Source organism: Sphingopyxis sp. (assembly GCF_036261875.1).
In the GTDB taxonomy this organism is placed as follows: Bacteria; Pseudomonadota; Alphaproteobacteria; order Sphingomonadales; family Sphingomonadaceae; genus Sphingopyxis.
Genome location: NZ_DATAJZ010000041.1, coordinates 1 through 55447, shown reverse-complemented (window position 1 = coordinate 55447; position 55447 = coordinate 1). Strand labels below are relative to the sequence as shown.

At 66.4% G+C, this 55447-nt stretch carries 56 protein-coding genes (1 of these 56 cut by a window edge); 33 read left to right on the top strand and 23 right to left on the bottom strand.

Annotated elements, in window-relative coordinates:
- Positions 1-1879, top strand: the 3' portion of a protein-coding gene (locus tag VHO04_RS18485; RefSeq protein ID WP_329629671.1) for a TonB-dependent receptor. It extends 653 nt beyond the left edge of the window; only the last 1879 of its 2532 coding nucleotides appear in the window; its start codon lies off the left edge, out of view; its stop codon occupies positions 1877-1879.
- 105 nt (positions 1880-1984) lie between these two features.
- Here VHO04_RS18485 and VHO04_RS18480 read toward each other — a convergent pair whose 3' ends face one another.
- The 10 genes from VHO04_RS18480 to VHO04_RS18435 all read right to left on the bottom strand — a co-directional run bounded on the left by VHO04_RS18480 (position 1985) and on the right by VHO04_RS18435 (position 5709).
- Positions 1985-2395 carry a SufE family protein gene (locus VHO04_RS18480; protein WP_329629670.1) on the bottom strand — a complete coding sequence of 137 codons (411 nt, stop codon included), beginning with the start codon at positions 2393-2395 and terminating at the stop codon, positions 1985-1987.
- A gap of 238 nt (positions 2396-2633) precedes the next feature.
- Entirely contained in the window at positions 2634-2888 is a 255-nt protein-coding gene (locus VHO04_RS18475; protein ID WP_329629669.1) for a hypothetical protein, read from the bottom strand.
- A gap of 26 nt (positions 2889-2914) precedes the next feature.
- Complete coding sequence (locus VHO04_RS18470) at positions 2915-3184, bottom strand: hypothetical protein (protein ID WP_297664518.1); 270 nt, start codon at positions 3182-3184, stop codon at positions 2915-2917.
- Between the two features lie 31 nt (positions 3185-3215).
- Positions 3216-3464: a hypothetical protein gene (locus VHO04_RS18465; RefSeq protein ID WP_257547631.1), complete on the bottom strand. Its 249-nt coding sequence runs from the start codon at positions 3462-3464 to the stop codon at positions 3216-3218.
- A 12-nt stretch (positions 3465-3476) separates the two neighbouring features.
- On the bottom strand, positions 3477-3794 hold the full coding sequence (locus VHO04_RS18460; RefSeq protein ID WP_329629668.1) for a hypothetical protein: 318 nt from the start codon (positions 3792-3794) through the stop codon (positions 3477-3479).
- A 14-nt stretch (positions 3795-3808) separates the two neighbouring features.
- Positions 3809-4108 carry a hypothetical protein gene (locus VHO04_RS18455; RefSeq protein WP_329629667.1) on the bottom strand — a complete coding sequence of 100 codons (300 nt, stop codon included), beginning with the start codon at positions 4106-4108 and terminating at the stop codon, positions 3809-3811.
- Positions 4109-4143: 35 nt separating this feature from the next.
- On the bottom strand, positions 4144-4524 hold the full coding sequence (pspC, locus tag VHO04_RS18450; RefSeq protein WP_054731198.1) for an envelope stress response membrane protein PspC: 381 nt from the start codon (positions 4522-4524) through the stop codon (positions 4144-4146).
- A 1-nt stretch (position 4525) separates the two neighbouring features.
- The gene (gene pspB, locus VHO04_RS18445) at positions 4526-4807 is read right to left on the bottom strand and encodes an envelope stress response membrane protein PspB (protein ID WP_297664509.1); all 282 of its coding nucleotides are present in this window, start codon (positions 4805-4807) and stop codon (positions 4526-4528) included.
- A 12-nt stretch (positions 4808-4819) separates the two neighbouring features.
- On the bottom strand, positions 4820-5482 hold the full coding sequence (gene pspA, locus VHO04_RS18440; RefSeq protein ID WP_329629666.1) for a phage shock protein PspA: 663 nt from the start codon (positions 5480-5482) through the stop codon (positions 4820-4822).
- Positions 5483-5568: 86 nt separating this feature from the next.
- Entirely contained in the window at positions 5569-5709 is a 141-nt protein-coding gene (locus VHO04_RS18435) for a hypothetical protein (RefSeq protein ID WP_257547615.1), read from the bottom strand.
- Positions 5710-5885: 176 nt separating this feature from the next.
- Between VHO04_RS18435 and pspF the strand changes: the two genes are divergently transcribed.
- Positions 5886-6914 (top strand): phage shock protein operon transcriptional activator, encoded by a 1029-nt coding sequence (pspF, locus tag VHO04_RS18430; RefSeq protein ID WP_329629665.1) that lies wholly within the window; start codon positions 5886-5888, stop codon positions 6912-6914.
- A gap of 144 nt (positions 6915-7058) precedes the next feature.
- Here the strand turns inward: pspF and VHO04_RS18425 are convergent, their stop codons facing one another.
- Positions 7059-7574 carry a hypothetical protein gene (locus VHO04_RS18425; RefSeq protein ID WP_329629664.1) on the bottom strand — a complete coding sequence of 172 codons (516 nt, stop codon included), beginning with the start codon at positions 7572-7574 and terminating at the stop codon, positions 7059-7061.
- Positions 7575-7900: 326 nt separating this feature from the next.
- Between VHO04_RS18425 and rplU the strand changes: the two genes are divergently transcribed.
- The 3 genes from rplU to VHO04_RS18410 all read left to right on the top strand — a co-directional run bounded on the left by rplU (position 7901) and on the right by VHO04_RS18410 (position 9571).
- The gene (gene rplU, locus VHO04_RS18420) at positions 7901-8410 is read left to right on the top strand and encodes a 50S ribosomal protein L21 (RefSeq protein ID WP_329629663.1); all 510 of its coding nucleotides are present in this window, start codon (positions 7901-7903) and stop codon (positions 8408-8410) included.
- Positions 8411-8457: 47 nt separating this feature from the next.
- Positions 8458-8727: a 50S ribosomal protein L27 gene (gene rpmA / locus VHO04_RS18415; protein ID WP_257547606.1), complete on the top strand. Its 270-nt coding sequence runs from the start codon at positions 8458-8460 to the stop codon at positions 8725-8727.
- A gap of 247 nt (positions 8728-8974) precedes the next feature.
- Positions 8975-9571 (top strand): GNAT family N-acetyltransferase, encoded by a 597-nt coding sequence (locus VHO04_RS18410; RefSeq protein ID WP_329629662.1) that lies wholly within the window; start codon positions 8975-8977, stop codon positions 9569-9571.
- A gap of 137 nt (positions 9572-9708) precedes the next feature.
- On the opposite strand, the gene VHO04_RS18405 is transcribed toward VHO04_RS18410, so the two are convergent.
- Positions 9709-10320, bottom strand: a complete 612-nt coding sequence (locus VHO04_RS18405; protein WP_329629661.1) for a DUF937 domain-containing protein — start codon at positions 10318-10320, stop codon at positions 9709-9711.
- 173 nt (positions 10321-10493) lie between these two features.
- On the opposite strand from VHO04_RS18405, the gene VHO04_RS18400 reads away from it, so the two are divergent.
- The 3 genes from VHO04_RS18400 (at position 10494) to VHO04_RS18390 (ending at position 13789) form a co-directional block, all read left to right on the top strand.
- Positions 10494-10889 (top strand): DUF3597 domain-containing protein, encoded by a 396-nt coding sequence (locus VHO04_RS18400; protein WP_329629660.1) that lies wholly within the window; start codon positions 10494-10496, stop codon positions 10887-10889.
- 144 nt (positions 10890-11033) lie between these two features.
- Complete coding sequence (locus tag VHO04_RS18395) at positions 11034-12860, top strand: DUF885 domain-containing protein (RefSeq protein WP_329629659.1); 1827 nt, start codon at positions 11034-11036, stop codon at positions 12858-12860.
- On the top strand, positions 12857-13789 hold the full coding sequence (locus tag VHO04_RS18390; protein ID WP_329629658.1) for a DUF2268 domain-containing putative Zn-dependent protease: 933 nt from the start codon (positions 12857-12859) through the stop codon (positions 13787-13789). Before VHO04_RS18395 ends, VHO04_RS18390 begins: the two co-directional genes overlap by 4 nt.
- Here the strand turns inward: VHO04_RS18390 and VHO04_RS18385 are convergent.
- Positions 13786-14247 carry a hypothetical protein gene (locus VHO04_RS18385; RefSeq protein WP_329629657.1) on the bottom strand — a complete coding sequence of 154 codons (462 nt, stop codon included), beginning with the start codon at positions 14245-14247 and terminating at the stop codon, positions 13786-13788. The two genes, VHO04_RS18390 and VHO04_RS18385, sit on opposite strands and share 4 nt — an antisense overlap.
- 49 nt (positions 14248-14296) lie before the next feature.
- On the bottom strand, positions 14297-15898 hold the full coding sequence (locus VHO04_RS18380) for a phosphoenolpyruvate carboxykinase (RefSeq protein WP_329629656.1): 1602 nt from the start codon (positions 15896-15898) through the stop codon (positions 14297-14299).
- A 246-nt stretch (positions 15899-16144) separates the two neighbouring features.
- Here VHO04_RS18380 and VHO04_RS18375 point away from each other — a divergent pair, with 246 nt between their 5' ends.
- The 8 genes from VHO04_RS18375 to VHO04_RS18340 all read left to right on the top strand — a co-directional run bounded on the left by VHO04_RS18375 (position 16145) and on the right by VHO04_RS18340 (position 22307).
- Complete coding sequence (locus VHO04_RS18375) at positions 16145-16855, top strand: response regulator transcription factor (protein ID WP_329629655.1); 711 nt, start codon at positions 16145-16147, stop codon at positions 16853-16855.
- A complete protein-coding gene (locus VHO04_RS18370) occupies positions 16821-18452 on the top strand; it encodes a sensor histidine kinase (RefSeq protein WP_414713140.1) in 1632 nt (543 codons plus the stop codon). The genes VHO04_RS18375 and VHO04_RS18370 overlap by 35 nt, the downstream gene beginning before the upstream one ends.
- Before the next feature lie 63 nt (positions 18453-18515).
- Positions 18516-18962, top strand: a complete 447-nt coding sequence (locus tag VHO04_RS18365; protein ID WP_329629653.1) for an HPr kinase/phosphatase C-terminal domain-containing protein — start codon at positions 18516-18518, stop codon at positions 18960-18962.
- Positions 18959-19894, top strand: coding sequence for an RNase adapter RapZ (rapZ, locus tag VHO04_RS18360; RefSeq protein WP_329629652.1), 936 nt, complete (start codon positions 18959-18961; stop codon positions 19892-19894). Before VHO04_RS18365 ends, rapZ begins: the two co-directional genes overlap by 4 nt.
- Before the next feature lie 38 nt (positions 19895-19932).
- Positions 19933-20337, top strand: a complete 405-nt coding sequence (locus tag VHO04_RS18355; protein ID WP_257551232.1) for a PTS sugar transporter subunit IIA — start codon at positions 19933-19935, stop codon at positions 20335-20337.
- Positions 20334-20612, top strand: a complete 279-nt coding sequence (locus VHO04_RS18350) for an HPr family phosphocarrier protein (RefSeq protein WP_257547584.1) — start codon at positions 20334-20336, stop codon at positions 20610-20612. Before VHO04_RS18355 ends, VHO04_RS18350 begins: the two co-directional genes overlap by 4 nt.
- A gap of 4 nt (positions 20613-20616) precedes the next feature.
- Positions 20617-21429: an RNA methyltransferase gene (locus tag VHO04_RS18345; RefSeq protein WP_329629651.1), complete on the top strand. Its 813-nt coding sequence runs from the start codon at positions 20617-20619 to the stop codon at positions 21427-21429.
- 164 nt (positions 21430-21593) lie between these two features.
- A complete protein-coding gene (locus VHO04_RS18340) occupies positions 21594-22307 on the top strand; it encodes an META domain-containing protein (protein ID WP_329629650.1) in 714 nt (237 codons plus the stop codon).
- A 99-nt stretch (positions 22308-22406) separates the two neighbouring features.
- On the opposite strand, the gene VHO04_RS18335 is transcribed toward VHO04_RS18340, so the two are convergent.
- The 3 genes from VHO04_RS18335 to VHO04_RS18325 all read right to left on the bottom strand — a co-directional run bounded on the left by VHO04_RS18335 (position 22407) and on the right by VHO04_RS18325 (position 25143).
- Positions 22407-23768 (bottom strand): DNA recombination protein RmuC, encoded by a 1362-nt coding sequence (locus VHO04_RS18335; RefSeq protein WP_329629649.1) that lies wholly within the window; start codon positions 23766-23768, stop codon positions 22407-22409.
- A gap of 222 nt (positions 23769-23990) precedes the next feature.
- A complete protein-coding gene (locus VHO04_RS18330) occupies positions 23991-24488 on the bottom strand; it encodes a vgr related protein (protein ID WP_329629648.1) in 498 nt (165 codons plus the stop codon).
- Positions 24489-24603: 115 nt separating this feature from the next.
- Entirely contained in the window at positions 24604-25143 is a 540-nt protein-coding gene (locus tag VHO04_RS18325) for a copper chaperone PCu(A)C (protein ID WP_329629647.1), read from the bottom strand.
- A 157-nt stretch (positions 25144-25300) separates the two neighbouring features.
- Here VHO04_RS18325 and dnaK point away from each other — a divergent pair, with 157 nt between their 5' ends.
- Positions 25301-27205: a molecular chaperone DnaK gene (dnaK, locus tag VHO04_RS18320; RefSeq protein ID WP_329629646.1), complete on the top strand. Its 1905-nt coding sequence runs from the start codon at positions 25301-25303 to the stop codon at positions 27203-27205.
- 58 nt (positions 27206-27263) lie between these two features.
- Complete coding sequence (gene dnaJ / locus VHO04_RS18315) at positions 27264-28391, top strand: molecular chaperone DnaJ (protein WP_329629645.1); 1128 nt, start codon at positions 27264-27266, stop codon at positions 28389-28391.
- Positions 28392-28581: 190 nt separating this feature from the next.
- Here dnaJ and VHO04_RS18310 read toward each other — a convergent pair whose 3' ends face one another.
- Positions 28582-30915 (bottom strand): patatin-like protein, encoded by a 2334-nt coding sequence (locus tag VHO04_RS18310; protein ID WP_329629644.1) that lies wholly within the window; start codon positions 30913-30915, stop codon positions 28582-28584.
- A 95-nt stretch (positions 30916-31010) separates the two neighbouring features.
- Here VHO04_RS18310 and VHO04_RS18305 point away from each other — a divergent pair, with 95 nt between their 5' ends.
- From VHO04_RS18305 to VHO04_RS18285, 5 genes are all read left to right on the top strand, one after another.
- The gene (locus VHO04_RS18305) at positions 31011-31856 is read left to right on the top strand and encodes an alpha/beta hydrolase (protein WP_329629643.1); all 846 of its coding nucleotides are present in this window, start codon (positions 31011-31013) and stop codon (positions 31854-31856) included.
- A gap of 55 nt (positions 31857-31911) precedes the next feature.
- Positions 31912-34128 (top strand): TonB-dependent receptor, encoded by a 2217-nt coding sequence (locus tag VHO04_RS18300; RefSeq protein ID WP_329629642.1) that lies wholly within the window; start codon positions 31912-31914, stop codon positions 34126-34128.
- 2 nt (positions 34129-34130) lie between these two features.
- Positions 34131-35216: a PepSY-associated TM helix domain-containing protein gene (locus VHO04_RS18295; protein WP_329629695.1), complete on the top strand. Its 1086-nt coding sequence runs from the start codon at positions 34131-34133 to the stop codon at positions 35214-35216.
- Between the two features lie 150 nt (positions 35217-35366).
- The gene (locus VHO04_RS18290; RefSeq protein ID WP_329629641.1) at positions 35367-37535 is read left to right on the top strand and encodes a primosomal protein N'; all 2169 of its coding nucleotides are present in this window, start codon (positions 35367-35369) and stop codon (positions 37533-37535) included.
- 78 nt (positions 37536-37613) lie between these two features.
- A complete protein-coding gene (locus tag VHO04_RS18285) occupies positions 37614-39203 on the top strand; it encodes a hypothetical protein (RefSeq protein WP_329629640.1) in 1590 nt (529 codons plus the stop codon).
- A 7-nt stretch (positions 39204-39210) separates the two neighbouring features.
- Here VHO04_RS18285 and VHO04_RS18280 read toward each other — a convergent pair whose 3' ends face one another.
- Together VHO04_RS18280 and ada are read right to left on the bottom strand one after the other, a co-directional pair.
- A complete protein-coding gene (locus tag VHO04_RS18280) occupies positions 39211-39981 on the bottom strand; it encodes an isocitrate lyase/phosphoenolpyruvate mutase family protein (protein WP_329629639.1) in 771 nt (256 codons plus the stop codon).
- Positions 39978-40997 carry a bifunctional DNA-binding transcriptional regulator/O6-methylguanine-DNA methyltransferase Ada gene (gene ada, locus VHO04_RS18275; RefSeq protein ID WP_329629638.1) on the bottom strand — a complete coding sequence of 340 codons (1020 nt, stop codon included), beginning with the start codon at positions 40995-40997 and terminating at the stop codon, positions 39978-39980. Before ada ends, VHO04_RS18280 begins: the two co-directional genes overlap by 4 nt.
- A 192-nt stretch (positions 40998-41189) precedes the next feature.
- On the opposite strand from ada, the gene VHO04_RS18270 reads away from it, so the two are divergent.
- Positions 41190-42011, top strand: coding sequence for a DUF2306 domain-containing protein (locus tag VHO04_RS18270; protein WP_329629637.1), 822 nt, complete (start codon positions 41190-41192; stop codon positions 42009-42011).
- 36 nt (positions 42012-42047) lie between these two features.
- Positions 42048-43574, top strand: coding sequence for a serine protease (locus VHO04_RS18265; RefSeq protein WP_329629636.1), 1527 nt, complete (start codon positions 42048-42050; stop codon positions 43572-43574).
- Between the two features lie 181 nt (positions 43575-43755).
- On the opposite strand, the gene VHO04_RS18260 is transcribed toward VHO04_RS18265, so the two are convergent.
- Positions 43756-44232: a DUF6790 family protein gene (locus VHO04_RS18260; protein ID WP_257545345.1), complete on the bottom strand. Its 477-nt coding sequence runs from the start codon at positions 44230-44232 to the stop codon at positions 43756-43758.
- A gap of 23 nt (positions 44233-44255) precedes the next feature.
- On the bottom strand, positions 44256-44936 hold the full coding sequence (locus VHO04_RS18255) for a dienelactone hydrolase family protein (protein WP_329629635.1): 681 nt from the start codon (positions 44934-44936) through the stop codon (positions 44256-44258).
- A gap of 275 nt (positions 44937-45211) precedes the next feature.
- On the opposite strand from VHO04_RS18255, the gene VHO04_RS18250 reads away from it, so the two are divergent.
- From VHO04_RS18250 to VHO04_RS18230, 5 genes are all read left to right on the top strand, one after another.
- Positions 45212-45778, top strand: a complete 567-nt coding sequence (locus VHO04_RS18250; protein WP_329629634.1) for a F0F1 ATP synthase subunit delta — start codon at positions 45212-45214, stop codon at positions 45776-45778.
- 39 nt (positions 45779-45817) lie between these two features.
- The gene (gene atpA, locus VHO04_RS18245) at positions 45818-47347 is read left to right on the top strand and encodes a F0F1 ATP synthase subunit alpha (RefSeq protein WP_329629633.1); all 1530 of its coding nucleotides are present in this window, start codon (positions 45818-45820) and stop codon (positions 47345-47347) included.
- A 107-nt stretch (positions 47348-47454) separates the two neighbouring features.
- On the top strand, positions 47455-48330 hold the full coding sequence (locus VHO04_RS18240; protein WP_329629632.1) for a F0F1 ATP synthase subunit gamma: 876 nt from the start codon (positions 47455-47457) through the stop codon (positions 48328-48330).
- Between the two features lie 24 nt (positions 48331-48354).
- Positions 48355-49896, top strand: coding sequence for a F0F1 ATP synthase subunit beta (gene atpD, locus VHO04_RS18235; protein WP_329629631.1), 1542 nt, complete (start codon positions 48355-48357; stop codon positions 49894-49896).
- A gap of 124 nt (positions 49897-50020) precedes the next feature.
- Entirely contained in the window at positions 50021-50278 is a 258-nt protein-coding gene (locus VHO04_RS18230; protein WP_329629630.1) for an ATP synthase F1 subunit epsilon, read from the top strand.
- Positions 50279-50614: 336 nt separating this feature from the next.
- Here the strand turns inward: VHO04_RS18230 and VHO04_RS18225 are convergent, their stop codons facing one another.
- Positions 50615-51079, bottom strand: a complete 465-nt coding sequence (locus tag VHO04_RS18225; RefSeq protein WP_329629629.1) for a DUF6265 family protein — start codon at positions 51077-51079, stop codon at positions 50615-50617.
- Between the two features lie 104 nt (positions 51080-51183).
- Here VHO04_RS18225 and VHO04_RS18220 point away from each other — a divergent pair, with 104 nt between their 5' ends.
- The 3 genes from VHO04_RS18220 (at position 51184) to VHO04_RS18210 (ending at position 55393) form a co-directional block, all read left to right on the top strand.
- Positions 51184-53220 carry a hypothetical protein gene (locus VHO04_RS18220; RefSeq protein ID WP_329629628.1) on the top strand — a complete coding sequence of 679 codons (2037 nt, stop codon included), beginning with the start codon at positions 51184-51186 and terminating at the stop codon, positions 53218-53220.
- Positions 53207-53797, top strand: coding sequence for a hypothetical protein (locus VHO04_RS18215; RefSeq protein ID WP_329629627.1), 591 nt, complete (start codon positions 53207-53209; stop codon positions 53795-53797). Before VHO04_RS18220 ends, VHO04_RS18215 begins: the two co-directional genes overlap by 14 nt.
- 102 nt (positions 53798-53899) lie before the next feature.
- The gene (locus VHO04_RS18210; protein WP_329629626.1) at positions 53900-55393 is read left to right on the top strand and encodes a CpaF family protein; all 1494 of its coding nucleotides are present in this window, start codon (positions 53900-53902) and stop codon (positions 55391-55393) included.
- Positions 55394-55447 lie beyond the last annotated feature (54 nt).

Here is a 55447-nt window from a genome sequence, read left to right as displayed (position 1 = left end):
GGTTTTCGGCAATGTCGACCAGCCCGGTTTCAAGGCGCATCGCGGCCGCATCAACAAGAAGCAGTTCAACGCGAAGCTGTATCAGCCGATCGGCGACAATGGCGACTTCGTCGCGGTGTCGGGTCACTATAACGAGAACCGCAACAACTTCTTCGGCTCGGTCGCCCTGCGCACCGACCGCGACGTGCCCAGCGGCTTCCCCCTGACCAAGGACGAGCGCGATTATGGTATCGCGCGTTGCCAGATCAACACGGTTGCCACGCCCGGCGTCAAGGACGAGGCGAACAGCTGCGGCTCGACCTTCGACGAACGCATGAACCCGTCGAACACCGGCAACATCCGCGTCAATTCGCGCTTCACCCTGGCCGAAGGTCTGGTTCTGACGGTCGATCCGAGCTTCCAGTACACCAAGGCGAACGGCGGCGGCACGGTCGTGGCCCGCGAAGGACTCTACGACGCTGGCGGCGAGTTGATCACCGGCTATATCTCGGGCGCGCCCTATTTCGGCCGCGACCTCAACGGCGACGGCGACACGCTGGACACGATTCGCCTGCTGGCGCCCAGCCAGACGAACACCCATCGTTACGGCGTCATCGCGGGCCTGCGCTATGATCTCAACGACCAGAACACCATCCGCGTGTTCTACAGCCTCGATCGCGCGCGCCACCGCCAGACCGGCCAGGTCGGCTTGCTCAAGCTCAATGGCCAGGCGGTCGATCCGTTCCCGGTCAACGATCCGTTGGCCGATGTCGACGGCAACATCCTGCAAAAACGCGACCGCAAGTCGATCGCGACGCTGAACATGTTCGGCGGCGAATATCGCGGCGAATTCGGTCAGTTGACCGTTCAGGTCGGCGGTTCGTACAAGATGTTCAAGCGCGACCTGAACAACTATTGCGCAACGTCGAGCGCGACGGGCTTCGTCGAATGTTTCGGCACCAACACCGATGGTCTGGATGCCTGGCTGGCAGCCAATCCGACCCAGACGGTCGCAGGCGTAACCTTCGATACGCAGGGGCCGCAGCAGCGCATCCGCAAATATAACAAGTTCACGCCGAACATCGGCCTGACCTTCAAGGCGACCAATGCTGTGAGCGTCTTCGCCAACTATTCGAAGGGTGTGCAGGTTCCGGGCACCGACAACCTCTACAACGCCTTCTATTTCCCGGCGGACACCGAATCGGCGAACCCGAAGCCCGAGACGACCGACAACTTCGACCTCGGCGTGCGTTACAGCACCAGCAAGGTGCAGGCGCAGGTCGGGCTGTGGTATACGATCTTCAACGATCGTCTGGCATCGTCTTACGATCCCGAAACCGAGCGTAACGTCTATCGCAACCTCGGCCGCGTCGACAAATACGGCATCGACGGCAGCATCTCCTATCGTCCGATCCCCGAATTCTCGATCTATGCCTTCGGTTCCTATCTGAAGTCGAAGATCAAGGACGACGTGTTGAACGGCGTCGACGGCAACGGCGATCCGATCTACGCACCGACCGCCGGCAAGCGCGAATCGGGTGCGCCCGTCTATACCTTCGGTGGCCGCATGCAGGGCGAACTGGGCCCGATCCAGTTGGGTGCCCAGATCAAGCGCACCGGTCCGCGCTACGTCAACGATCAGAATCTGCCGCTGACCATCGGTGGCGTCCAGGTCTATGGCGCCAAGGCGCCGGCCTATACGCTGGTCGATCTCGACGCGCGCGTCGGCCTCGACTGGGCGGGCCTCGGCGACAAGGTCTATTTCCAGTTCAACGTCAGCAACCTGTTCGACAAGCTCTATGTCGGCGGCTTCGACGGACAGCTGGCCAACACCTCGGCGCCGAACGTCAACATCGGCGCGCCGCGCACCTTCATCGGCTCGATCGTCGTCGACTTCTAAGCCACCGGCGAACGTACGGAAAATCGGGCGCGGGAGGAAACTCCCGCGCCCTTTTTCGTATCTGGAAGAAAAGCGAGCGGCGCCCGGGTTGCCGCGGTCCCGACGTCAGCCCGCGGCGAGGCGGCGGGCGGTGTCCCGGACCAGCGCGATCATGTTCGGAACGCCCTGGGTGCGGTTCGACGAGAGTTGGCGCGTCAGGTCGAAGGGGGCGAGCGCGGCGGCGATGTCCAGCGCCGCGACCTCGGCCGCCGGCCGATCCTGCACCGCGGCGAGGACGAGGGCGACGATCCCCTTGGTGATCGCGGCATTGCTGTCGGCGAGGAAATGGAGCCGGCCATCATCCTGTGGCACCGGATAGACCCAGACACTCGCCGAGCAGCCCCGCACCAGCGTCGCGTCGGTCTTGAGAGCATCGGGCATCGGTTCGAGTTCGCGCCCGAGTTCGATCAGCAGGCGATAGCGATCGTCGCCGTCGAGAAAATCATATTCGTCGAAGATGTCGGAAAGGCTGCGCATGGCGCGGCCGTGGCAGAAACTGCGCCGAAGGGAAAGAGGGCGACCGCTTCGCCACCTTGGAGCGCCGCGCGTTCAATCGACGCCATCCCGGTTCCGTTCGTGTCGAGCGAAGTCGAGACACCCATCGGGGCAGCGCAACACCGATGGGTGTCTCGACTTCGCTCGACACGAACGGGACGGTGGATCAGATTTAGGATTCGCCGCCCCGCTCGCAATGACGCCGATTATAGCCGGATGGTCAGAGATCGACCCCCGCCGCGATGGCTTCGAGCTTGCGCAGGCGTTCCTTGAGGTCGGCGATCTCGATTCGCGATCCGGCGTGGGGCACGGTGGGGTCCTGCGCGGCGACATGGCCGGCGGCGAGTTCCTCGCGCTTGAACTGGATCCAGTCGCGCCAGCCGCGCAGCGCCGCCAGGCTGATGATGCTCAGCGCGCTCAGCGCGACCGCGGCGGTGACCAGATTATTGGCGAGGTCGGAAGCAATGGGGACCATATCTCGGTTCCTTCTCCGTCACGTCTTCACGGGTGCGAGCGGTCGCGCAGTTTCTCGATTTCCTCATCGAGGCTGGCCGCCCGGTTGGTGTCGGTAGCGATGCGTTCGAGCACCTGGATGCGCTCCTTGAGCGCGCGAATCTCGGCCTGCAGGGCCTTGGTCTCGGCCTCGTTGCCCGCATTGCCGACGAAATATTCGTTGCCGCGGCGGTCGCGGTGCACGCCATATCTGGCCCGGACCACGCTGCCGATCGTCACGATCAGGACGATGCCGATGACCATTTCAAAGGGGTTCATGGGGAAATCCTTCCGTTCTTCTTATCGTTGTTCAGTTCAGCGGCGCGTCGCGCAGCTTTTCGATCTCTTCGGCGACATCGACGCCCTTGTCGGTGACGATGCGTTCTAGGACGCGGACGCGGGCTTCGAGGCGTTCGGTCTGCGCCGCATATTGCGCGGCCTTTTCGGCGGTCAGTTCGGACTGCTTCTCGATCATCTTCTGCTGATGCTTCGACCAGAAGATGAAGCCGACGAGCAGAAAGGGCGCAAGCGGCACGAGAATCCAGATGGTGTCACCCATGATTGCGTCTCCTCAGTTCGCGGGGCGCCGCAGCGCCTCGATCTCGTGGCTCAGCCGGTGCCCTTCGTCGGTGACGATGCGCTCGACCACCGCGAGGCGATCCTTGACCGAGCCGAGTTCGGCGCGAAGCTGGGCATTTTCCTGGCTGATCAGCTTGACGCGCTCGACCGTCTCGTCGCTTGTCTTGGGATAGACCGCCTGCCCCCAGGCGCCGTCGAGCGGATAGCCGTTCTTGATCCGCAGCCAAGTGGTAAAGACCCAGCCGGCGACCCCGGCCACGCCGATGATGGCGACGACGGGAGCGATGGCGGTCAGAATATCGAGATTCATGATCTTTTCCTTAATCAGCGCAGGCGGTCGATCTGGTCGGCGAGCTGCGCGGCCTGTCCGTGGTTCTCGGTCGCGATGCGTTCGAGCACCGCGATGCGCTCCTCCAGCCGGCCGATCTGGCCCGCGAGCCTGGCGTTGTCATCGGTCAACAGCGCGATTTTTCGATCAGCGTCGACGTCGGTTCGATGAACCGTGCCGCCCCATTCATTCTCGACGGGATAGCCGTGCTTGGCGCGGACCCAGGTGGTAAACATCCAGCCGCCGATCGACAGAGCGACGATGGTCAGGACGAAGAGCGGGCCACCGAAGTTCATAGTCTTTCTCCCTGTTGCTTCCGGTTGGCGCCCGATTACCGGAGAGCGTCGATCTCGTCGGCGAGGCGGCGGTTATGGCTGGTGTAGTAAAGTTCGATGTCGGCGAGCCGGCGGTCGATGTCGCGGAAGCGCGAGCGGATATCGCGGGTCGAGGCGCTGGGGTTCGAGCGCACGCCCTGCCAGAACTTCGCTTCCTCGTTCGAGCCATAGAGCGCGAAGGGCTTCGGCGTTCCCATCCAGGCGACCATCCAATAGGCGATCAGCGTCCAGGGAAAGCCCCCCATCAGGGTGAGCAGGACCGCGCCGACGCGCACCCACAGGACGTCGATCCCGCTATAGTCCGCGATCCCCGCGCACACGCCGCTCCATTTGGCGTTCTGCTTGTCGAGATAGAATTTGGTGCGGCTGGCAGACATCTCAGTTCCTCCGGCTCGTGCTGTTGTTTTCAAGCTGCGCCAGTTCCTCGTCACTCCGCACCGAGGGGCGGAAGTCGGGATGGTCGGCGCTGATGATGCGTTCGACGGTGTGCAGGCGGTTCTCGAGCCGGCGCGCCGTGTCGTATAGTTCGTCGAGCAGCTGCTCGTCCTCTCCGGTCAGCGTCTTGGCCTGCTTCCACTTGGTGATGTAGTGGAGGATCAGCCAGGGCAGACCGAGGAAGAGGGTGCCGATGACGATCGGGACGATGATGATCTCTTCCATCGGTCCGGCTCCTTATTTCTTGCCCTGCGCGGCCTTCAGCGCGGCGAGCTCGTCGGCGACCTTGTCGGCGGCCTGCAGTTCGGCGATTTCCTCGTCGAGCGACTTCTTGTAGCCGAGGCCCAGCGCATCGGCGCGGCCTTCGGCCTCGTCGACGCGGCGTTCGAGGATTTCGAAGCGCGAGAAGGCATCCTCGACGCGGTCGCCGTTGGTCATCTCGCGCAGCTTGTAGCGATTTTCGGCGCTTTCGAGGCGGTTGACGACGCTCGACTGGCGCGCGCGGGCTTCGCTGAGCTTCTTCTGCAGCTTGGCGATGTCGTTTTCATAGCCCTGGAGCGCGTCGTCGAGGACGGCGATCTCAGCCTTCAGCTTCTCGGCCATGTCGCCGGCCTTCTGCTTTTCGACGAGCGCGGCGGTGGCAAGGTCCTCGCGGTCCTTCGACAGCGCGAGTTCGGCCTTTTCCTTCCAGCTGTCCTGCAGGCTTTCGAGCTTGGCGATGTGGCGGCGCATTTCCTTCTGATCCGCGATCGTGCGCGCGGCGGAAGCGCGGACTTCGACGAGCGTCTCGTTCATCTCGAAGATGATCTGGCGGATCATCTTTTCGGGGTCCTCCGCGCGGTCGAGCAGATCGGTGACGTTGGCGGCGATGATGTCGCGGGTGCGTGAGAAAATACCCATGTGTGAAACTCCTGTCGAACTTGGTCCTAAAATACTGGTGCCGGGGCGGGGCAAGGGGGGAGAGTGCCCCGGCACCAGCGTGTCGGTCAGGCCAGTTGGCTGACCGCCGGGGTGGCTGCAGCGGCATCGTAACCGAGCTTCGGCTGGTCGATCACGCCGACGAAGATGGCCAGCGCTCCGAGCGCGCTGAGCGCGAAGGTGGCGGCCTGGGCAAAATTCGTCTTCATGGGTCAACCTTCCTGTTTTTCGCTGCACCGGAGCGTTTTGCGCCGGTTCGTCGAATACTTTGCAGAAGGCGTGCCAATTGCGGAAAGGGGCGAAAAAGCGCCTAACTTCCTTCGCAAATCGACCCGAACATCGATTTGACTTGCCAATCAACGGGAAATTTTGCCAATGATTGGGAATGGAGCGCGAAACGCAGTTCATCGGCCAGTCGGCGGCCTTTCAGGACGCGGTCGAACGCGCGAGCCAGGCGGCGACGCTCGATCGCCCCGTCCTCGTCATCGGCGAGCGCGGCACCGGCAAGGAGCTGATCGCCGAGCGCCTCCACCGCCTGTCGACGCGCTGGGACAAGCCCTATGTCATCCTGAACTGCGCCGCGATGCCCGAGACGCTGATCGAGGCCGAATTGTTCGGGCACGAGGCGGGCGCCTTCACCGGCGCGACGCGCAGCCGCGCCGGCCGCTTCGAGGAGGCCGACGGCGGCACCCTGTTCCTCGACGAGCTCGCGACGATGTCGAGCGGCGCGCAGGAGCGGCTGCTGCGCGCGGTCGAATATGGCGAAATCACCCGCGTCGGCGCCTCGCGCCCGACCCGCGTCGACGTCCGCATCGTCGCCGCGACCAACGAGCATCTGCCCGCGCTGGTCGAGCAGAACCGCTTCCGCGCCGACCTGCTCGACCGGCTGTCGTTCGAGGTCATCACCCTGCCCCCGCTGCGCGCGCGCGAAGGCGACATCGAGGTGCTCGCCACTTACTTCGGGCAACGCATGGCGGCGGTGCTCGGCTGGGACGAATGGCCCGGCTTCGGCCCGCGCGCGCTCGCGGCGATGGAGGGGCACGACTGGCCGGGCAATGTCCGCGAACTGCGCAACGTCATCGAGCGTGCCATCTATCGCTGGGCCGACCCCGAACGGCCGGTCGACGCGCTGACCTTCGATCCGTTCGCGAGCCCGTGGCAGCCGGTGGTGCGGAAGCCGGAATCCAAGGCGGACTCCCCCGCCCCGTCGGCGATGATCGATGCCGCCGCAGCGCCCGCCGTGCCGTCGGGGCCGGTGAGCGACCTGCGCGCGGCGGTCGACGGCTATGAGAAGCAGATCCTCGCCGACACGATGGCGCGCTGCCGCTACAATCAGAAAGTCGCGGCCGAGGCGCTGGGGCTGAGCTACGACCAGATTCGCCATGCGCTCAAGAAGCATGGGTTGAATCAGTAAGCGAACGATCCTCCCCGTCGCGCAGCGATGGGGAGGGGGACCGCCGCGAAGCGGTGGTGGAGGGGCTGCGACGGTTGCGCCAAGGGCCCCTCCGTCAGCGCTTCGCGCTGCCACCTCCCCATCGCTGCGCGACAGGGAGGATCGTTACTCCGGCAACTGCCGGCTCAGCGCCTCGATGACGGCATCCTGCGCCGACGCCGTATCGGCAAGCCGGTCGCGCAGCGCATAGATGTCGGGAAGTCCGTCGACCGCCGCGTCGATGCTGCGGTCGAGATAGAGGCGGTCGATGTCGGCGAGCGCGCCGGTCAGCGGCGCGCGCGCCGCGATCAGGCGCGAGATCGCCTGCTGCGCGACGACCCAGCGCTCGCTCGCGACCGGCGCGCCGGCGGCGGCGGAGACGAGCGACGCGGCATTGCCGCGCTCGGCAGCGAACGCCTGCTGCGCCGCGGCGGCATCCGAATCCCAGCGCACGAGACGGCCCGCAAGGTCGGCGGGCAGCGGCCCCGGCGGCGTCACGACCACCGAAGGCGGCGCGACGTTGAATCGCCCCTCGACCGCCCGGTGCGCGAGCGATGGCGCCGCCTCACCACTCACCCCGCTCGCGCAGGCGGACAGCGAAAGGGCGGCGATCGCGGACGGAAAAAGAGAGGCGCGCTTCATCGTGCCTCCTGATATGGGGCCGCAGGCATTGCAGCAAGTGCCGAATCGGCAGCTTTACTCTCCGGCTCGCGCCGGAAGCGGCACCAGCCCGCTCCCCCACCCGGCCTCCCAACAGCGTACCCTGAAATGGGAGGCCGGGTGGGGGAGCGGGCTGGTGCCGATTCTCGCGGAAGCGAGAAAAAAGGCCAAAACCCACGGAAATATGCGGTTGACAGCCTGCGCCCATAACGCTAGTGGCGCGGTCTTTCCCGCTTGCTGGAAAATTCGCCTGCCTTGGCGGGTGACCGGTGGCGCGGGTGTTTTAGTTTCTGATTGGATGGAAGACCATGTTCGCAATCGTGCGCACGGGCGGAAAGCAGTATCGCGTTGCCGCCGGAGACAAGATCGCCGTCGAGAAGATCGAGGGTGAAGCCGGCGACACCGTGTCGCTGGGCGACGTCCTGCTGGCCGGCGACGGCGGCGAGGTGAAGGATGCGAAGGGTCTGGCCGTCTCGGCCGAGATCATCGCCCAGACTCGCGGCGAAAAGGTCATCGTCTTCAAGAAGCGCCGCCGGCACAATTATCGCCGCCGCAACGGCCACCGCCAGTCGCTGACGCTGCTGCGCATCCTCGCCGTCGGCGACGCCAAGAAGGCCGCGCCGAAGAAGGAAGCCGCTCCGAAGGCCGAGGCCGCTCCGGCCGCCGAAGCCAAGGCTGCTCCCGCCCAGGAAGCTCCCAAGAAGGAAGCCGCGCCGAAGAAGGCTGCTGCTCCCAAGAAGGAAGCCGCGCCCAAGGCCGAAGCCGCCGCTGAAAAGAAGCCCGCTGCCAAGAAGGCGGCCCCCAAGAAGGAAGCCTGAGCGCGGCAACGCGGCTCGGCCCCCGGAAGAGAATAGGAGTTTAGGTCATGGCACATAAGAAAGCAGGCGGTTCGTCGCGCAACGGTCGCGACTCGCAAGCCAAGCGCCTTGGCGTCAAGAAGTTCGGCGGTCAGGAAGTGATCGGCGGCAACATCATCGTGCGCCAGCGCGGCACCAAGGTGTACCCGGGCGTCAATGTCGGCATGGGCAAGGATCACACCCTGTTCGCCACCACCGACGGCCGCGTCCGATTCCACGACGGCAAGCTCGGCCGCAAATATGTGTCGGTCGACGCCATGGCGGAAGCCGCCGAATAAGGACGATCTTTCAGGGTCGTCCACCAAGGGACGACCCGGAACTGTCCTTTCCGCCCCCAGCGGAAACAAGGTTCGAAAAGAGGGAGACGGGTCGCCCCGGACTCCCTTTTTTCTTGCCCGAAATCCACACCCGAATTGTCCTCGGAATTTCTGGCGCGAAAACAGGGCCATCCATCTCCCTCACTATCGAATGTCGTCAAAGCGTCACCATCTGGCGCCACGGCGACAGGCAAATGGGAGTGAGAATATGTTCGCGCGTACCGAAAGACTGTTGCTGCGGCCCGGCTGGCAGGAAGACGCCCCCGCCCTCGCGCGTGCGATCGGTGAGGAAGCGGTCGTGCGGGGCCTGTCGCGCGCGCCCTGGCCCTATGGCGAGGAGGAAGCGCAGGCGTTCCTGAGCCTTCCCCTCGATCCCGACCAGCCGCGCTTCCTGATCTTCGCGCGCACCGGCGGCGCCCCGCGCCTCGTCGGCGGCTGCGGCATTTCGCCGAGCCCGGAAGGAGCGCTTGAACTGGGTTACTGGATTGCGCGGCCCTATTGGGGACTCGGCTTCGCGACCGAGGCGGGACGCCAGCTCGTCCGCATCGCGCGCGCGATGAACCTCCCGAAGCTCGGCGCCGCCCACTTCGTCGACAATCCCGCGTCGGGTGCGGTGCTGCGCAAGCTGGGGTTCCGACCGACCGGCAAAGTCGCGCAGCGCTACAGCGTCGCGCGCGGCGGCGAGGCGGCGTGCGCGCTGTTCGAGGAAGGCGATGGTGACGGCAGCAATGCCGTCACCCCCATGCGCGGCCGCATCTGCGGCGACGAGGATTTCCGCGAAGACATCCGCCTGATGGCGGCGTAAAAAGCGACGGGTCCGCTCAACACAGTGGACAGTCCCCTCATTCGTCATTCCGGACTTGATCCGGGATCCATTCACGCGACGCCCGAAAGAATGGATCCCGGATCAAGTCCGGGATGACGAAGAATGGAAAGGAGGCTCTACCCCCTCAATTTCCCCGCCATGCCAATGATGTCGTCGAGCGGATTGCCGTCGCCGTCCATGTCGAGCATCTTGCCGAGGCCACCCAAGCCTCCGCCGCCGCCGCCGAGAACGCTGCCCAGCATCCCGCCGAGCCCGCCGCCCGATCCGCCGCCGCCGAGCGCGCCGCCGATCAGGTCGCCGAGGCCCCCGCCGCCGCTCTGCTGGCCGCCCTGCTTCGCCATATAGCCCGCGACCATCATCGCGAGGATCGGCAGCATCTGCTTGAGCAGCCCCGAATCGAGCCCGGTCTGCCCCGCGGCATGATCGGCGACGGTGCGGCTGACGTCCTTCGACCCGAAAATCTGGCCGAGTACGTCGTTGCCCGCCTGCACCGGCGTCGCCTGCGACCCGAGCACCGCGTCGAGCAGACCGCCGCCGCCGAGCTGGCCGAGCAGGCCGCCCAGACCCTCGACCCCGCCGGCATTCTGCGCCTGCGTCTTGAAACCGCCGAGGATCGCGGGCAGCAGCGCCTCGGCGCCCTGCTTCGCGACCGTCGGCGATACGCCGAGCTGGCTCGCCATCGATTCGATGCCGCCGGCCTGCGCCAATATGTCGGTCAGATTCATCATCAATCTCCCACTTCGGCGCGGGATCGAAACGCGCCGGACGGCGTTATCATAGTCCGGCGGCGAGCGAAGGACGAGACGTTCATTTCGCTGTCATTTTCAACTGCCTAAGTCCATCCTGCGGCCATGCGACTCACCCTAGGGGAATGGCCGCGCATTTTAGTGGGAGCAAAGAAATGAGCATTTTCGGCAAGATCAAGGACGCGATCTTCGGCAAGGCGCAGGCTGCCGAACCCGCGGCTCCGGCGGCGCCCAGCCCTGTCGGCGCCGCGCTCGACGCCGCGACGAGCGCCATGGCGGCGGCGGCCGCCGCTCCCGTCGATGTCGACGCCATCCTGACCGCCGAGGCCGCGAACGCCGGCCAGGCGCTCAACTGGCGGACCTCGATCGTCGACCTGATGAAGCTGCTCGGCATCGATTCGAGCCTCGACAACCGCAAGTCGCTGGCACAGGAGCTCGGCTATACCGGCGCGCTCGACGGCAGCGCCGAGATGAACATCTGGCTGCACAAGGCGGTGATGCGCGAACTCGCCGCGAACGGCGGCAAGGTGCCCGCCGAACTGACCGACTGACAAACGGCAGATATTTTTCGATGGGGGTCGGACGAGCGGAAGCTCGCCCGCCCCCTTTTCGTTGACCGGCGCGCCGTGTCCCCTAGACAGGTTTCACAAGAAACGAAGTCGCGAGGGAGTCCGTCCGTGCACCATCCGCTTTCCATGTCTCTCAGCCGCCGTCAGTCGCTCGCAACTCTCGGCGCCGGCGCCGCCGGTGTCGCCATCGCCGGTCCCGCCGCGGCCTTGCAGGCCCCGCCGCAGAGCGACGCCGCAAAGCTGCTCGATTCGGTCGCCGACAATCTGCTCGCTCTCTCGCCCGAAGGCGCGACCGCGCTCGGCATCGACACCGGCGCGCGCGCCGCGATGCGCGGCCGGCTCGGCGACCGCTCGGCGGCGGGAATGACGGCGGTCGCCGACACGCTGAAGGCTGACCTCGCGCGCGTCCGCGCGCTCAAGACCGACGGGCTCGATCACGCGACGCGCACCAGCCTCGCGGTCGTCGACAGCGCCTACAGCGTCGCGCTCGACGGCTTCGCGCAGCCTTATGGCGACGTCGCGGTCGGCGGCTGGCGCAACACGCCTTATGTGGTGATCCAGAATGTCGGCGCCTATCTCGACGTGCCGAAATTCCTCGACAGCGACCATCCGGTGAAGACGTCGGCCGACGCCGAAGCCTATCTCTCGCGCCTCAACGATTTCCCGGGCGTGCTCGACGGCGAGACCGACCGGCTGAAATCCGCCGCCGGTCAGGGGCTGATCGCCCCCGGCTTCCTGATCGACAAGGCGGTCAAGCAGATGGAGGCGACGCTCGCCGACGCGAAAGCGGGCGGGTCGATGGTCGAAAGCCTCGCCCGCCGCACCGGCGAGGAAAAGATCGCCGGGGACTGGCGGGCGCGCGCGGCGAAGATCGTACAGGGTCCGGTCACCGCCGCACTCGACCGCCAGCTCGCCGAACTCAGGGCGCAGCGCCCGAAAGCGACGATGGACGCGGGCATGTGGGCGCGCCCGCACGGCGATGCATTCTACGCCTGGGCGCTGCGCGCCTCGACGACGACGCGCATGACCCCCGAGGAGGTTCATGCGATGGGGCTCGACCAGCTCGCCGAGCTGCACGGACGGATGGCCCCCATCCTCCAGAAGCTGGGCTATACCAAGGGCTCGGTCGGCGCCCGGATGATCGAGCTTGCCAAGGATCCGCGCTTCAAATTCCCGGAGGGCGACGCGGGCCGCGCCGAGATCGTCGCCTATATCCAGACGTGGCTCGGCAAAATCCGCGCGCAATTGCCCCGCGCGTTCCGCACGCTGGTCAAGGGCAATGTCGAGGTGAAGCGCCTGCCGCTGGCCGAGGAACCCGGCGCGCCCGCGGCCTATGGCGGCGCGGGCTCGATCGATGGCAGCACCCCCGGCCGGATGTGGCTCAACCTGCGCACCACCGACCTGCACAGCAAATATTCGCTTCCCGATCTGGCGATGCACGAAGCGATTCCGGGGCATGTCTGGCAGGGCGAATATGCGAACAAGATGCCGCTGATCCGCACGATGCTGGCGTTCAACGCCTATTCGGAAGGATGGGCGCTCTATGCCGAACAGCTTGCCGACGAACTCGGCCTCTACGACGATTTCGAGGTCGGACGGCTCGGCTATCTCCAGTCACTCGCCTTTCGCGCCTGCCGCCTCGTCGTCGATACCGGCATCCATGCCAAGCGCTGGACGCGCGAACAGGGGGTCGATTTCTTCGTGCACCAGAACGGATCGAACCCGCTCGAGGTCGCGAGCGAAGTCGACCGCTATTGCAGTTGGGTCGGCCAGGCGTGCGGCTACAAGGTCGGCCATAGCGAGATCGTTCGCCAGCGCGGCCGTGCGCAGGCGGCGCTGGGCGCGAAATACGACCTGCGCGATTTCGATGATATCGTGGTCAAGGGCGGCAACGTTCCGCTCGACGTGCTGGCGCAGAATGTCGACGAATATATCGCGGGGGCAAAGGGATGATGCACCATGCCGGCACCCGCGCGCTGTTCGGCGCGTTGATCCTCGCCAGCACGCCGGTCGCCGCCGCCGAAAATGCGGCGGCGTCGCATGTCGACATCACCACGACCGATGTCGATCGCTTCTTTCGGCTCTATGACGACCCGGCGCTCGCCGCTGCGCCCGACCAGTTGGCGGCGCGCTATCTCGCCACCCCATCGCCGGGGCTTTCCGAGTTCATGGCGATGCGCCGGATCACGCCCGAAAAGCTTGCCGCCGCGCTGCGCGCAAAGCCACAGGTCTTTGCGGACGCCCGCGCCTGCGCAGCGAAGCTCCCCAACATTCGTGCGCGCCTCGTCGCGGCGACCGACCGCCTCGCTGAAATTTATCCTGCCGCAAAATTCCCGCCGATCACGATTGCCATCGGCCGCGCGACGAGCGCCGGCACCGCCAATGCCAGAGGCGTCTATATCGGGCTCGAATCGCTGTGCGCAGCCCGCTTCATCGAGGCCGACGACGAAGACCGCTTCGTCCATGTGATCGCGCACGAATATGTCCATGTGCAGCAGCCGCTGGCGCAGGACGAGGACCGCGAGGAATCGGTGCTGCGCGCCGCACTGGGCGAGGGCGCGGCCGAATTTATCGCCGAGCAGATGACCGGCTCGGTCGCCTATCCGCTGCTTCACCAATGGGCGAAGGGGCGCGAGACGGAGCTGGAGACGGCTTTCCTTGCCGAGAAGGACGAAAAGGCGATCGGCTCGCGCTGGCTCTATAACCAGCAAGGCGCGGACGGATGGCCGGGCGACCTCGGTTATTGGGCGGGTTATCGTATCGTCAAAAGCTATTACGACCGCGCGCCCGACAAGACCGCGGCGATACGGGCGATCATCGAGATGCACGACCCCGCCGCCTTTCTGGCGGCAAGCGGCTGGGCGCCGGGCATCAAGCCCTAGGGCCGATCGAAGTCCGGTAGCGGAGCAAGGTCGGCTTCGACGAATCCCCGCCGCGCCGCGACCGAGAACAGCAGGTCGCGGCTGTAGAAGCGCAGCGGCCAGTCGCGCGCGCCCATCGGCGAGAGCAACAGCGCATTGACGCGCGCCGCGAGCCCCGTCTCGACGGTCTCCGACAGGAACAGCCGCACCCCCGCGACATAGGCGCGGGTGATGCTGTCGTGATAGCCCTGCGTATCGTCGTTCACGCCGCCGACGCTTTCGTTGAAGCGGCGGATGAGGCCCCCGATCTCGGCATCGACATCGATGTCGGACCGCTCGACGAGCAGCCACAGGCACGCGCCCAGATGCGCCTCGTGCGTCCACGCTTCGCGCGGCAGGGCGCAGGCGAGCAGGCCTTCGCCGATCGCGCGGACATCGGCGTCACGCCCGAACAGGCGCGGGGAATATTCGGTGGTCATTGTGTCCGGTCCTTCCGGGTGACGGCCACCCGGAAGATATCCGGGCGAATTATGCGGCGACGGGCGCCTGCGGCGCGGCCTGCCGGACGCCTTCGTCGACATGGTCCGCAAACTGCGCGAAATTGTCGATGAATTGCTGCACCAGTGCCTCGGCGGTGCGGTCATAGGCCGCCTTGTCGGCCCATGCTTCGCGCGGGTCGAGCAGCGCCGTGTCGACGCCCGGCACCGCGACCGGAACGAGGAAGCCGAAATTCGGGTCCTTGCGGAACTCGGCATCGTTCAGGCTGCCGTCGAGGGCGGCATTGAGCAAAGCGCGCGTGGCCTTGATCGGCATCCGCTTGATCCCGTCCATCGTCGCCATGCCGCCGGTCCAGCCGGTGTTGACGAGCCAGCACTGGACGCCGCCCTTCGCGATGCGCTCTTTCAGGAGATTGCCGTAGACCGACGGGTGGCGCGGCATGAACGGCGCGCCGAAGCAGGTCGAGAAGGTCGCCTCGGGCTCGGTCACGCCGATCTCGGTCCCCGCGACCTTTGCCGTATAACCCGACAGGAAGTGATACATCGCCTGATCGGGGGTCAGCTTGGCGATCGGGGGCAGCACGCCAAACGCATCGGCGGTCAGCATGATCACCGTGCGCGGCACCGGCCCCATATTCGCTTCCGACGCGTTCGGAATGAAGTCGATCGGATAGGCGCCGCGGGTGTTTTCGGCGAGGCTGTTGTCGTCGAGGTCGAGGGTGCGCGTCGCGGGGTCGATCACGACATTTTCGAGCACCGTGCCGAAACGGCGGGTGGTCGCATAAATTTCGGGCTCGGCCTCTTCGGACAGGCGGATCATCTTGGCGTAGCAGCCGCCCTCGAAGTTGAAGACCGCAGTGTCCGACCAGCCATGTTCGTCGTCGCCGATCAGCGTGCGCGAGGCGTCGGCCGACAACGTCGTCTTGCCGGTGCCCGACAGGCCGAAGAAGACCGCGGTGTCGCCCTTTGGCCCGATGTTCGCCGAACAGTGCATCGGCATCACGCCGTCGACGGGCAGCAGATAGTTGAGAATGCCGAACACCGACTTCTTCATCTCGCCGGCGTAGGCGGTGCCGCCGATCAGCACGAGCTTCTCGGCGAAATTGACCGCGACGACGGTTTCGGTGCGCGTGCCATGCTTCGCGGGGTCGGCGCGGAAGCTCGGCAGGTCGATGATCGTATATTCGGCCGCGAACGTCGCCAGTTCGGCGGCGGTCGGGCGCACCAGCAGCGTGCGGATGAACTGGCTGTGCCAGGCGAGTTCGGTGACGACCTGAACCTGGACGCGATGCTCGGGCTGCGAGCCGCCGAAGAGCTGCTGGCGATAGAGGCGCTCGCGGCCCGCGAGATGCGCGAGGAAATCGGCCTTCAGCGCCGCGAAATGATCGGGGGTCATCGCGACGTTGGTCTTGCCCCACCAGATGGTATCGCGCGTCTCGTCGTCCTGGACGATGAACTTGTCCTTGGCGCTGCGCCCGGTGTGCTTGCCGGTTTCGACGACGAGCGGGCCATCCTTGGCGAGCAGGCCTTCGCCATGGCGGAGCGCATCCTCCACCAGCCGCGCCGTGTCCCAGTTTTCGGCGACATCCACCTTCGTCTCGACGGTGTCGGTGCCGATCGCAATCTTGGTCATCGCCTTTGCCTCTCCATTGTCCGGCGGCATCGTTGCATACCTATGCAATGCTTAGCGTGCTAATGGGCAGGCCCGCATTTCCATGGGTGCCGACGGGAGCGCCGATTCCGAAATCCCGATCGCGTTAGCGACGATGCGAAGACAGGTCAAAAGATTAAAGGATGAATCGCAGGCCAGCCGTGCGCGGTTGTCGCTGGGCGGCAGATCGGCTAGTTGGACCGCCGGGGTCCGCCCACTGGAAAGAGCATGACGGCAACCATCGCGCTGGTCGACGACGACCGCAACATCCTGCAATCCCTGTCGATCGCGCTGCAAGCCGAGGGGTTCGTCACGCGCGTCTATTCGGACGGCGAGGCGGCGCTGAAGCCGCTGATCGACAATCCCCCCGACCTGGCCGTGTTCGACGTCAAGATGCCGCGCATGGACGGGCTCGAACTGCTGCGCCGCCTCCGCGAGAAGAGCCAGCTTCCGGTGATTTTCCTGACCAGCAAGGACGACGAGATCGACGAGGCGCTCGGTCTGGCGATGGGCGCCGACGATTATATCGCCAAGCCCTTCTCGCAGCGTCTGGTCATCGCGCGCATCCGCGCGATCCTGCGCCGCGTCGAGCTCAATCGCGCGGCCCCGAGCGAGGATGACGAGCCCGTCGCCGAACCGATCACGCGCGGCCGCCTGCGCATGGACCCGGCGCGCCACAAGGTGAGCTGGGACGGCAAGGACGTCACGCTGACCGTCACCGAATTCCTGATCCTCGAAACGCTTGCGAGCCGCCCCGGCATCGTGCGCAGCCGCAACCAGCTGATGGACGCGGCCTATCAGGACGATGTCTATATCGACGACCGCACGATCGACAGCCACATCAAGCGCCTGAGGCGCAAGTTCCGCGAAGTCGATCCCGATTTCGACGCGATCGCGACTCTCTATGGCGCCGGATACCGCTTCTCCGATGACGGCTGACTCCAAAAGGCCCGAAGGGAGCATCGCCGAGCAGGAGGAGGCCCCGCTCGTCTGGTCGGCGCGCTGGTCGCTGACGACGCGTATCCTCGCGGTCAATATCCTCGCCATCGTCCTGTTCGGCGGCGGCTTCTTCTATCTCGATACCTATCGCAGCCGCCTGGTCGATACGCGCATGGACGTTATGGGCGACCAGCTCGCGCAGCTCGACGAAGCGCTCGAGGCGGCGCGGCCCGACCAGCGCCGGCACCTGATCGGCGAATTCACCCGCGCGACCGAGTCGCGCCTGCGCTTCTACGACGCGGACGGGCGCAAGATCGACGACAGCTTCGCGCACGCTCCGCCGACCTATACGCTGCGCGATCCCGAGCTTCAGCCATGGAAGCGCGACGCCGCGCGCGCGATGGACCGCGGCATCGACTGGATCGTCGGCGCCCCCGCCTACCCCGATTTCGAGGAACCGCGGATCGACCGCGGCAGCGCCTGGCCCGAGGTCGTCGAGGCGATGAAGACCGGCGCGGCGGCGAGCCGCTTCCGCTACGCCCCCGAACGCACCCCCTTGCTCAGCGCGACGCGCATCGTCGACCTCGACACGCCCGAGGTGATGCTGATGACGCTCAACGCGCGCGACATCACCAAGACGGTGCGCGCCGAGCGCTTCCGCCTCGCGGTCGTCGTGGCCATGGTACTGATCGCCTCGATCCTGCTGTCGCTCTTTCTCGCGCGCACGATTGTCCGGCCCTTGCGCAAGCTGGCGCGCGCCGCGGTGCGCGTGCGCCTCGGCCGCGCGCGCGAGGTCGTCGTCCCGCGCCTACCGAGCCGCCGCGACGAGATCGGCACCCTCGCCCGCGCGCTGTCCGACATGACGCAGGCGCTCCGCGAACGCATCGACGCGGGCGAGCATTTCGCCGCCGACGTGACGCACGAACTCAAGAATCCGATCGCTTCGGTGCGTTCGGCGATTGAGGGGCTGGGGCGCGGCACGACCGACGAACAGCGCGCGCAATTGCTCGCCATCGCCGACGAGGATGTGCGGCGGCTCGACCGCCTGGTCACCGACATCAGCGACGCGAGCCGGATCGACGCGCAACTGTCGCGCACCCTGTTCGAGCCGATCGATATCGGGCTGATGATCGAATCGATGCTCGCGGGCCGCGCCGCGCGCATCAAACCGGGCGTGCCGACCCCGCGCATCGCCTTCGCCCGGCCGCGCAAGGGGACGACGCAGGTGATGGGCGACGGGCACCGGCTCGAACGCGCGATCGACAATGTCATCGACAATGCGATCAGCTTCTCGCCCGAGGGCGGCCTCGTCTGCATCGCCGCGACGCGGCTGGGCGACGAAGTGCATATCCGCGTCGACGACGACGGCCCCGGCATCGATCCCGCGCAGCGCGAGGCGATCTTCCGCCGCTTCCACAGCGAGCGCCCCGATGGCGAGGCGTTCGGCCGCCACAGCGGCCTCGGCCTCGCGATCGCGCGGACGATCATCGAGGGGCACGCGGGAACGATCTCCGCCCGCGACCGCGACGACGGCCAGCGCGGCGCGAGCCTGCTCATCACCTTGCCCGCACGCGAGGGGCATGAAACGGAGGGCTGAGCCTTTCCTTCCAAAACCGTCTATCGCCTTGCAGCCCCGCTTCGTCGCCGGTAAGCCCCGTTGATGTTTCCGAGCCGGACCAAGCCCGAGATCCAGAATATCCACGCCAGCTGCGTCGCGGCGGGCAGCGGCGGCGTGCTGATTCTCGGCAACAGCGGGCAAGGCAAGTCCGACCTCGCGCTCAGGCTGATCGATCGCGGCGCGCGGCTGGTCGCCGACGACCGCTGCGACATCTGGTACGACCGCGACCGGCTGTGGTGCCGCCCGCCCGAGAATCTCGCCGGCAAGCTTGAAGTGCGCGGCATCGGCATCGTCGAAAAGCCGTGGACCGCGCCGGTGCCGCTCGCGCTCGCGGTGCGGCTGTCCGATCGCTACGACCGGATGCCGTCGGTGAATCAGGTCGAAATGGTCGCCGGGCATCCGCTGCCCGCGCTGCTGCTCTCGGCCTTCGAAGCCTCGGCGCCGATCAAGATATTGCTCGCGCTCGAACGGCTGGCGCCCGACCGATGAGTGTCCCCGATCCTCGTCTGCTTCTCGTCACCGGCCTCTCCGGCGCGGGCAAGTCGACCGTGCTCAAGGTGCTCGAAGACCTCGGCTGGGAGGTTGTCGACAATCTGCCGCTCGCGCTGCTCGAGGCGCTGATCGATGCGCCGGCAAAGCGTAGCGAGGCAGGCCGCCCGATCGCGGTCGGGATCGACAGCCGCAGCCGCGGCTTCAAGCCCGCGCGGCTCGTCAAGCGGATCAAGGAGCTGCGCGAGGACGGCGGCCGCGACATCCAGACTTTGTTCCTCGACTGCGCGGGCGCCGAGCTTGAGCGCCGCTTCTCCGAAACGCGGCGCCGCCATCCGCTGGCCGAGGATCGCCCCGCTGCCGACGGCATCGCGCGCGAACGCGAATTGATGGAGCCGCTCCGCCGCTGGGCCGAGCATGTCGTCGACACCACCAACTATTCGAGCAACGACCTTCAGCAGGAAGTGCGTCAGCGCTTCGGCGACGCGGGCGAAGGCGAGCCGGTGCTCAACATATTGAGCTTCGGCTTCGCACGCGGACTGCCGCGCAACGCCGATCTGGTATTCGACATGCGCTATCTGCGCAATCCGCACTGGGATGCGAAGCTGCGCCCCGGCACGGGGCTCGACCCCGACGTCGCGGCCTATGTCATGGCCGACCCCGCCTATGAGGACAGCGTCGCGCAGATCGAGCGGCTGCTCCTCACCCTGCTCCCGCGTTACCGGGCCGAGGGCAAGAGCTATGTCACCGTCGCCTTCGGCTGCACCGGCGGGCGGCACCGCTCGGTCCATGTCGCCGACCGTGTGGCCAAAACGCTACGCGCCGCGGGCCATGAGCCGACCGTGACCCATCGCAACCTTGACTCTGCCCCGCAAGATGGGCTTGAGGGCAGGCCCCCGCCCGCATCTCCCGCGGGCGCCGGACAAGCATAAGGGTCTGCGATTTCATGCCCGTCGATAAAGCATTGCCGCTGCTGGGAATGGTCCTGGTCACCCACGGCCGGCTCGCCGAGGAAATGGTGACCGCGATGGAGCATGTCGTCGGCCCGCAGCGCGCGATCGCCACCGTGTGCATCGGCCCCAACGATAATATGGAAATGCGCCGCAAGGAAATCGCCGAGGCGATCCGCAAGGTCGACGAGGGGCGCGGCGTCATCATGCTGACCGACCTGTTCGGCGGCACCCCGTCGAACCTCGCGATCAGCCTGCTCGAAAGCGGGCGGACCGAAGTCATCGCGGGCGTGAACCTGCCGATGCTGATCCGCCTCGAAAGCGCGCGCAAGGCGATGGACCTGCGTGCCGCGGTGATCGCGGCCAAGGAAGCGGGCCAGAAATATATCTCCGTCGCGTCGGAGATGCTGGGAGTGGGACCATGAGCGAAAACAGCGAGACGGTCGAGATCACCAACCAGCGCGGGCTGCACGCGCGCGCCAGCGCCAAGTTCGTGACCTTCGTCAGCCGCCTTCCCGAGACCGTCAGCGTCGAAGTCGAAAAGGGCGGCAGCCGCGTCAACGGCACCTCGATCATGGGGCTGATGATGCTCGGCGCCGCGAAGGGCGACAGCATCACCATCCACACCAAGGGCGAAGGCGCCGACGCCGCGCTGCTCAAGCTGGTCGGGCTGGTCAAGGACAGCTTCGGCGAGGATTGACCGGATGACCGGTCGCCGTTCCCGTATCGAAAGCCTTTCCAATCCGTTGATCAAGCGGATGCGCCTGCTGCGCGAGAAGCGCCACCGCCGCGCCGAAGGCCTGTTCCTCGCCGAAGGCCTGCGCATCGCGACCGAGGCGCGCGAGGCCGGCATATTGCCGCAATGGCTGTTCCTCGCCGACGAAGGCGCCGCGCATCCGCTCGCGAAAGCGCTCGTCGACGCGACTCTCGCGGCGGGCGCCGAGGTGATCGACACCACCCCCGCGATTCTCTCCAAACTGTCGGGCAAGGACAATCCGCAGACGATCGTCGGCATCTATGCCGAGCCGAAGACCAGCCTCGCCGATCTCGACCGCGCTGCCGCGCCGATCTGGCTCGTCGCCGAGCGGCTGCGCGATCCCGGCAACCTCGGCACGATGCTGCGTACCGGCGACGCGGTCGGCGCGGGCGGGCTGATCCTGCTCGACGAAAGCACCGATCCCTATGGCGTCGAGGCAGTGCGTGCGAGCATGGGAGCGATCTTCACGCAGAAGCTGGTGCAGGCGCGGTGGGAGGAATTTCTTGCCTGGCTGCGCGGCGGACCGGGCGAGCTCGTCGCGACCTGGCTCGGCAGCGACACGCAGGATTATCAGGCGGTGCGCTATGCCGCGCCGACCTTCGTGCTTGTAGGCAATGAATCGCAGGGCCTGCCCGCCGCCTATGCCGCCGCCGCCGACGTGCGCGTGAAGATGCCGATGATGGGCAAGGCCGACAGCCTCAACGCCGCGGTCGCGACGGCAGTGATGGCTTATGAGGTGCTGAACCAGCGGCGAAGCTGAACGGCGCTTGGCGATGATGTTCAGCTTGGGCGCAGCAGGTTCTGCCTAATGCCCCCCTCTGTTTCCGTTCGTGTCGAGCGAAGTCGAGACACCCATCGTCATGGCGCTGTTCCGATGGGTGTCTCGACTTCGCTCGACACGAACGGGGATCAAAGGAGTATATCATGTCCAAATCCGTTTTGTTCCTCGCCCTGCCGCTGGTCCTCGCCGGCTGCGCCGCCTCGGGCACCCCGCAGGCGCCCGGCGAAAAGCCCGCGCCGGCTGCCGCCTATATGGCGGTCGGCACCGAACCCGGCTGGACGCTCGAAATCACACCCGAGCGGCTGACCTATGCCGGCGACTATGGCGAGACGAAGATCGCCGTTCCGAACCCCGGCGCGACGCCGGCGGCGAACGGCCAGGCCTATGCCGCCGGGCGCCTGTCGGTCGCGATCGAGCATCGCGCGTGCAGCGACGGGATGAGCGACCGGCGCTATGCCGACACGGTGCGCGTCACCGCCGACGGCAAGAGCGTGCAGGGCTGCGGCGGCGCGATCCTGCCGCCCGATACGCTCGCGGGGTCGAACTGGACCTTCGTGTCGATCGGCGGAACGCCGGTGACGGCGGACCGGCCGACCTCGCTGGCGTTCGACGGCACGCGCCTCAGCGGCAGCGCGGGATGCAACCGCTTCGGCGGCGGCTATACAGCCGCGGACGGCGTGCTGACCACAGGGCAGCTCGCCGCGACGCTCATGGCCTGCCCCGGACCCGAAATGGAGCAGGAACGCGCCTTCTTCGACCTGATGCGCGCGCCGGTGCGAATCGCCTTCCCGTCCGACGGCACGCTGCTGCTGACCGGCAAGGACGGCAAGACGGCGGTGCTCAAGCGGGTGATTTGATCGAACACGTCGCCCCCGCGCAGGCGGGGGCCGCTGTCGGCCTCGCCCTTCGCCGCCGCGTAAACTTCCAGCGGCCCCCGCCTGCGCGGGGGCGACGATTCATTCCCCGTCGTTCACCGCGGCCGGCGCGGCCCCCGCCGCCGCGAGCTTCGCCAGCGGCCGCGCCGTCTGTTCCGCGACCGGCAACACAGGAATCTCCTTATCGCCGGTCTCGACGTCGAGCGCCTCGAAGCGCTTCGCCTGCGTCAGCACCTGCGATTCGAAGCTGCCGACAAAGGCGTTGTAGGCGCCGGTCGCCTGATCGAGATTCTTGCCGACCCGCGCGATGTGCGATCCCATCACCGACATGCGCGCGTACAGTTCCTTGCCCAGCGCCGCGATCTCGCGCGCCTGACCCGCGAGCTTTTCCTGCCGCCACACCGCCGCGACGGTGCGCGCGATCGCGATCAGGTTGGTCGGCGTCGCGAGCAGCACCTTGCGCTCGAACGCATAATCCCAAAGCTCGTGATCCTGATCGAGCGCGGCGGCGAGGAAATGCTCGCCGGGGACGAACATTACGACGAAATCGGGGGTGTCGTCGAACTGGTTCCAATAGGATTTGGCGCCGAGCAGATTGACGTGCGCCTTCATCGCCGCGGCGTGTGCCGCGAGATGCCCCGCCTTCTCGCCTTCGTCGATCGCGCCGAACGCATCCTGATAGGCGTTGAGCGACACTTTCGCGTCGATGATCAGGCTCTGCCCGCCGGGCACCTTGACGACGACGTCGGGGCGGAGCCGCCCACCCTCGCCGTCGGCGACGCTGACTTCGGTCTGGAAATCGGCATGTTCGCTGAGCCCGCAGCTTTCGAGGACGTTGCGAAGCTGCTGCTCGCCCCAGCGGCCCCGCGCCTTGGGCGCGTTGCGCAGCGCGTTGACGAGCTTCGCCGCCTCGCTCGACACGCGCTCGGTGCCTTCGCGCATCGCGGCGATCTGGCCGTGGAGCAGGCCGAAGGCATTCTGCCGCTCGGCCTCGACCTTGCCGACCGCTTCCTCATATTTCTGCAGCCGCTCGTGGACGGGGGTCAGCAGCGCCTTCAGATTCTGCCCCGCGCTTTCCTCGCTCTGGCGAAAGCGCGCGTCGGCGCGTTCGAGGAACGCCTTCTGCGCCTCGCCGAGCATCGCCTGCCCGACCTCGCGGAACTGCGCGGTGAGCGCCGCCTGCGCACCCTGAAGCTGCGCGATCTGCGCGTCGTGCGCGGCATCGCGCGCCTTCTGCTCGGCGAGCAGCGCCGAAAGCTGGAGATCGGCCGCCTTGCGCGCCTCCGCCTCGGCCGCAAGGTCGGTGACCGCGGCGCGGAAGCGCTCCGACAATCCATCGCGCTCCGCCTTGAGCGCCCCCGCCTGCCGCCCGGCAAGCAGCCATCCGATCAGGCCTCCGAGAAGGAGTGCGATAACGCCGACGATCAAAAAGGGGGTATCCATGATCGGAACATAGGACGAACAGCGCGGGCTTGGCTAGTCGCTATTTGGCCGGGAGAGGATCGCTTTGGGTGGGGAGTGGACGCGGCCCTCCCCTCCTCGTCATCCCGGGCTCGACCCGGGATCCCGCTTTTTTGCCGAACGCACGGCTGCCGATCTAAAGCGGGACCCCGGATCAAGTCCGGGGTGACGAGATAAGAAACGTCTGATGTCGGTCGAAATCCATCACCCCGCCCCGCTTCCCGCAAAGGGCAGGATCGCCCGATAGGCCTCGACCCCCGGCGCCCCGCCGATCGTCACCCCCTGCGTCAGCAGCCAGTAATGCCGCACGATCTCCGCCTGCTGCTCCAGCCCGTAGCGGTGCAGCGGCCAACCGGGCTTGAGGCTGTAATCATAGGTCGCGAAGGGATGCCGCATCAGCACCAGATACCAGCGCCCGCGCGTCTGCGCCTGCCAGACGTGAGTCATCTCGTGAAGGAATAGCCCCTTCGCCGTCCGTTCCTCGGCCCGTCCTCCCGCGGGACAGGAGAAGTCGTCGCAATAGACGCCGCCCTTCGGGTGGAAATGCAAATCGCCCATCGGCGCCATGACGATCCGGCGCGGCTGGAAGAAAATCCATTTATAATGGCGCACCCGCACCCGCGCATAATCGATCGCATCGCCGAAGACGCTGCGGGCGAGCGCGATTTCGCCGGTCGTGAGGGGGCGCGAAGGGCGCGGCATCAAACAAACGTCATTGCGAGGAGCCGAAGGCGACGCGGCAATCCAGAGCAGGCGTAAACCGCCCTGGATTGCTTCGCTCCGCTCGCAATGACGAAGTGGGATTCGTCACCCTTGCTTATTTCTTCGCCGCGTCGGCCGCCTTGTCGCCGCCCATCGCGCCGTGATCCATCGCACCATGGTCCATGCCGGCCATCCCGTCGGCGCTCGCATTCGGCGCCGGCTTGATCGGCAGGTCGAACAGGATGCGTTCATTGTCGTTGTCGGTGAAGACGAAGGCCATCGGCAGCTTGCCCGCACGCACAGCGGCGCCGTTGATGTGCCAGATCATCAGATGCTTGCCGCCGGGCTTGAATTCGAGCTTGCCCTTCGCCGGGACGACGGCGGCGGCGAGCGGCTTCATCGTCACGACGCCGTTTTCCTTGACGCTTTCGTGCATCTCGACCCGCTGCGCGAGGTCGGCGGTCACCGCGACCAGTTCGACGTCGCGCGGTCCGCCCTCGACGGTGAAATAGCCCGCCGCGGGGCTGTCGGGGGTCGCCCCCATCTGGATATAGCCCGCGACGACGTTGAGCGGCTGTCCCGCGCCCAGATTCTTCTCGCACGCGGTCAGCGTGAGCGCGGTGGCGGCAAGCGCGGCTATTGCAAAGGGCTTCATGATGCTTGGGACTCCCGAAATGCGTCAATTTTCCTGTCCCAGATACGCCGTCAAAACCCTTGTGCCAAGGCAAAGCGCACCTATATCGCCCCCATCAAATCAACGCACGGCGTGCCTTTTCAGGGCGCCGAAGGAAGCAACAAGGACGAACATACCCATGGCAAAAGTGATCGGGATCGACCTCGGCACCACGAACAGCTGCGTCGCGGTGATGGAAGGCGGCAAGCCCAAGGTTATCGAAAATGTCGAAGGCACGCGCACGACGCCGTCGATCGTCGCCTTCGCCAAGGACGGCGAGCGGCTGATCGGCCAGCCGGCGAAGCGCCAGGCGGTCACCAACCCCGAAAACACCATCTTCGCGGTCAAGCGCCTGATCGGCCGCCGCTTCGACGATCCCATGACCAAGAAGGACATGGAACTCGTCCCCTACACCATCGCCAAGGGCACCAACGGCGACGCGTGGGTCAAGGCGGGCGGCGAGGATTATTCGCCGTCGCAGATCAGCGCCTATATCCTCCAGAAGATGAAGGAAACCGCCGAGGCCTTTCTCGGCGAGAAGGTCGAGCAGGCGGTGATCACCGTTCCCGCCTACTTCAACGACGCCCAGCGCCAGGCGACCAAGGACGCCGGCAAGATCGCCGGCCTTGAGGTGCTGCGCATCATCAACGAGCCGACCGCGGCCGCGCTCGCCTATGGCCTCGACAAGACCGAGAACAAGACGATCGCGGTCTATGACCTTGGCGGCGGCACCTTCGACATCTCGATCCTCGAAGTCGGCGATGGCGTGTTCGAGGTGAAGTCGACCAACGGCGACACCTTCCTCGGCGGCGAGGATTTCGACAGCAAGATCGTCGAATATCTCGCCGACGGCTTCAAGAAGGACGAAGGCATCGACCTGCGCAGCGACAAGCTGGCGCTGCAGCGCCTGAAGGAAGCCGCGGAGAAGGCGAAGATCGAACTGTCGACCGCGCAGTCGACCGAGGTCAACCTGCCCTTCATCACCGCCGACGCCAACGGGCCGAAGCACCTGGTGAAGACGATCACCCGCGCCGACCTCGAAAAACTGGTCGAGGATCTGATCAAGCGCACGCTCGAACCGTGCAAGAAGGCGATCAAGGACGCGGGCGTCAGCGCCAGCGAGATCGACGAGGTTGTGCTCGTCGGCGGCATGACGCGTATGCCGCGCGTGCGCGAGGTCGTGAAGGACTTCTTCGGCAAGGAACCGCACACCGGCGTCAACCCCGACGAGGTCGTCGCGATCGGCGCCGCGATCCAGGCGGGCGTGCTGCAGGGCGACGTCAAGGACGTGCTGCTGCTCGACGTCACGCCGCTGAGCCTCGGCATCGAGACGCTGGGCGGTGTGTTCACGCGCATGATCGACCGCAACACCACCATCCCGACCAAGAAGTCGCAGGTCTATTCGACCGCCGACGACAATCAGTCGGCGGTGACGATCCGCGTCTTCCAGGGCGAGCGTGAAATGGCGGCCGACAACAAGATGCTCGGCCAGTTCGACCTCGTCGGCATCCCGCCCGCGCCGCGCGGCGTGCCGCAGATCGAGGTGACCTTCGACATCGACGCCAACGGCATCGTGTCGGTCCACGCCAAGGACAAGGGCACCGGCAAGGAACAGCAGATCAAGATCCAGGCCTCGGGCGGCCTTTCCGACGCGGACATCGACCAGATGGTCAAGGACGCCGAGCAGTTCGCCGAAGAGGACAAGAAGCGCCGCGAGGCGGCCGAGGCCAAGAACAACGCCGAAAGCCTGATCCACACGACCGAACGCCAGCTCGAAGAGCATGGCGACAAGGTCGATGCGGGCCTCAAGAGCGAGATCGAAGCGGCTGTCGCCGAAGCCAAGACGGCGGTCGAGGGCGGCGATCCCGCCGCGATGACCGAAAAGTCGCAGGCGCTGGCGCAGGTCGCGATGAAGCTCGGCCAGGCGATCTATGAAAAGGAACAGCAGGCCGCGGCCTCCCCCGCCGCCGACGCTGGCGAGACCAAGGCCGACGAAGATGTCGTCGACGCCGAATTCTCGGAAGTCGAAGACGACAAGAAGTAAGACGGAAGCTCTCCCCGCCGGGCCTTCGGGCGCGGCGGGGTTGAGGGGGTTTTGAAGAATGTCGCTCGACATCGATTATTACGAACTGCTGGAAGTCGAGCGCACCGCCGACGACAAGACGCTGAAGTCGGCGTATCGCAAGCTCGCGATGCAATATCACCCCGACAAGAATCCGGGGTGCGGCGACAGCGAGGCGCGCTTCAAGGCGATCAACGAAGCCTATGATTGTCTGAAGGATCCGCAGAAGCGCGCCGCCTACGACCGCTTCGGCAAGGAAGGCGTCAATGGCGCGGGCGGCTTCGGCGGTGGCAACGGCGCCGATTTCGGCGACATCGGCGACATCTTCGAATCGATCTTCGGATCGGCGTTCGGCGGGCGCCAGCAACAGCGCGGCCCCGCGCGCGGCGCCGACCTGCGCTACGACATGGAAATCAAGCTCGAGGACGCCTTCACCGGCTGCTCGCGCGAGATTCAGGTCGACGTCGCCGCGCGCTGCGACGCGTGCGACGGGTCGGGCGCGAAGCCCGGCACCTCGACCAATCGCTGCTCGACCTGCGCGGGCCACGGCAAGGTCCGCGCGCAGCAGGGCTTCTTCATGGTCGAGCGCACCTGCCCGACCTGCCAGGGTGCGGGCGAGGTCATCGCCGACCCCTGCAATAGCTGCCACGGCGAAGGCCGCGTCGACCGGCGCAAGACGCTGACCGTCACCATCCCGCCGGGGGTCGACGAGGGCACCCGCATCCGCCTGTCGGGCGAGGGCGAGAGCGGCGCGCGCGGCGCGGCGCCGGGCGACCTCTACATCTTCCTCCACATGGCACGGCACAAGGTCTTCGAGCGCGAGGGCACGACGCTGTTCACCCGCGCGCCGATCAGCTTCACCACCGCGGCGCTCGGCGGATGCATCACCATCCCCGGGCTCGACGGCAAGAAGCACGAAATCACCATCCCCACCGGCATCCAGTCGGGCAAGCAGCTCCGCCAGCGCGGCGCCGGCATGCCGGTGCTCAACGGCCGCGGCCACGGCGACCTCGTCGTCCAGATCGACGTCGAGACGCCGACGAAGCTCAGCGCCAAGCAGAAGGAATTGCTGCAGGCGTTCCGCGAGACCGAGACCGGCGAGGAATGCCCGGCGAGTCAGGGCTTCTTCGGCCGCATCAAGGAAATGTGGGACGATCTGACGGAGTGACTACCCTTCCCTCTCCCCTTGCGGGAGAGGGTTGCGCAGACTTGCCAGCTTGCTGGCTAGTCGAAGCTGGGTGAGGGGTATGCGCTCGCTTCGCGAGCGCGCGAGCCTCTGGCTCGCAACCCCTCATCCAACTACGCCTAGCGCCTGCGGCGCAAGGCTTCGTATCCTTCTCCCGCAAGGGGAGAAGGAATTAACGCTCCCCAATCTCCCCCCTCAACTCCGCAATCAGCGCCTTCACCTTCGGCAGCCGTTCCTCTTCCTCGTCCAGGATCGCATGGAACGCCCGCCGCTTGATCGCCGCGAGGTCTTCGGCGGGCAGCGCGCCGTCGCCGGTCACGCTGCTCGCGACGATATCGACCAGCCGGTCGGCGCCGTGGAGCCGTCCCCAGAGATAGTCGTTCTCGCGGTACGCGCGGCTGAAGAAGGCGCCGAAGCTGTTGAATTCGACCCCCTTCAGCATCGCCGCCGCGCCGCCGGTGCGGATCGCGGTCGCGTCGGAGGGAGAGATGCGGTCGATCTTGATCGGATCGAACTCGTCGAACCCCTCGCCCTGCAGCAGCGGCAAGGTCGCGATGTCGTAGAAGGGGTAGCCGAGATAGGCGAGCAGCAGCGTGCGCCGGTCGTCCTTGGGCAGCCCGCCGAGCGCTTCGGCGACGAACGCATCGCCCTCGGCATCGGCGCGGATCAGGTCGCGGTGCGCCGCGATGCCGTCGAGCCATTGCCCCGCATCGGCATCGGCGGGCACGTCGATGCCGGCAAGCCAGCTATCGTTCTGGCGCTCGAGATAGAGGCCGAGCGCGGTGAAGATCGCCTCGCGCATCGCGTCGCAGGCCGGGTCGCGCGCGTCGCGCTTCGCCTCGACCACCCGGTCGAGCTCGCGCGCGAGGAAGCGCAGGCGGCGGATCCGAAAGCCGAGGTCGTGGCTGCGGAAAAAGACCACCGCATCGTCGCTCGCCCCCGCCCCGCGGCGTCCCGACAGCCGGTCGAGCCCGCGCGCGCGAACCTCCTCCCAGATCGCGTTTCGCCGATTGCGGCGATGAATATCGCCTTCGGGCGGCGCCAGCCGGTCGACGACGCCGACCAGTTCCTCGACGATCGCCGACAGCTTGAGGTGACCGTATGGCGCGAAAGCGAAGCCCGCGCGCGCCGCCGCCTGGTCCTGCGCCTTCGCGCGCCATTTCTGCAGCCGCGCCGGGGTCGGCGTGTCGAGGAAGAAGGTCGTGCCGAACAGCGCGGCGACCTGTTCCTCGACTTCGACCTTCATCGCGTCGACGACATGCTGCATCCGGCGGATGCGGCGCGACATGGCCTCGATCGCCTCGACATTCTCGCGGATCGGCTGTTCACGCGGGATTTCGGACAGCGCGCCGAGGATCGTCGAGAGGAAGCCGGGCAGCTTCGCATCCCCATCCCCGCCATCGCCGTCCGCCGCTTCGCCGGGCTTGCCGAAGCTGATCGAGCGGTAATCGGGCTTGGGGTCGATATAGACGAAGCGCCGGTCGATCTCGCGTCGCGCCGGACGCTGCTTGAGCGCCGCGATCGCGGGCCGGAACGGCGCGTTGGCGAGCACCGATCCGTCGATCAGCACGCGATCGGCGGGATCGGCCTCGCCGCCGGCGGGAAGCTGGGTGCGAATGAAGGCATCGCGGGCCGGCCAGGCGATCCGGCGCGCGTGGAGCACCCGGTCGAGCTCGCGCAGCGTGAAGGGCGGGAAGGCGCCCGGAAAGCTCGCGGTCGCGCGCGCCGCGGCGACGAGCCCCGGCACGTCGTCGTCGAGGCTTTTGTCCGCGCGCACATCCTGTCGGAAATGCAGCATCAGCCGATGCTCCTGCTCGGTGACGCGCGGCGGGCTGTTGAGCGACAGGGGGGCGCTGTGCCCCGCGAAATCGGTGACCGACACGAACAGGTCGACCGGCTGGCCCGCGGGCACCAGCGGCGGGCCCTTCGGGCCCGCGTCCATCGCGTCGAACGCATCGAGCAGCAGGCCCGAGAAAGTCTCGCCCCCGAAAGGCGGTTCGAACCAGCGCGCGCGGACGAAGCGCGACAGCTTCGCGCGCACCTCGTCCTGCGCGGTTTCGCCCACGGTGCGGTCGATGACGTTGCCGCGCCGCTTCATCGCCCAGCCGGCGATCGGCACCGCCCAGAATTTGGTCGCCGCCGACAGCGGCCGCGCGTCGGGGTCGAGCAGGCTGTCGACGTCGGCGTCCTTCAGCCACAGCTCGGTCAGCGGGTCGAGCGAATGGCCGCCGGCGATCGCGCGCGCGAGGAAAATGCCATTGATCCCGCCCGCGCTCGCCCCCGCGACGATGTCGGCGAGCACGCGCAGCTTGACCCCGCTCCGCTCGGCGATCGCCGCGAGCAGTTCGCCATAGATGCGTCCCGAGCCGCTCTGTTCGGTGCCCTCATGAAAGGCCCGCGACGCCGCGGCGAGTCGCCACACCTCCTTGGTGATGCCGTGCATATAGACGGCGAGGCTGATGCCGCCGTAGCAGATCAGGGCGAAGCGTAGTTCCTTTTCCCGCATCGGGAGCGTGATAGCGCGGATCGGGGAGCGGCGTCACCCCTTCCTCCGAGGCAATATCTGTCGACTATGGAGGAGGATGCCGCCAATGAACCGGGATGAGCGAATCCGAACCCGATGCGGTGTCCTGGCGCAGCGGCACCTGCCACGCCAACGGCATCGATATCCACTATCGGCGGACGGATGCCGGCAAGCCTCCGCTCGTCGCGCTGCACGGGCTGATCGGAAGCGGCGCGTGCCTGCTCCCGCTGGCGCGCACGCTGGAAAAAAACTTCGACGTGATCCTGCCCGACGCGCGCGGGCACGGCGGGTCGAGCGCACCCGATCGCGGTTACCTCTATGGCGATCTGGCCGGCGATGTCCTCGCGCTGATCGAAAAACTGGCATTGCCGGCGCCGGTTCTGGTGGGCCATTCGATGGGAGGTATGACCGCCGCGGTTGCCGCGAGCACATCCGGATCGACGCTGACGGCTCTCGTCCTGATCGATCCCACCTTCATCAGTCCGGCGTGGCAGCAGGAAGTCCATGAAAGCGATATCGCGGCCGAACACCGGCAGTTGCTTCTGTCGACGCGGGACGAGCTGATCACGGCGGCGCGGCTCAGGAGCCCGAACCGGTCGCCCGGATTGATCGGACATCTCGTCGACGCGCGGCTTCGCACCAGCCCGTCGGCGTTCGAGGTCCTTACACCGCCCAACCCCGACTGGCGCGACCTCGTCCGCACGCTTACCGTCCCTACCCTGCTGCTGATTGGCGACCGCGGCGTGGTCTCGCTGGAGACCGCGCGCGAACTGCAGTCGCTCAATCCCCTGCTCCGCTACGAACTGATCGCCGATGCGGGTCATGGCCTGCCTTACGACGAGCCCGCGCGGTCAGGTGCCACGATATTGGCGTTCCTGAAGGAGGCGGCGACTAAAGGGGACCTACCTCCGAAAGGGCAATAGGCGCTTGCATTTGCGAATGTGTCGCACTAGCAGCCGGTCTCGACAGGAGTTGAGAATGAATCGCAGATGGATCGTCGCAGCGCTGCTTTCGAGCGCGCTTTCCTCCCCCGCTTTCGCGCAGGACACCGCGTCCGCCGATGATGGCGCACCGCGCGACGACAGCATCGTCGTCACCGCCGCGCGCACGATCCTGCCGCCCAACGCGCTGCCGCTGACGATCGACCTGATCGGCAAGGACACGCTCGATCAGCAGCTCGCGATTTCGGGGTCGGTGACCGACGCGGTCTCGAACCTCACCCCCAGCTTTTCGCCGACGCGGCAGAAATTGTCGGGCTCGGGCGAATCGCTGCGCGGGCGCTCGCCGCTCTACGCGATCAACGGCATTCCGCAATCGACCCCGATGCGCGACGGCAGCCGCGACGGCTTCACGATCGACGGCTTCTTCGTCGACCGCGTCGAGCTGATCTATGGCTCGAACGCCCTGCAGGGGATCGGCGGCACCGGCGGCATCGTCAACCAGGTCACCGTCGGCGCGCCAAAGGAAGAGGGGCTCGGCGGCCGTTTCCTGCTGCAGGGCACTGCGGACGACGGTTTCTCGGGCGACGGGCTCGGCGGCAAGGTCGCGGGGCTCGTCCAGTATAAGGCCGGGCGCTTCGATGCGACCTTCGGCGCGGCGTGGGAAAAGCGCGGCGCCTTCTACGACGGCGAAGGGCGCCGTGTCGGGCTCAACCTGACGCAGGGCGAGACGCAGGATTCGCGAACGCTGTCGCTCTTCGCGCGCCTCGGCTATGAAGTGTCGCCGACCGCGCGGCTCGACCTGATCGCCAGCCGCTACGAGCTCAAGGGCGACGGCGATTATGTCGCGGTCGCGGGCAACCGTGCGCTCGGCGTTCCGACGAGCGCGGTGCGCGGCGATCCGCCGGGCGAACCGGCGCAGAACCGCACCGAGAGCGTCGCGCTGTCGCTGACCGACACCGATCTTGGCGGCGGCAATTTCGTCAGCCAGATCTTCTTCAACCGCAGCCGCGACACCTTCGGCGGCGAGATCGACCCGATCGCGACCTTCCAGGACCCGGTGATCGCGCCGCAAGGCACATTGTTCGACCAGTCGCAGAACCGCAGCCGCAAGCTCGGCGCCAAATTCAGCTATGAGCGCGCGGTCCCGGGCTTCGAGGCGCTGACCGTCACCCTCGGCTTCGACGCGCTCGTCGACAAGACCGAGCAGGCGTTGATCGCCACCGATCGCGTCTGGGTGCCGCCGAGCGATTTCCGCAGCCTCGCCCCCTTCGGCCAGGCGAACCTCAAGCTGTTCGATGGGCTCGTGCGGCTTGCGGGCGGGGTGCGCTGGGAAAATGTGAAGATCAAAATCGACGATTATCACACCCTCGCCTCGACCACCTATGTCGCCTGCACCGCGACCGTCACCACCAATTGCGGGCTTTCGACCTATGGCGGCGTCGACGTCGCGGGCGGCAAGCCCAAGTTCGACGACCTGCTGATCAACGGCGGCATCATCGTCGAGCCGTGGCAAGGCATCCGCGCCTATGCGAGCTATGCCGAGGGCTTCACCGTCCCCGACATCGGCCGCATCACCCGCGCGGTGAAGACCGCCGGGATCGACATCGACAATTATCTCGACATCTCGCCGATCGTCTCGAACAACCGCGAGATCGGCGTCGAGCTGAAGCGCGGCCCGCTCGACGCGAGCGCGACCTATTTCTGGTCGTCGAGCGACAAGGGCCAGCTCCTCATCGCCCGCCCCGACCGCATCTTCGACGTGCAGCGCCAGCGTGTCGAGATCCAGGGCCTCGAGCTCAACCTGCGCGTGGCGCTGCCGGTCGACGGGCTGAAAGTCGGCGTCGGCTACGCTCATCTCAAGGGCCGCTACGACAGCGACAGCGCCAATCCCGACGGGATCGTCGACACCGACCTCGACGGCAGCAACATCTCGCCCGACCGCCTGAACCTCAACGCCAGCTACAACAAGGGGCCCGTCTCGGCGCTCGTGCAGACGCAATTCTTCCTGAAGCGCGACTTCCACGGCAAGGCGAACCCCAGTCCGCTCAATGATTTCGGCGGCTATGTCATCACCGACGCCAGCCTGCGCTATCAGACCGGCTTCGGCGGGCTGAGCCTGTCGGTGCAGAATCTGTTCGACAAATTCTATATCGACTATTCGAGCGATACGCGCGAAGCGACCGACGCGCCGGTCGCGGCCTATTTCGCGGGCCGCGGGCGGACCTTCACGCTGGGGTGGGATTACCGGTTCTGATGATGCAGTTGCTCGACACGCTCCACCGCTGGACCGGCGGCCTGATCGGCCTCCTGCTCGCGCTCATGGGCCTGTCGGGTACGATCCTGCTCCACGAAACGAGCTGGATCGCCCTGCCGCACAGCAACGACGCGCTGCGCGGCGACCTGCCGACGGTGGTCGCCGCGACCGAGCGGCTGATGGCGACGCCGGGGGCGCAAGGCATCATCTATGCCGACGAACGCTTCGGGCTCCACCAGCTCCGTCTCGGCAAGGAAGCGGGCGCCTATGCCAGCCAGTCGGGCGAGATCGTCACCCGCTGGGCGAGCCAGTGGGAGCGGCCCGAACTCTGGATCTTCGACTTCCACCACCATCTCTTCGCGGGCGACAGCGGCGAGTGGGTGATCGGCATCGCGGGGCTTTGCGGGATCTTCTTCGTGATCAGCGGCGCGATCCTGTGGTGGCGGACGCGGCGCACTTTCTCCTTCCGGCTCTGGCCGAAGCGGATGAGCCGTCCGGCGATCGTCACGCATCACCGCGACCTCGGCATCGTCGCCGCCCCGCTGCTCCTGTTGTCGGTCGTCACCGGGACGATGATGATCTTTCAGCCCTTTGCGATGGCGATGATCGCGCCCTTCGGCTCGCCTGCCGCGGCCGCCAGGGCAATGAAGCCGCCGAAATACGCGAGCGGGCCGCTCGCCGCACAGCCCGACTATGCCGCGATGCTGACCGAGGCGCGCCGCCGCTTCCCAGATGCCGAATTCCGTATCCTCAGCCTGCCGCGCAAGGCCGGCGATCCGATCATGCTCCGGATGCGCCAGCAGGCCGAGTGGCTGCCCAACGGCCGCTCGACCTTGTGGTTCGACGCCGCGACGGGCAAGCTGCTCGGCGCGCGCGACGCGCTGGCGATGCCGAGCGGCGCGCAGGCGTTCAACAAGGCCTTCCCGATCCACGCCGCCAAGGTCGGCGGCCTGCCGTGGCGCCTGGTGATGACGATTTCGGGCCTGTCGCTGACGATGCTCGGCAGCTTGGCGGTGTGGATCTTCTGGTTCCGGCGCCCGAAGCCCGCGAAGCGGGTGATGAAGACAGCGGCGCTGGCCTCGACATAAGCGAACGCCTGCGTCCGCATTGGGGTGGTGAGCGGATATTCCCCTCCCCGGAAGGGAGGGGAGAAGATAGGTCACCTTCCGGTCGCCAGCCACCGTGGCAGACCTCGCCGCTTTCCTATTTCCCGCGGCGCCCTATATCCTCCCCAGCTCATGACCCGCGCCCGCGTCCTTCTTCTGACCGCCGCTCTCGGCCCGCTCGACTATCGCGTGCCCTACGGCACCGACGCGCCGCTCGGCAGTGTCGTCGTCGCGCCGCTGGGGCCGCGCCGGATGGGCGGGGTGGTGTGGGAGGATGAAAGCTTCGGCGCGCCCGAAGCCGTCGGCGACAATCGCCTGCGCAATCTGTTCGAGGTCGTGCCGGTGCCCCCGGTCCCCGCGCCGCTCCGCCGTCTCGTCGAATGGACGAGCGACTATTATCTCGCTCCCCCCGGCGCGGTGCTGCGGATGGTGCTGCCCGGCGCCGCCTTCGCCGACGCACGCCGCCCGATCGTCGAATATCGCGCCACCGGCGAACGCCCCAAGCGCATGACCCCGCAGCGCACCGTCGCGCTCGAAAAGATCGGCGCCCGGCAAGGCCTGATGCGCGAACTCGCCGGACTCGCCGAGGTCAGCGAAGCGGTGATCCGCGGCCTCGTCCAGACCGGCGCGCTCGAAGCGGTCGCCGTCTCGGCCGACCAGCCCTATCCGCAGCCCGACCCCGCCTTCGCCCCGCCCGACCTGTCCGCCGAACAGACCGCCGCCGCCAGCCAGCTTCGCGATGCGGTCGCCGCCGCGACGTTCGAGACACTGCTACTCGACGGCGTCACCGGATCGGGCAAGACCGAAGTCTATATGGAGGCGATCGCCGCCGCGGTCGATACGGGCAAGCAGGCGCTCGTCCTGCTCCCCGAGATCGCGCTGACCGAGCCGATGCTGACACGCTTCGCCGCGCGCTTCGGCTGCGAGCCCGTCGCCTGGCACAGCGGGCTGCGCTCGACCGAGCGCCGCCGCGCCTGGCACAGCATCGCGGCGGGTGAGGCGAAGATCGTGGTCGGCGCGCGCTCGGCCCTCTTCCTGCCTTACGGAAATCTCGGCGTCATCGTCGTCGATGAGGCGCACGAGACGAGCTTCAAGCAGGAGGACGGCGTCCATTATCATGCGCGCGACGTCGCGGTGATGCGCGGGCATTTCGAGGGACTGCCGGTGATCCTCGCGAGCGCGACCCCCGCGCTCGAAAGCCTCGCGCAGGTCGAGGCAGGCCGCTATCGCCACATCATCCTCCCCGCGCGCTACGGCGGCGCGACGCTGCCCGACCTCGCCGCGATCGACATGCGCAGCGACCCGCCCGATCGCGGCCGCTGGCTCGCGCCACCGCTCGTCGACGCCCTCGCCGACCGCCTCCACAAAGGCGAGCAGAGCCTGCTCTTTTTGAACCGCCGCGGCTTCGCGCCGCTGACCCTCTGCCGCACCTGTGGGCACCGCATCCAATGCCCGAACTGCACGGCGTGGATGGTCGAGCATCGGCTCGTCCACCGCCTCGCCTGCCACCATTGCGGCCATGTGATGCCGCCGCCGCGCCTCTGCCCCGAGTGCGAGGATGAGGACAGCCTCGTCGCCTGCGGCCCCGGCGTCGAGCGCGTCGCCGACGAGGTCGCCTTGCGCTTCCCCGAGGCGCGCACCGCGATCGTCACCAGCGACACCCTCTGGTCGCCCGCCAAGGCCGCCGAATTCGTCGAGGCGGTCGAGGGCGGGCTGGTCGACATCATCATCGGCACGCAGCTCGTCACCAAGGGCTATCATTTCCCCAACCTGACCCTGGTCGGCGTCGTCGATGCCGACCTCGGCCTCGACGGCGGCGACCTGCGCGCCTCCGAGCGCACCTTCCAGCAGATCGCGCAGGTCGCGGGCCGCGCCGGGCGCGGGGTCAAGCCGGGCGAGGTGCTGATCCAGACGCGGGTGCCCGACGCCCCCGTCATGGCCGCGCTCGTCGCGAACGACCGCGAAGGCTTCTACGCCGCCGAGGCCGCCGCACGCCGACACGCAGGCGCTCCGCCCTATGGCCGCTTCGCCGCGCTCGTCATCTCGTCCGAGGATATCGAGGTCGCGCGCGGGGTGGCGCAGCGGCTGGGGCAAAAGGCGCCCGCCGCCGACGGCCTCGCCATCTACGGCCCCGCCCCCGCGCCGTTGGCGATGCTGCGCGGCCGCCACCGCTTCCGCCTCCTCCTCCACGCCCCGCGCAGCTTCGACCTGCAAGGCACGATCCGCGACTGGGTGGGGCGCATCGACTGGCCGGCGAAGGCGCGGCTGGCGATCGATATTGATCCGTATAGCTTCGTATAGCCGCCGTCTGGATTGGAATCGTTCGACTTTGCTGCTAGCCCTGACCGCAAGGCAAGGGGTTCAAGGGGGAGGCCAAAGGTGCTGCATAAATGGGTTCGCGCGATCGGCAGCGGGGTGGCTCTGGCGACATTGACGATGAGCGCAGGCGCTCGCGCCGAATGGTGGCAGGCGGAAACCTCGCACTTCATCGTCTATTCGGAAAGCAAGAAGGACGACGCCGAACAATTCGCGCGCCTTCTCGAGCGCTATGACAATGCGCTGCGCTATATGCAGAATTACCCGGTTCCCGGCCCCAGCATGGACGAAGCGAACAAGGTCAAGGTGTTCCGCAGCGGCGACATCAGCGACATCGCCTATATCGCCGGCGCGCCGGGATCGGGGATCGCGGGTTTCTATATTCCGCGCGCGGGCGCGACGGTTGCGTTCGTTCCGGCGCGCGAGCAGCGCCGCGACATGAGCAGCGTCGTGCGCGACGACGGGCCCAAGCTCGATTCGCAGCGCGTGCTGTTCCACGAATATACGCACCATTTCATGCTGACCAATTTCAGCACTGCTTATCCGCATTGGTATTCCGAAGGCTTTGCCGAGCTCTACAGCACGATCGAATTCAAGGACGACGGCAGTTTCCACCTCGGCAACGTGCCGCAGTCAAGAGGACGCGATCTCAAGCGCTTTTCCGATACGCGGCTGAGCCGGCTGTTCGACCACAAGGTCAAGCTGACGCCGCTGGAACGCTATCAGTCCTACACCGTGGGCTGGCTGCTTTCGCACTATCTAAACTTCAACAAGGAACGACAGGGCCAGCTTCCCGCCTATCTTCAGGCGCTCAACAAGGGCGAGGACAGCCTGACCGCCGCGAAACGCATCTTCGGCGACCTCGACCAGTTGCAGACCGAATTGCGCAAATATAAGTCGGGTCCCTTCCCCGGCTTCGACATCAAGCCCAGCAATTATGTCGAACCGAAGGTGACGATGCGCCCACTCAGCGCCGCCGAAGAAGATCTGATGCGCGAATATATTCGTTCGAAGCGGGGGGTCGATCTCAAAGAAGCAAAGGACGTCGCGAGCGACTTGTCGGGCAAAGGCGCCGCCTATCCCGACAGCCTGCCCGCGCAATTGATCGTCGCCGAGGCCAATCTCGACGCCCGCGATTTCGATCGCGCCGAAGCGGCCGCCAAGCGTGCGATCGCGCTCGATGCGAAATCCTCCTATGCCAACTATCTGATGGGCGCGGTGGAGATGGGCCGCGCCAAGGCGAGCAAGGACAAGACGCTCTATGCCAAGGCGCGTCCCTGGTTCGCCAAGGCACGCGAGCTCGATCGTGAAGACCCGCGGCCGGCGATCGACTATTATCTCTCCTATTACGAAACCGGCGACCCGATCCCCGAAGACGCGCTGATCACCCTCGAGGATGCATGGGATACCGCCTCCTATGATCCGAGCTATAGAATGGTTCTCGCGCGGCAGCTGCTCAACGAGAATAAAGGCAAATTGGCGCGCCAGGTGCTGTCGCCGATCGCCTTCAACGCCCATGGCGACGACGATGAAAACAAGCTCCGCGCCACGGTCGAGTTGATCGACGAGGACAAGCTCGACGAGGCGCGCGCCAAACTCGCGGAACAGTTTAAGGAGGCTGAAGACGCCGCCGAGGGCAAGAAGAAGAGCTGATCTTCGCTCAATAATCGGGTTCTTCACCGCCCAGCACCTGCTCGGCCTGTCCGGTCAGCCACGCCATCGCCGCCGCCCAGGGCTGATGCCCATGGCTGATCCGCGCGACGCCGAGCGCCGCGAGTTCCTTGTGCGTCGGTCCGGCCCTCGAACGCAGGATATTGACCGGCAGCGGCGAGGCTTTGCAGATCGCGCCGATGCAGCGCGCATCGCCGAGGAAGGGCACGAACAGCGATCCCGCACCCGCGTCGGCATAGGCCCGTGCGCGGTCGAGCGTCGCTGCGATCAGCGCGTCGCCGTCCTTCGCCGCATCGGCCCCGCGAAACACGTCGCAGCGCGCATTGACGAAAATGCCAGTGTCGGCGGCGGCACGATAGCGGGCCTGCGCTTCGGTGATCGACAAAAGCTCGTTCCGGCCGGGAAGCCGGTCCTCCATGTTGATCCCCGCCGCGCCCGCCGCTGTCGCGCGGCCGACCGAGACGCCGACCGCCGCCGGATCGGCACCATAGCCCGATTCCATGTCGATCGTCACCGGCAGGTCGGTGACCGACAATATGCGGGTCAGATTCTCGAACACATCCTCGATCGGGAAATCCTCGCCATCGGCGCGGCCCTGCGCGCCCGCGACGCCGAAGCTGCCGGTCGCGATGGCTTTGGCGCCGGCGGCCGCGACCGCCTTCGCGCTCCCCGCGTCCCAGATGTTGACGAGGATCAGCGGATCGCCGGGAATGTGGAGTGCACGGAAGGCTGCAATCGCGCTTGACGATGTTGGGGTCATCGGATTTCCCTTTTCAGAAGTTCACGCTTGATCGGTAGGCCATAGGCATAGCCGCCGAGCGAGCCGTCGCTGCGCACGACGCGGTGGCATGGGATGAGCACCGCGACATTGTTCGCGCCATTGGCGCTTCCCGCCGCGCGTACCGCCTTGGGCTTGCCGACCGCGGCGGCGATGTCGGCGTAGCTGCGCGTCTCGCCTGCCGGAATCTTGCGCAGCTCGCGCCACACCGCTTCCTGAAAGGCGGTGCCCTTCACGTCGATCGGGATATGGTCGAAGCCCGCCGCCGGCGTCTCGACCGCGTCGACGACCTCCTTCAGCAGCGCCGCGAAATCCGCGCCGCCCTCGACCAGCTCGGCCGCGGGAAAACGGTCCTCGAGCGCTTCGCGCCCTTCGTCGAAGCTCAGGCGGCACACGCCCTTCGCGGTCGCCGCGACGAGCATGTCGCCAAGGCTGGTCGGCACCACCGCCCAATGGATCGTCGCGCCCCTGCCGCCGTTCACCCAGGCCGAAGCCGTCATACCCATACGTCCCTCCATATGCCCATAGAAACGCGACGGCCCCGAAAAGCCCGCGTCGTAGATCGCGTCGGTCACCCGCGTGCCATCGCTCAGCGCCTGCCGCGCCCGCTCCTCGCGCAAGGCGCGGGCATAGGCGGCGGGCGACAGGCCGGTGTGGCGGGTGAAGACGCGCTGGAAATGCGTCGGCGAATAGCCGGTGCGCGCGGCGAGATCGGCGAGCGCAAGCGGCTCCTCGCTCGCCTTGATGGCTTCGATCGCCGCGAGCACTGCCCCCTCGTCGCGTGCGACATCGTCGGGCAGGCAGCGCTTGCACGGCCGCAGCCCGGCTTCGCGCGCGGCGGCGCCGTCGGCGAAGAAGCGGACATTGCCGCGCGCCGGATGGCGCGCCGCGCAGCTCGGTCGGCAATAGATGCCGGTCGTCAGCACTCCTGTCACGAAGCGCCCGTCAAGAGCGCGGTCGCGGCGCAGCACCGCGGCCCAGCGATCGTCGTCGGTCATGGTTTCCGGGGGCATGGTTTCGGCGTTCATCGTCTTTCCTTTCCTAAGGAGCTTGTCGCCGCATTGCCATGGCTTCGATGCGCGCGCGTCCCGATGCTTGCGCTCAAAGCGGCATCGAACCGTGTTACTGTATTATATCATTGACTCACCTGAGAAGGTACGCCACTTTCCGGCTCCATAGGGGAGCAGGCCATGGCGACCATCGACACATCCTTCACGCCCGCGCGCCCGGCGCGCCGGATCGACTGGTTCGGGCGCGCCGCGACTTTCTGTTACCTGTCGGTCGCAGCGGGGCAGCTTTTGTTCACCGCCTTCATCCTGCTCTTCTATTATCCCTCGTCGCTTTCGGGCCATTTCGAGCGCTGGAATAGCAAGTCGCTGATCACCGGCTTCGTCGCCGGTGACACGATGGGCAATCTCTTCTTCGCGGCCCATGTGCTGATGGCGGCGGTAATCAGTTTCGGCGGGCTGGTGCAGCTCATCCCCGCCATTCGCGGCCGCTGGCCGGCGGCTCACCGCTGGAACGGGCGGCTCTATCTTTTCTGCGCGCTCGCGCTGTCGCTCGGCGGGCTGTGGCTCGTCTGGGGGCGCGGCACGTGGATGAACCTGACCGGCGCCTTCGGCATCTCGCTCGATGCGCTGTTGATCCTCGCTTTCGCAGCGCTCGCCTGGCGCAGCGCCCGCACGCGCCGCTTCGCCGAGCATCGCCGCTGGGCGATCCGGCTGTTCGCGGTCGCGAGCGCGGTCTGGTTCATGCGCGTCGGCTATATGGCGTGGGGCATCGCGACCGGCGGCGCGGGGATCGGCGATGCGATGGACGGTCCGTTCGACCTCTTCCTCGCCTTCGCCAATTCGCTGCTGCCACTGACCGTCGCCGAGCTTTATCTCCGCGCCGGCACGCGCGGGACACCGGCGGCGAAAAAGGGCGTCGCCGCGTTGCTGGCGGTCAGCGGCCTCGTCATCCTTGCCGGCAGCACGGGCGCGTGGATGATGATGTGGAGCCCTTACCTCTAGCTTGCCTTCGCCCGGCGAGTGGTTAGGGTCCGCGCCATGACCCGCTTCCTCGCGCTCCTTCTCGCCCTCTTCACCGTCACCCTCGCGCTCCCGGCCCGCGCCGCCGACGACATCAGCGCCGCGTCGCGCAGCGTCGTGCGCGTCGTCACCGTCGCGATGGTCGACGGCGAGGTCGTCGGCTTCGGCCATGGCAGCGGCATCGCCATTTCGCCGACGCGCATCGTCACCAATGCGCATGTCGTCGAATCGGCCGCCAAATATCCGAACAATGTCGCGCTCGGCGTCGTCCCGTCGGAAGGACAGAAAAGCTATGCCGGCAAGCTGATCGCGATCGACACCAATCGCGACCTCGCGCTGATCGAGATCAGCGGGACGCGGCTGCCCGCCGCCGCGGTCTATTCGGGGCCGCTCGATTCGGGCGCCGACGTCGTCGCGCTCGGCTATCCGGGCAATGTCGACCTTGCGACCGCGCGCAGCGCCGCCGACTATATCACCCCGCGCACGCCGGTGCGCAGCGAGGGCAATCTGTCGAACACGCAGACTGTCGACGGGGTCGCGATGCTTGTCCACACCGCCAAGATCTCGCGCGGCAATTCGGGCGGCCCGCTCGTCGATCAGTGCGGGCGCATCGTCGGCATCAACACCGCGATCACCCGCGCCGACGACGGCGATTCGCCCTTCGCCTTCGCCATCTCGACGCGCGAACTCGCGCGCTTCCTCGGCGACGCCGGGCAGCAATATGGCGCGATCGGCTCGCCCTGCCTGTCGATGGCGGAAGCCGACGCACGCGACCGCGCCGCGCTCGACGCCGATGCGCGCAAGACCGCCGAGGCGAATGCCGCGAAGGACGCCGCCGCCGCGCTCGACCGCCAGCTCAAGCAGGCGCGCGCCGAAGAGGCCGCGCTCGACGCGCGCGAGAACCGCATCGCGCTTGCGGGCGTGCTGTTCGTGATCGGCGCGCTGTCGGCGGGCGCGGCGATGCTATTCTATAGCCAGCAGAAGATGCGCAACGCGAAGATCGCGGGCGGCATCGGCGCCGTGCTGGTGCTCGGCGCCGCGGTGCTGTTCGTCACGCGCCCCGACGCACATGCCGAGGTCAAGGACGAGGCGGCCGCGCCCGCGACGCCCGACGCGCCGAAGATCGCCGAGGGCAATTATCTCTGCACGATCCGCCCCGACCGCAGCCGCATCACCGTCTCGTCGACCACCGACGTGCCGGTGAAGATCGCAGCGAACGGCTGCGTCAACGACCGCACCCAATATGCGCAAGGGGCGGACGGCCATTGGCAGCGCATCCTCGTCCCCAATGAGGAAGCGACGGTGACGGTCGCCTCGATCGACCCGACGGGCAAGGAATATCGCGTCGACCGTTATCTACTCGACGCCGATACGATGGCGAAAGCGCGCGAGATCCGCGCCGGCGTGACGCTGAAGAGCTGCACCGCCGATCCCGATGCGCTCGCGGGGCTGGCGACGCAGCAGGAAGCGATCCGCGCCGTGCTGCCCCCGACGCCCAACGAGCGGCTGGTCTATCAGTGCCAGAAGGCGGCGGCGGCGCCTTGATGTGACCCGTTAAAAGCATGGACGTGTCCCCGCGAAGGCGGGGACCCATCTCCCGCCGGTTCAGAACAGCGCCGACCGGAGATGGGCTCCCGCCTTCGCGGGAGCGCACGGTTTTTTTCCTTCACTAGCTGATCGCGCTTCAGTTCCCGCACGTCCTGAACCGCACCACCCGACGCTCGCTTCAGGAACGCGCCCACAGCGGGAAGGTCGCGACCAGGAACGCCAGCAGCAGGCCCGCCATGCCGAGGTCGGAGATCATCGCGACATTCTCCGAAAAGCCGCGGTCCTTGCCGGTGACGTGCAGCGCGCCCGCCATCGCATAAAAGAGCATCCCCGCGATCGCCATCGGCGCCACCCATTCGGGGCGCTTGATCGACGCGATCGAAATCAGCCCGATGGTGAGGTTCCAGAAGCCGAGTTCCTGCGCGAGCGGGAAGGCCGCCTTGTCGGTGACGCCGAAAATCCCGGTCGCGGTCAGTTCGGGCTTCACGATCTGCCGCGCGCCCGCGATGAACAGGCGGACGCCGACGCCCCAAAAGACGAACCATTTGCCGATCAGCACCCACAGGCTCGCGCTCCCGCCGCCCGTCCAGCGTTCGATCAGCACCGATGCCGCCGGCAGCACCAGCATGGTCAGCAGAACAACGGTCAGATGCATCGTCCCCTGCCCCCAGTCCTTGTTTATCCCCCGCACGCCTTGAACAGCATCAGCGTCCGCTCGCGCGCCGTTTCGCTGCTCGGCTCGTGATAGTCCTTGCGCCGGTCGCTGTTGAAGCCGTGCCCGGCTTCATAGACGAAGATCTGCGCGGTCGGATGCGCTTTCGCGATCAGCGCCTCGACGCCCTCCATCGGAATGCCGCCGTCGAAGCGGCCAAAATGGGCGATCGCCGCGCAGACAGGTGGCTGGTCGGCGAACTGGGTCGGAACGAGACTGCCGTAATAGGCCGACGCCGCCGCGAGGTCGGGGCTGATCTGCGCCATCCGCCACGCCACCGAGCCGCCGTAACAATAGCCGGTGATGAACACGGGGCCTTTGCCCTTCAGCGCATCGATGCAGGTCTGCGCGTCCTTCAGGCTCTGCTCGAACGGATGGAGCTTTCGCGCCAGCTCGACCGCGCGCTCGAACTGCGGCCCCGAATAGTCGCTCTCGAACCCCGGATGCTCACGGTCGAAGAGGGCCGGCGACAGCACCTCATAGCCGTCGGCGGCATATTCGTCGCAAAGCTCGCGGATATGGTCGGTGACCCCGAAGATTTCCTGAATGAGGACAAGCCCGCCGCGGCGCTTGCCCTCCGCCTCGGCATGATAGACCGCGATCTCGGCGCCATCGTCCATCGTCATGCGGATCATTTCGCCCATCATTTCCCTCTCTTCCGTTCGTGCCGAGCTTGTCGGGCCGCCAGGCGACTGCAGGTCAACCACCGTCCTTCACCCGCCCATGTTTGACGAAAGAACGGCACTTCGACAAGCTCGGCGCGAACGGGGCCGGGAGCGGAACGGGATTCCATCCTGCCTCGCCTTGCATTGCAGCAAAATCGTTGCTACGCGCGCCGCGACTGTGCAGCGGGGGTGTCTTCGGAGGCCATGAAAACCCGCTCGGCCATCCCCCTCGGGATCGTAGAGAAGGACTTTCGCGCGTGGAGAATTCCGGCGGCATTCAGGGCAACATCACGGCGGGCCTCGCGGGCCGCTATGCCAGCGCGCTGTTCGATCTGGCGCGCGAATCGAACGCGATCGACGCGGTCGCCAAGAGCCTCGACACCCTCAGCGCCGGCCTGACCGATTCGGCCGACCTTGCGGCGCTGATCGCGAGCCCCGTCGTCAGCCGTAGCGACGCCGCGAAGGCGATCGAAGCGGTCGCCAAGACGCTGAAGCTCGATTCGCTGACCGCGAAGTTCCTTGGCGTCCTCGCCGAGAATCGCCGCCTCGCCGACCTGCCCGGCATGATCGCCGCCTTCAACGCGATCGTCGCCGACCATCGCGGCGAAGTGACCGCCAAGGTCACGAGCGCGCACCCGCTCACCGCCGAGCAGATCAAGGCGCTGACCGCGAACCTCAAATCCCGTGTCGGCCGCGACGTCACCGTCGCGACGACCGTCGATCCCGCCATTCTCGGCGGCCTCGTCGTCCAACTGGGCAGCCAGTTGATCGACGGCAGCATCCGTACCCGTCTCAATAGTTTCGCGCAGGCGATGAAGGGCTAAAAGCCCATACGCTCAAATGCCCCGATGAAAGGCTGAATAATGGAAATCCGCGCCGCTGAAATCAGCAAGGTCATCAAGGACCAGATCGCCAATTTCGGCACCGACGCCACGGTCAGCGAGATCGGCTCGGTGCTGTCGGTCGGCGACGGCATCGCCCGCGTCCACGGCCTCGATAATGTCCAGGCCGGCGAGATGGTCGAATTCGCCAATGGCGTGAAGGGGATGGCGCTCAACCTCGAAGCCGACAATGTCGGCATCGTGATTTTCGGCTCGGACTCGGAGATCAAGGAAGGCGACACCGTCAAGCGCACCGGCACGATCGTCGACGTTCCCGTCGGCAAGGGCCTGCTCGGCCGCGTCGTCGATGGCCTCGGCAATCCGATCGACGGCAAGGGCCCGATCAAGGCCGACAAGCGCATGCGCGTCGAGGTCAAGGCGCCAGGCATCATCCCGCGTACCTCGGTCCACGAACCCGTCCAGACCGGCCTCAAGGCGCTCGACGCCCTCGTCCCCGTCGGCCGCGGCCAGCGCGAGCTGATCATCGGCGACCGTCAGACCGGCAAGACCGCCGTCGCGATCGACACCTTCATCAACCAGAAGGAAGCCAACAAGGGCGACGACGAGTCGAAGAAGCTCTATTGCATCTACGTCGCCGTCGGCCAGAAGCGCTCGACCGTCGCGCAGATCGTCCGCCAGCTCGAAGAAAATGGCGCGATGGAATATTCGATCGTCGTCGCCGCGACCGCGTCGGAGCCCGCGCCGCTTCAGTATCTCGCGCCCTACACCGGCGTGACGATGGGCGAGTTCTTCCGCGACAACGGCATGCACGCCGTGATCGTCTATGACGATCTTTCCAAGCAGGCGGTCGCCTATCGCCAGATGTCGCTGCTGCTGCGCCGTCCGCCGGGCCGCGAAGCCTATCCCGGCGACGTCTTCTATCTCCACAGCCGCCTGCTCGAGCGCGCCGCGAAGATGAACAGCGACAATGGCTCGGGCTCGCTCACCGCGCTGCCGATCATCGAAACGCAGGCGGGCGACGTGTCGGCCTATATTCCGACCAACGTGATTTCGATCACCGACGGCCAGATCTTCCTCGAAACCAACCTGTTCAACGCGGGCATCCGCCCGGCGATCAACGTCGGCCTGTCGGTGAGCCGCGTCGGCTCGGCCGCGCAGACCAAGGCGATGAAGAAGGTGTCGGGCTCGATCAAGCTCGAACTTGCGCAATATCGCGAGATGGAAGCCTTCGCGCAGTTCGGTTCGGACCTCGACGCCTCGACGCAGAAGCTGCTCAACCGCGGTGCGCGCCTGACCCAGCTTCTCAAGCAGCCGCAGTTCCAGCCGATGCCGTTCGAGGAGCAGACCGCGTCGATCTTCGCCGGCACCAACGGCTATCTCGACAATGTCGGCACCGCCGACGTCTCGCGCTACGAACAGGCGATGCTCGCCTATCTGCGCAGCGACCATGCCGATGTGCTGAAGACGATCCGCGACACCAAGGACCTGGGCGACGACGCCAAAAAGGGTCTGGTCGCGGCGCTCGACGCCTTCGCCAAGATTTTCGCGTAACACTGAACCTCGTCATCCCCGCGAAAGCGGGGACCCAGCGCGACGCAGCGCAAGCTATCCCTAGGTTCCCGCTTTCGCGGGAATGACGAAGAAGAGGAACCGATAGAGTGGCATCACTCAAGGAACTCAAAGGGCGGATCGTCTCGGTCAAATCGACCCAGAAGATCACCAAGGCCAAGAAGATGGTCGCCGCCGCCAAGCTGCGCAAGGCGCAGGCCGCGGCCGAAGCCGCGCGCCCTTATGCCGAGCGCCTCGAAGGCGTCGTCGCCAGCCTGGCGTCGAAGGTCGGCGCGTCGGATTCGGCGCCGAAGCTGCTCGCGGGCACCGGCAAGAGCGACACCCATCTGCTCGTCGTGCTCAACAGCGACCGCGGCCTCGCCGGCGCGTTCAACTCGAACATCGTCAAGGCGGCGCGCGACAAGGCGCTGGAGTTGCAGGGCGAGGGCAAGAAGGTTCTCTTCTACCTCATCGGCCGCAAGGGTCGCCCGGTGATCGCGCGCCTGTTCGCCGGCCAGATCATCGAGCAATATGACACGACCGGCATTCGCGACATCGGTTTCGAGCAGGCGCACGAGATTTCGGCGAAGGTGATGGAGCTTTACGAAGCCGGCGCGTTCGACGTCGCGCACCTCTTCTATTCGAAGTTCCGCTCGGCGCTGCTTCAGGAAGCGACCGGCCAGCAGATGATCCCGGTCCCGCCGCCCGGGGACGCCCCGACGTCCAGCGGCGCCGCGGTCGAATATGAGCCCGACGAGGAAGCGATCCTCGCCGACCTGCTCCCGCGCAACGTCACCATCCAGATCTTCAAGGGCCTGCTTGAAAACGCCGCGTCCGAACAGGGTGCGTCGATGACCGCGATGGACAATGCGACGCGCAACGCAGGCGAACTGATCAACAAGCTGACCATCATTTACAACCGCACGCGTCAGGCGGCGATCACCACCGAACTTATTGAAATCATCGCGGGCGCCGAAGCGCTCTAATCGATCAACCCGAGGAAGAAGACCATGGCTACCGCTCCCGCTGAAAAGAAGGCTCCCGCCAAAAAGGCCGCCGCGCCCAAGGCCGCTGCGCCGAAGAAGGCCGCCGCACCCAAGAAGGCGGCCCCCGCCGGCGCCGCCACGGGCCGCATCGCCCAGGTCATCGGCGCCGTCGTCGACGTTCAGTTCACCGGCGAACTGCCGGCGATTCTGAACGCGCTCGAAACCGACAACAACGGCAACCGCCTCGTCCTCGAAGTCGCGCAGCACCTCGGCGAGAACACGGTTCGCACGATCGCGATGGACGCGACCGACGGCCTGACCCGCGGCCAGCCCGTCACCGACACCGGCGCCCAGATCTCGGTTCCCGTCGGCCCGCAGACGCTCGGCCGCATCCTCAACGTCATCGGCGACCCGATCGACGAGCGCGGCCCGATCAATGCCACCGCGACGGCGCCGATCCACGCCAAGGCCCCCGAATTCGTCGACCAGTCGACCGAAACGAGCATTCTCGTCACCGGCATCAAGGTCATCGACCTGATCGCGCCTTATGCGAAGGGCGGCAAGATCGGCCTGTTCGGCGGCGCGGGCGTCGGCAAGACCGTGCTGATCCAGGAACTGATCAACAACATCGCCAAGGGCCACGGCGGCACCTCGGTGTTCGCGGGCGTCGGCGAACGCACCCGCGAAGGCAACGACCTCTATCACGAATTCCTCGACGCCGGCGTCATCGCCAAGGACAAGGACGGCAACCCGACCCCCGAGGGATCGAAGGTTGCGCTGGTGTTCGGCCAGATGAACGAGCCGCCGGGCGCCCGCGCCCGCGTCGCGCTGTCGGGCCTGACGATCGCCGAATATTTCCGCGATCAGGAAGGCCAGGACGTGCTCTTCTTCGTCGACAACATCTTCCGCTTCACCCAGGCGGGTTCGGAAGTGTCGGCGCTGCTGGGCCGTATTCCTTCGGCCGTGGGCTATCAGCCGACGCTGTCGACCGACATGGGCGCGCTGCAGGAACGCATCACCTCGACCAACAAGGGGTCGATCACCTCGGTGCAGGCCATCTACGTTCCCGCGGACGACTTGACCGACCCTGCTCCCGCAACCTCGTTCGCCCACTTGGACGCAACCACGACGCTGAACCGCGCGATTTCGGAACTCGGCATCTATCCGGCGGTCGATCCGCTCGATTCGACCAGCCGCGTTCTGACCGCCGCGATCGTCGGCCAGGAGCATTACGAAACCGCCCGCCGCGTTCAGGAAACGCTGCAGAAGTACAAGTCGCTGCAGGACATCATCGCGATTCTCGGCATGGACGAGCTTTCGGAAGAAGATAAGCTAGTCGTCGCCCGCGCGCGCAAGATCCAGCGCTTCCTGTCGCAGCCGTTCCACGTCGCCGAAGTCTTCACCAACATCCCCGGCAAGTTCGTGGCGATCGAAGACACGGTGAAGTCGTTCAAGGCGGTGGTCGACGGCGAATATGATCATCTTCCCGAAGCGGCCTTCTACATGGTCGGCGGCATCGAGGAAGCGGTCGCCAAGGCCGCCAAGCTGGCCGCCGACGCGGCGTAAATCGAATTCCCCTCCCGCTTGCGGGAGGGGTTAGGGGAGGGCCTGTCGGGGAACAGGCCTTTCGCCGAACCGGAACACACCCTCCCCCGACCCCTCCCGCAAGCGGGAGGGGGGAGATTGAAGAATGGCCCTGAAGTTCGAACTCGTCACCCCCGCCCGCCTCGAGCGGTCGAGCGACGTCTATATGGTCACCGTGCCGGGCAGCGAGGGCGATTTCTCGGTGCTCGAAGGCCACGCGCCCTTCATGGCGACGCTGCGCAACGGCCCGCTGACCATCTATGCCACCAGCGGCGCAGCACCCGAGACGATCGAGGTCGAAGGCGGCTTTGCCGAAGTGAACGAAACCGGTCTCACCGTCCTCGCCGAGCATATCGCGGGCTGACGCGCGGGGTTTATCGCCGGATCAAAAAGGGGCCCCTTCGGGCCCCTTTCCTTTGGCTGCTATGCAGGGTGTGAAGGCCCGTTTTGGGGTAGAGAGTTGCCCCTCTTATCTTCGTCATTCCCACTTTCGCGGGAATGACGAAGATAAGAGATGCTGCGCGCGACTTCCAAACTCTCGTCATCCCGGACTTGATCCGGGATCCATTCTCTCAGCGCCGGATGAATGGATCCCGGATCAAGTCCGGGATGACGATGTAAGGTAAGTCCGCTTCCCGTCGTGACCGGACGTTCCGTCGGCGAACCGTCAAATACGCGCATTCATTATGACCTGACGAAATTACCCCCCGCTTCCCGGCGGGCCATAATCCCAGTCCTCGGCCTTGCTGCCGTCCATCAGCGAAATCCGGGCCTTCAGCCGGTCGCCTTCGCGCCAGTAACGGATGCGCTGCGGATAATCATGCGCCGGGTTGGCAAACTCGATCATCCGCTCCCCCGCGGCGACCATAGGGAATTCGGCCGCGGGGCGTCCGAACGGCTGCGCGAAGAAGGCAAGCGTTCCGTCCGCCTTTCGCACGATGCGCGTATGCTCGAAAATGCCAAGGCGTTCGCCCTTCCCGATTCGCGCGGCGCCGATCATGATGCCGCCGCGTGGCGGGGTCCAATATTCGTCGGCCCAGCGATTTTCGGATGCCGTCTGTTCCCACGCCCCCGCCATCCAGCCCGGAAGCGGCGCGGAGACGTCCGACGCCGCGGCGGCGCCCACCGCGGCCAACGCTGCCAAGACCATGATTGCCTGTCGCATCGGCATCCTCCTTCGCATTGCGCCGTAAAATATCGCCCCGCGCGAGCGGCAAGAACAGGTTAAAGCTAATTTTACCATATTTCGTCTAGGCCGAATGCCGGCCCATGACCTATTTCGCACAGGATATCGCCGGACTGGCGCTCGGCACGCTTGTCGCGGCGCTGGTCTTCATCCTTCCCGCTTTTGCCGGCGTCCTGCTGTTCGAACGGCTCGGCCGCACGCGTGGCTTTCGGGGGATCGACGGCGGATGGCAGCGGGTCGGCTGGACGCTGATCCTTGCACTGGCGATCCTGCCCGCTTTCGATGCGCTGTTCATTCGCGCGATCGGCATCGCCGGGACGTTGGCCGTGCACGCCGCGCTGGTTCTGGCCGCAGCACCGCTCTATCGACGCCCCGCGCTTCGGATCGGCTGGCCCTTCGCCGCGCTGGTGCTACTCTGGTGGCTTCTCCTCGCCGTGGCGGCCGTCGACGTCGATATCGGCGACCGGCTCTATCAGAGCCTCATCACCTTCGACATGGTCAAGCATGCCGCGACGATCGAGAGCATCGCGCAATATGGCCTGCCGCTCCACGACCCCTTCTACGCACGCCCCGAACCGGCAGGCTATTATTATTACTATTATATCTGGGGGGCGCTGGTGCGCTGGATCGCGGGCGGGCTGGTCGACAGCCGCATGGCCTTTGCCGCCACCGCCTTCTGGTCGGGCTTGGCCTTCGTCGCGCTGCTGTGGCGCGTCGCCAAGGATGCGGATCTGATCCGTATCGGGCGCGACCGCCGCTTCCTGCTGATCGCCGCGCTGTTGTGCTTCGTGACAGGGCTCGACCTGGTGCCGGCGCTGCTCGAATATATCATCACCGGCTCGGCGGCGCGGCAGGTCGACTATTGGAACGAGGAAATCCGGTTCGCGCTCACGTCGATGATGTGGGTTCCCCATCATCTCGGCGGCTTCATCGCGGCCTGGTGCGGCGTTCTGCTGCTGCACCGCGCCGCGACGCCGCCATCGCCGCGCTTCGTTCTGGCCGGCCTTGCCGGGCTCAGTTTTGCAACAGCTTTCGGAATGTCGGCGTGGATCGCGCTCGGCGCGGCCCCCGCGCTTCTGCTCTGGGTGCTGGTCGAGGGACGCCGGGGGCGTCCGCAATTGTTGCTGTTCGCGGCGATTGCGGCGCTCGTCGCGCTGCTCTTTGCCACACCCCAGTTCGTCGATCTGCTGCATGGCCGGGTAAGCGAAGGGATGCCCGTCAAATTCTGGATTCGCCGCGTCAGCGGCTTTCAGTACGACAGCGCCGGCACGCTTCAGGCTCTGCTCGTCCTCGCGCTTCTGCCGATCGGCTATGCTCTGGAATTCGGCCTCTTCGCGCTGGGCGGCAATCTCTACCTGCGCCTCTACGGCCGGTCCGGCGGCAAAGCGCGCACGGCCGGAAAGCCGATCCGAAGCTTTCTGCTGATCGGCTTTCTGACCTCGCTGCTGATCGTCAGCTTTGTCCGATCGAGCATCATCAACAATGATCTTGGCTGGCGTATCATCTGGTTCGCGCAGTTCGCCGCGATGATCTGGACCGCGGCGGTGGTCCAGAGCATGGCGCCGCGCGGTCGGGGCATCCTGCGGCCCGGGGCGCTAGGGTGGCTGTTCCTGTTCATCGGCGTCGCGGGCAATGGCTGGGACATGGTCGGCCTGCGCACAAAGTTCCCCGATCCCGCCGCGATCTACCCCGATCCGGTCAATCGGCAGCCGCTGGACGACATGGCGCAGCGCCGGGCCTATAACTGGGCCAATGATCATCTGCCGCACCGGGCGATCCTGCAGCATAATCCAGCGCAACTTTATCGCATTTTCGATTTCGGCCTTTATGGCCGCAACCGCGTCGCGCTGGCCGACGGGGCCGCGAATCTGTTCGGGGTCAGCGCCGGCATGGCGCAGGAGCGGCGCGATGCGATCCGCCCGATTTTCGCGCAGCGGCTGACGCCAGCCCGAATTGCCGGCATCGCCCGCGCGAATCATATTGATTATCTGATTTTCGTCGCCGCCGATCCGGTGTGGCAAGCCGCGGGCGGCCCACCGCCGGGGCTTCGCTGCCTCTACAGAAACGAGCGCGCGTGCATCATCGACTTCGCGTCCATCGCGAAAGGTGCTTCCGATTAGACAGCTCGCCTCCCTCCTGCTGACGCTGATGCTGGCGGTTGCGGCCGGTTTCATCCTCTATGTCGGCCTTACCCGCTCGCCCCTGTTCGCCGGGGTGTCGATCCTCTTCTATCGGGGCCTGATCCTGTGTGGGCTGTCCGCCGCGCTCGTGATGGCCGCCATGGCGCTGCGTCGATGGCGGTTCGATCCCGCCACGATCGTCGCGGCGGGGGCGTTGTCGCTCAGCTTCAACATCTGCTTTCTGATCGTCCTGCCGGTGACGCTCGACCGGTCGATCAGCGTCTTCATGCTCGCCCAGATCGAACAGCATCAGGATGAAGCGCTTGACGAGCGGCGGATTACCGAAATCTTCGTCCGGAAATATGTCGGCGACATGCGGCAGATGGACCGGCGGATCGCCGAACAGACGGCGTCGGGCAATATCGTGACGGTCGACGGCCATGTCCGCCTGACCGATCAGGGCCATCGCTTCCTGGCGCTTTCACGCACGCTGGCGCGATTGTTCGGAACCGACCCGCGCTTCGTGGGCCTTGCCCCTACCGCACCGCCCGAGGCCCCGGCCGCGTCCCCGCATTAGGAGATTATCAAAGTTTCCCATTTATTCACCTTGCCCAATGGGGGTTCGTCCGCGCCGGGCGCGGCAATGTCCAACGTGTTGATTTGAAGCAGGACAAAGCGAATGAGTGCATTCGGACGCCGACCCGGAACCGCTGGCCGCCCCGCCTTTGGCGTGGCGAAGCCGATGCAGACGGGCCCTGGCATGGGCGGCTCGCAATTCCCTGCGATCGATACGCCCGCGGCCGAGGCGCCGCCGCCGATTCCGTCGAACCTGACCCCCGAACAGGAAGCGATGGAGCGGCTCAACCAGCGCTCGACCGCCGAAATGGCCGAACCCGAAAAGGCGCAAGGCTTCGAGGCGTCGGTCCACAAGATCAAGGAACAGGTGCTGCCGCGCCTGCTCGAACGCGTCGACCCCGAAGCGGCGGCGACGCTGTCGAAGGACGAATTGACCGAGGAATTCCGCCCGATCATCCTCGAAGTGCTCGCCGAGCTTCGCATCACCCTCAATCGCCGCGAGCAGTTCGCGCTCGAAAAGGTGCTCGTCGACGAACTGCTCGGCTTCGGACCGCTCGAAGAGCTGCTCTCCGATCCCGACATCAGCGACATCATGGTCAACGGGCCATATCAGACCTATATCGAACGCAAGGGTCAGCTCGTCATCGCGCCGATCCAGTTCCGCGACGAACAGCATTTGTTCCAGATCGCGCAGCGCATCTGCAATATGGTCGGCCGCCGCGTCGATCAGACCACGCCGCTCGCCGACGCCCGCTTGAAGGACGGCAGCCGCGTCAATGTGATCGTGCCGCCGCTGTCCTTGCGCGGCACCGCGATCTCGATTCGTAAATTCTCGGCCAAGCCGATCACGCTCGACATGCTCTGCCAATGGGGCGCGATGAGCCAGAAGATGTGCACCGCGCTGAAAATCGCGGGCGCCAGCCGCTTCAACATCGTCATCTCGGGCGGCACCGGCTCGGGCAAGACGACGATGCTCAACGCCCTGTCGAAGATGATCGACCCCGGCGAGCGTGTGCTGACGATCGAGGACGCCGCCGAGCTGCGGCTCCAGCAGCCGCACTGGCTGCCGCTCGAAACGCGCCCCGCGAACCTCGAGGGCAATGGCGCGATCCACATGGGCGACCTCGTCAAGAACGCGCTGCGTATGCGTCCCGACCGCATCATCATGGGCGAGGTTCGCGGCGCCGAATGTTTCGACCTGCTCGCCGCGATGAACACGGGTCACGACGGATCGATGTGCACGCTCCACGCGAACAGTCCGCGCGAATGCCTCGGCCGTATGGAGAATATGGTCCTGATGGGCGACATCAAGATTCCGAAGGAAGCGATCTCGAAACAGATCGCCGATTCGGTCGACCTGATCGTCCAGATCAAGCGCCTGCGCGACGGCTCGCGCCGCGTCACCAACGTCACCGAGGTGATCGGCATGGAAGGCGACGTCATCGTCACCCAGGAGCTCTTCAAGTTCGAATATCTGGACGAGACGCCGGACGGGAAGATCATCGGCGAGTACCGGAGCATGGGGCTGCGCCCCTACACGCTCGAGAAGGCGAAGATGTTCGGGTTTGATCAGCCTTATCTCGAGGCGTGTCTGTAGTCCGTCCGAGCGGCGCTCACGCCATGGCCGGAGCCGCGACGACGCGGCAAATCG

Coding starts and splice junctions, on each gene's coding strand:
- VHO04_RS18480 (WP_329629670.1), bottom strand. CDS start 2,395: ATGCGCAGCCTTTCCGACATCTTCGACGAATATGATTTTCTCGACGGC.
- VHO04_RS18475 (WP_329629669.1), bottom strand. CDS start 2,888: ATGGTCCCCATTGCTTCCGACCTCGCCAATAATCTGGTCACCGCCGCG.
- VHO04_RS18470 (WP_297664518.1), bottom strand. CDS start 3,184: ATGAACCCCTTTGAAATGGTCATCGGCATCGTCCTGATCGTGACGATC.
- VHO04_RS18465 (WP_257547631.1), bottom strand. CDS start 3,464: ATGGGTGACACCATCTGGATTCTCGTGCCGCTTGCGCCCTTTCTGCTC.
- VHO04_RS18460 (WP_329629668.1), bottom strand. CDS start 3,794: ATGAATCTCGATATTCTGACCGCCATCGCTCCCGTCGTCGCCATCATC.
- VHO04_RS18455 (WP_329629667.1), bottom strand. CDS start 4,108: ATGAACTTCGGTGGCCCGCTCTTCGTCCTGACCATCGTCGCTCTGTCG.
- pspC (WP_054731198.1), bottom strand. CDS start 4,524: ATGTCTGCCAGCCGCACCAAATTCTATCTCGACAAGCAGAACGCCAAA.
- pspB (WP_297664509.1), bottom strand. CDS start 4,807: ATGGAAGAGATCATCATCGTCCCGATCGTCATCGGCACCCTCTTCCTC.
- pspA (WP_329629666.1), bottom strand. CDS start 5,482: ATGGGTATTTTCTCACGCACCCGCGACATCATCGCCGCCAACGTCACC.
- VHO04_RS18435 (WP_257547615.1), bottom strand. CDS start 5,709: ATGAAGACGAATTTTGCCCAGGCCGCCACCTTCGCGCTCAGCGCGCTC.
- pspF (WP_329629665.1), top strand. CDS start 5,886: ATGGAGCGCGAAACGCAGTTCATCGGCCAGTCGGCGGCCTTTCAGGAC.
- VHO04_RS18425 (WP_329629664.1), bottom strand. CDS start 7,574: ATGAAGCGCGCCTCTCTTTTTCCGTCCGCGATCGCCGCCCTTTCGCTG.
- rplU (WP_329629663.1), top strand. CDS start 7,901: ATGTTCGCAATCGTGCGCACGGGCGGAAAGCAGTATCGCGTTGCCGCC.
- rpmA (WP_257547606.1), top strand. CDS start 8,458: ATGGCACATAAGAAAGCAGGCGGTTCGTCGCGCAACGGTCGCGACTCG.
- VHO04_RS18410 (WP_329629662.1), top strand. CDS start 8,975: ATGTTCGCGCGTACCGAAAGACTGTTGCTGCGGCCCGGCTGGCAGGAA.
- VHO04_RS18405 (WP_329629661.1), bottom strand. CDS start 10,320: ATGATGAATCTGACCGACATATTGGCGCAGGCCGGCGGCATCGAATCG.
- VHO04_RS18400 (WP_329629660.1), top strand. CDS start 10,494: ATGAGCATTTTCGGCAAGATCAAGGACGCGATCTTCGGCAAGGCGCAG.
- VHO04_RS18395 (WP_329629659.1), top strand. CDS start 11,034: ATGTCTCTCAGCCGCCGTCAGTCGCTCGCAACTCTCGGCGCCGGCGCC.
- VHO04_RS18390 (WP_329629658.1), top strand. CDS start 12,857: ATGATGCACCATGCCGGCACCCGCGCGCTGTTCGGCGCGTTGATCCTC.
- VHO04_RS18385 (WP_329629657.1), bottom strand. CDS start 14,247: ATGACCACCGAATATTCCCCGCGCCTGTTCGGGCGTGACGCCGATGTC.
- VHO04_RS18380 (WP_329629656.1), bottom strand. CDS start 15,898: ATGACCAAGATTGCGATCGGCACCGACACCGTCGAGACGAAGGTGGAT.
- VHO04_RS18375 (WP_329629655.1), top strand. CDS start 16,145: ATGACGGCAACCATCGCGCTGGTCGACGACGACCGCAACATCCTGCAA.
- VHO04_RS18370 (WP_414713140.1), top strand. CDS start 16,821: ATGGCGCCGGATACCGCTTCTCCGATGACGGCTGACTCCAAAAGGCCC.
- VHO04_RS18365 (WP_329629653.1), top strand. CDS start 18,516: ATGTTTCCGAGCCGGACCAAGCCCGAGATCCAGAATATCCACGCCAGC.
- rapZ (WP_329629652.1), top strand. CDS start 18,959: ATGAGTGTCCCCGATCCTCGTCTGCTTCTCGTCACCGGCCTCTCCGGC.
- VHO04_RS18350 (WP_257547584.1), top strand. CDS start 20,334: ATGAGCGAAAACAGCGAGACGGTCGAGATCACCAACCAGCGCGGGCTG.
- VHO04_RS18345 (WP_329629651.1), top strand. CDS start 20,617: ATGACCGGTCGCCGTTCCCGTATCGAAAGCCTTTCCAATCCGTTGATC.
- VHO04_RS18340 (WP_329629650.1), top strand. CDS start 21,594: ATGTCCAAATCCGTTTTGTTCCTCGCCCTGCCGCTGGTCCTCGCCGGC.
- VHO04_RS18335 (WP_329629649.1), bottom strand. CDS start 23,768: ATGGATACCCCCTTTTTGATCGTCGGCGTTATCGCACTCCTTCTCGGA.
- VHO04_RS18330 (WP_329629648.1), bottom strand. CDS start 24,488: ATGCCGCGCCCTTCGCGCCCCCTCACGACCGGCGAAATCGCGCTCGCC.
- VHO04_RS18325 (WP_329629647.1), bottom strand. CDS start 25,143: ATGAAGCCCTTTGCAATAGCCGCGCTTGCCGCCACCGCGCTCACGCTG.
- dnaK (WP_329629646.1), top strand. CDS start 25,301: ATGGCAAAAGTGATCGGGATCGACCTCGGCACCACGAACAGCTGCGTC.
- dnaJ (WP_329629645.1), top strand. CDS start 27,264: ATGTCGCTCGACATCGATTATTACGAACTGCTGGAAGTCGAGCGCACC.
- VHO04_RS18310 (WP_329629644.1), bottom strand. CDS start 30,915: ATGCGGGAAAAGGAACTACGCTTCGCCCTGATCTGCTACGGCGGCATC.
- VHO04_RS18305 (WP_329629643.1), top strand. CDS start 31,011: ATGAGCGAATCCGAACCCGATGCGGTGTCCTGGCGCAGCGGCACCTGC.
- VHO04_RS18300 (WP_329629642.1), top strand. CDS start 31,912: ATGAATCGCAGATGGATCGTCGCAGCGCTGCTTTCGAGCGCGCTTTCC.
- VHO04_RS18295 (WP_329629695.1), top strand. CDS start 34,131: ATGCAGTTGCTCGACACGCTCCACCGCTGGACCGGCGGCCTGATCGGC.
- VHO04_RS18290 (WP_329629641.1), top strand. CDS start 35,367: ATGACCCGCGCCCGCGTCCTTCTTCTGACCGCCGCTCTCGGCCCGCTC.
- VHO04_RS18280 (WP_329629639.1), bottom strand. CDS start 39,981: ATGACCCCAACATCGTCAAGCGCGATTGCAGCCTTCCGTGCACTCCAC.
- ada (WP_329629638.1), bottom strand. CDS start 40,997: ATGACCGACGACGATCGCTGGGCCGCGGTGCTGCGCCGCGACCGCGCT.
- VHO04_RS18270 (WP_329629637.1), top strand. CDS start 41,190: ATGGCGACCATCGACACATCCTTCACGCCCGCGCGCCCGGCGCGCCGG.
- VHO04_RS18265 (WP_329629636.1), top strand. CDS start 42,048: ATGACCCGCTTCCTCGCGCTCCTTCTCGCCCTCTTCACCGTCACCCTC.
- VHO04_RS18260 (WP_257545345.1), bottom strand. CDS start 44,232: ATGCATCTGACCGTTGTTCTGCTGACCATGCTGGTGCTGCCGGCGGCA.
- VHO04_RS18255 (WP_329629635.1), bottom strand. CDS start 44,936: ATGATGGGCGAAATGATCCGCATGACGATGGACGATGGCGCCGAGATC.
- atpA (WP_329629633.1), top strand. CDS start 45,818: ATGGAAATCCGCGCCGCTGAAATCAGCAAGGTCATCAAGGACCAGATC.
- atpD (WP_329629631.1), top strand. CDS start 48,355: ATGGCTACCGCTCCCGCTGAAAAGAAGGCTCCCGCCAAAAAGGCCGCC.
- VHO04_RS18230 (WP_329629630.1), top strand. CDS start 50,021: ATGGCCCTGAAGTTCGAACTCGTCACCCCCGCCCGCCTCGAGCGGTCG.
- VHO04_RS18225 (WP_329629629.1), bottom strand. CDS start 51,079: ATGCGACAGGCAATCATGGTCTTGGCAGCGTTGGCCGCGGTGGGCGCC.
- VHO04_RS18220 (WP_329629628.1), top strand. CDS start 51,184: ATGACCTATTTCGCACAGGATATCGCCGGACTGGCGCTCGGCACGCTT.
- VHO04_RS18210 (WP_329629626.1), top strand. CDS start 53,900: ATGAGTGCATTCGGACGCCGACCCGGAACCGCTGGCCGCCCCGCCTTT.